Here is a 46,455-nt window from a genome sequence, read left to right as displayed (position 1 = left end):
TACTAGTGCAGTTCGAATTAGTCTTGGCGACCAAAATACCTTGGAAGAAGCTGACCAATTTAATCGGGTCTTTGATGAATTGTATGCTGGCTTTCAAAAGATTATTGATTAAAAAGAAGTAACTAATTGAAAGGAGGGATTGTAAGGTGCAATATACCGAAATTATGGTCCGGTATGGTGAATTATCCACTAAGGGCCACAATAAGAAGTCTTTTATTGATCGTCTTGGTGCAAATGTTCGCCATGCCCTGCATAACTTTGACCAAGTCAAGGTCCATGCACAACGAGACCGTCTGCATGTTGAACTCAACGGTGCTGATTATGATCAGGTAATGAAACGGCTGAAGTTGGTTTTTGGCATTCAGAATTTTTCACCATCGATTCGAGTAGCAAAATCATTTGATGCGACGGCTAAAGCGGCAACCCAAATGGTTGAGGAACAAGTTGACCACCCCATGACCTTTAAAATCGAGACGAAGCGGTCTGACCACCATTTTAAGCTCGATACTTTTGGCATGAACGATAAGCTTGGTGGGTACCTTTTGCATAAGTTCCCTGATAAGCTTAAAGTTGATGTTCACCATCCTGACCTGACAATTCGGGTAGAAATTCGTCTTAACGGAATTTTTCTTTCAAGTGAAACTATTCAGGGTGCTGGTGGCTTACCAGTTGGCACCGCCGGTAAGGGAATGATGATGTTATCCGGTGGAATTGATTCGCCAGTAGCTGCTTACCTTGGAATGAAGCGGGGTGTTTCCATGGAAATGGTTCACTTCTACAGCCCGCCGTACACCAGTCCTCAGGCTCTCGCAAAGGCTAAACAATTGACAGAAAAATTGGCCAAGTATTGTGGGAGTATTCGCTTTATCCAGGTACCGTTTGCTGAGATTCAAGAAACGGTTAAGGAGAAGGTACCAGAGGGCTATCTGATGACCGTTCAAAGACGGATGATGCTCCGTTTGGCAGCCGCTCTGATGGTAAAGCGACACGGCCTAGCAATTTTTAATGGTGAATCGCTCGGCCAGGTGGCTTCACAGACCATGGAAAGTATGCTGGCGATCAACGATGTGACTGCTTTTCCGGTTCTGCGTCCGGTTCTGTCCTTTGATAAGACCGAAATTATTAAAATTGCTAAGGAGATTGGCACCTATGACCTGTCAATTTTGCCTTATGAAGACTGCTGTACCGTCTTTACGCCACCATCTCCCAAGACGAAACCGCGAGTTGATCGGGCACGTGAGTACGAAAAGCGTCTTGATATCGATGGCCTCTTAAAGCGATCTTTGGAGAATATCAAAATCACTCAAATTCATCCAGGTGAAGATTTCTTGAACCAAAATGAAGATGTTTTTGCTGAATTGTTGTAATCGGTGCTTGACGATCCACAATTATTTAGCTATGATACAAGCATAAATAAGCGTTGACCGAAAGAGTAACGAAAAGCGTGGATCCACCAGAGAGGGCCCGGTGCTGTAAAGGGCCTGGTTCAGCTTCGTGAAAGTAGTTCGGGAGCTGATTGGCTGAATTATAGTAGGCTGGTCCGGTTCATTGACCGTTATTAAATGAACGAGGGGGACGGGAAACCGTCCAACATAGGTGGTACCGCGATTCAATCGTCCTATCTGTTTAGATAGGGCGATTTTTTATTTTAGTTAATGCTATTAATTTAATTGAGAATTTTGGAAGGAGCGATTATACAGATGGCAACCAATAAGGAAATGTCAACGAAGTATGATCCGATAGCTGTCGAAGCTGGTCGTTACCAATGGTGGATTGACCAGGGTCTTTTTAAGCCAAGTGGCAACAAGAAAGCACACCCGTATTCAATTGTGATTCCACCGCCGAATGTTACGGGGAAGTTGCACTTAGGCCATGCTTGGGATACGACCCTGCAGGATATTTTAATTCGTTGGAAACGGATGCAAGGCTATGATGTTCTTTGGTTACCAGGGATGGACCATGCCGGAATTGCTACCCAGGCAAAGGTGGAAGCCCGTTTACGCAAACAGGGTATTTCACGTTATGATCTTGGTCGGAAGAAATTTGTCCAACAGGTTTGGGATTGGAAAGACGAATACGCTGACATTATCCACAAGCAGTGGGCCAAGATGGGAATCTCGGTTGATTATGACCGGGAACGTTTCACCTTGGATAAGGGTTTAAACAAGGCGGTTCGTAAAGTCTTCGTTGATCTCTATAAGAAAGGCTTAATCTACCGGGGAACCTACATTATCAATTGGGATCCCCAAGCACGGACGGCTCTGTCTGATATTGAAGTTATCCATAAAGATGATAAGGGTGCCTTCTACCATGTTAAGTATCCATTTACCGATGGTACTAAGTTTAATGGCAAGGACTACATTGAAATTGCCACGACCCGGCCAGAAACAATGTTTGGTGATGAAGCCGTAGCTGTTAACCCACACGATAAGCGTTACCAAGGCTTAGTTGGCAAGCACGTTCGCGTACCGTTGGTTAATCGGGAAATCGAAATCATTGCTGATGATTACGTTACCCCTGACTTTGGGACCGGAATGGTAAAAATTACTCCTGCCCACGACCCTAATGACTTTAAGGTTGGCAAACGACACAATTTACCAGAACTAAATACGATGAATGAGGATGCCTCAATGAACGAAAATACTGGTAAATATGAGGGCCTGGATCGGTTTGCAGCCCGGAAAGCCATGGTTAAAGACCTAGAAGACCAAGGTTACATGCTCAAGGTGGTGCCAATTGTTCACTCTGTTGGCCACTCTGAGCGGACCGGTGTTCAGGTTGAGGCCCGTCTATCCACACAATGGTTTGTGAAGATGAAACCATTGGCTAAGTTGGCGTTGGATAACCAGAAAACGGCCGATAAAGTTAACTTTATTCCAGGACGATTTGAACATACCTTTACCCAATGGATGGAAAACATTCATGATTGGGTGATCTCCCGGCAGCTATGGTGGGGACACCGTATTCCGGCCTGGTACCATAAGAAGACTGGTGAAATCTACGTTGGGATGGAAGCACCAAAGGATGCCGAAAACTGGACTCAAGATAAGGATGTCCTTGATACTTGGTTTAGTTCTGCACTGTGGCCATTTTCAACGATGGACTGGCCGAATACCGATGCTCCAGACTATAAGCGTTACTTCCCAACCAGTACTCTGGTAACGGGTTATGATATCATCTTTTTCTGGGTTTCCCGAATGATTTTCCAATCATTGGAATTCACTGGTAAGGCGCCATTTAAGAATGTTCTGCTTCATGGATTGATCCGTGATGAACAAGGACGGAAGATGTCCAAGTCACTGGGCAATGGGATTGACCCGATGGATGTTATCAAGAAGTACGGAGTCGATGCTTTACGCTGGTTCTTAATTACTGGTTCTACACCGGGACAGGATATCCGCTTCTCTTACACCAAGATGGATGCAGCCTGGAACTTTATCAACAAGATCTGGAATGCTAGCCGGTACGTGATCATGAACCTCGGTGACATGCCGGCACCAGTTCTACCAGATAAGGCTAAGTGGGATCTTGCCGATCGTTGGATTCTTAGCCGTTTGAATGCTACTGTCAAGCAGGTTAATGAGCAACTTAATAAGTTTGAATTTGGTGAAGCTGGTCGGGCGCTTTATAACTTCATTTGGGATGATTTCTGTGATTGGTACATTGAAATGACCAAGGAAAAGCTCAACAACGGTACTGCTGAAGAAAAGCAGGATACTAAGAATATCTTGGGCTATGTTCTTGACCAGCTTTTGAAACTGATGCACCCAATTATGCCGTTTGTTACCGAAAAGCTTTGGCAGTCGATGCCCCATGAAGGCAAGTCCATTATGATTGCTAAATATCCAGTTACCCATTCTGAATTTGACGATCCACAGGCGGAAGAACAAATGAGCAATTTGATTGCAATGATCAAGGCCGTTCGTAATATCCGCAGTCAGGTTAATGCGCCGATGTCGAAGCCGGTTGATATTCTTGTTAAAGTTGATAATCAACACTTGGGTGATACCCTCAGTGCTAACCGGGATTACATTGATCGTTTCTGCCACCCTGCGGAATTAACGATCTCAACTGATGTTAAGGCTCCTAAGCTAGCTTTGTCCGGTATCTTGGCTGGTGCCGAAGTCTATATCCCGATGGCCGAATTGGTTGACTTGGATAAGGAACGGGCCAAGGTTCAAAAAGAAATTGGTAAACTAGAAAAAGAAGTTCAACGTTCTCAAAAGAAACTAGGTAACCAGAAGTTTGTTGAAAATGCTCCTACGAAAGTTGTCGAAGCAGAAAAGCAAAAAGCTGTTGAATGGCAGCAAAAGTTAGATTCCGCTAAGGAACGATTAGCTTCTCTTCAAGAGGCCTAGTAAAATTGAAGATGGTTGTGGTACGATCTGAGTATCATAACCATCTTTTTTTGCTTAGAAAGGACTAATTTCATGATTAAAACCTATCAGGATGCCCTAAACTTTATTCACGGTCGAACAAAATTTAAAAAGATTCCTACCTTAAAGCGGATGCAACGGTTCTTGGCTGAGCTTGGTAATCCCCAACAAGGGCAACACTATATCCATGTTACTGGAACCAATGGTAAGGGTTCAACGGTGGCAATGTTGCGGTCAATGCTATTAGCGAGCGGCTTAACGGTTGGCAGTTTTACATCACCATTCATTACGCGTTTTAATGAACGAATTGAATATAATGGCCAGCAAATTAGTGACGATGACTTAATTCGCTTGACTCAGCGTCTGGAACCAGTAGTGGCGAAACTGGATGCTGAGCTACCAAGCGGCGGGCCAACCGAATTTGAGATTGATACAGCCTTGCTTTTTTGTTACATGGCTGAGAAGAAACCCGATGTAGTACTGCTGGAAGTTGGCATCGGCGGATTATACGATTCAACTAACGTCATTATTCCAGACGTCAGTGTCATCACGACGGTTGGCTGGGACCATATGAAGTACTTAGGCAATACTCTTGCCGCCATTGCTGGTCAAAAAGCCGGCATTATTAAAAATAAGGTTCCAGTGGTGATTGGCCGGTTGCCCACGTCAGCTCGCCAGGTGATTACCCAAACGGCGGCTGATAAACAAGCACCACTGTACGCATTTGGTACCGATTTTAGGAGTCAAAAGGTAAATGGCCACGGCCTCTATGCCAAGGTGCAATATGATGGCCTAGAAATTCATCACGGAGAATTTCAGCTCGGCCTAGCCGGAGATTACCAAGTTGCTAATGCCGCCATTGCATTGACAGCGGCCCAATTATTCTTAAGAATTCACCAATTGCCACTTGACCAGGCTGCTTTCCGCCAGGGACTAGCTACTAGTCAGTGGCCTGGCCGAATGGAAGTGGTTAATGATGATCCCCTAGTGTTACTTGATGGCGCCCATAATTTACCGGGGATTCAAGCCTTAGTAAAGACGATTAAGGGTGACCTCTTTGATCGAGATGTTTATCTTTTGGTAGCCATTCTAGCTGATAAACAATATAAGTTGATGCTTGGAGAATTAGCCAGTCTCGGCAATGTTCACTTAACAGTTACTAATTTTGCGGGGCCTGGTCCCCGGCGGCCAAGTGCCAACTTAGGAACGGTTGCTCGTCAATTAAACAGTCGTTATCCGATTCAGGTTGTTAAAAACTGGCAGGTTGGCTTTCAACAGGTTGCCCATCAGTTAAACAGTGATGATGTCATGATTGTAACGGGGTCGCTTTACTTTATTTCCGATGTTCGTCATCTTTTTGAAAATTAGTAAATTTTTAAGGGCAAAATTGATTCTTTTCCGTATTGGTATATTAGAGATCCAATGTGGAGGGAGTTTAAATTATGTCAAAATTAATTAATGACCAATATGCTAGATTAGTGCTAAGGAGTATTTCCGGCTTAATGGTGGGGGACGAGGAAGCAGTGAATTATATTCTGCGGTGCTACCCAACGCCAGTTCATTTTAAGCAAATGACTCGAAATGAAGAATGTCAACTAACGCTGAATAATCTAAAGATGGATCAATTTTTAGCCGCCGTGAAGTTAGGTCAATTGATCGCTCGTAGTCATCCGGCAATAGTTGGTCATGCTTATTCGAGTATCGAGCTCGGTGCAGCAATGATTAGCCACTTTACAGGTGTTGATAATGAACAGGTATGTTTAGCTTGTACAGATGTTCATAATGATATTATTGACTTGCAAACCCTGTTTACTGGTGGACGTAGTGAATGCGCCCTTTATCCTGATCAAATTTTTAAGCTAGCATTACGTGATTCTGCTTCTGGAGTGGTGATGATTCACAACCATCCTTCAGGGGATGTGCACCCATCTCACCAAGACCTGTCTTTTGCCAAACGGTTGGAACGTGGTGGGAAGATTCTTGGTATTCAAGTATTGGACTTCTTAATTATTGGCCGGGACCAATATTATAGTTGGCGGGAACATCAGGTTAGGCGAAAAAAGTAAAGAAAAGCTTAATTTCTTCTTGAATATTTTTTCTTCTCGTCATGATAATGTATATTAGTGTTCGTATGTAGCCGATGGCTATGGTATAATATGCACGATATTAATTTGAAATTACTAATTTAAAAAATGAAGGGAAGAAATAGATTGCTAGGAATTGGAACCAAAAATCTAGGAATCGATCTGGGAACTGCTAATACAATTGTCTACCTTGAAGGTAAGGGCATTGTGCTTCGTGAACCATCGGTTGTTGCACGCAACACAAAGACTAATGAAGTAATCTCAGTTGGTTCAGAGGCGCGTGACATGATTGGTCGGACACCCGCAAGCATTGTCGCTATTCGGCCAATGAAGGATGGCGTTATTGCTGATTACGACACAACTGTTGCGATGATGAAGTACTATATGCAAAAAGCATTGGGTAATAGTAATAGCAAGCCTTACGTAATGGTATGTGTACCAAGTGGTGTGACTGAGGTTGAAAAGCGAGCGGTAATTGATGCAACTCGGGTAGCTGGTGCTCGTGATGCTTATGTAATTGAGGAGCCTTTTGCTGCTGCCATTGGTGCCGGCTTGCCCGTGATGGATCCAACGGGAAGCATGGTTGTTGATATTGGTGGTGGGACCACTGATGTAGCAACTATCTCACTGGGTGGCATTGTTTCTAGCCGTTCTATTCGGATGGCTGGTGATAAGATGAATGATGCCATTGCTCAATATGTTCGCCAGAATAAGAATCTTTTGATTGGTGAACGGACAGCCGAAAAGTTGAAATGGGACATCGGTTCTGCATCCGTTAAAGCTGCTGCTGAAATGGGAACAACAGAAGTCCGGGGTCGTGACCTTGTTACTGGCTTGCCAAAGACAATTGAGGTTTCTGCTAAGGATGTTTCGGTTGCTCTACAAGACGTTGTGGAAAATATTATTACAGCGATCAAAGGTACTTTGGAAGAGACATCACCAGAAATCGCTGCTGACGTGATTGACCATGGTATTGTTTTGACTGGTGGTGGAGCATTGTTAAAGCACCTGCCAGATGTAATCGCCGATGCTACCAAGGTGCCAGTATTTATTGCTAATGATCCTCTTGATTGTGTTGCCATCGGTACTGGGGAATCCCTCAAGAGTATCGATGTAATGAAGAAAAAGTAAAAATAATTCGATTCGGATATTTTGAATGGGCGGGGCTGGTCGCAAAATGATTTGTTTTGTCTAGCCTCGTTTTACTATTTTGTAAATTACATTTGGAGGATTATCATGCGTAAATTCTTTTCCAATCGCCGGTTGGTTATTATTGTGGTAATTCTGGTGGTTTGTTTCGGCTTAATGGCTGGTTCAGTAACATTGCGTAATCGCCGTAATACTCCACCATTGCTTCAACAATTTAGTAATGACATTGTGGGCTTTGCAGATAGTGCGGTAGCGTTACCAGTTAATTGGTTACAGACAAGTTTCAGTTCGGTTAATGATTTGATGAATACGTATTCGGAAAATCGAGAGTTGAAGCAACAGGTAACAGAGCTTGCCCAAACAAAGGTACGCGACCAAACTTTGGCTCACGAAAATAAACAGTTAAAGCAAGAACTAAAGCTTAATAATTCGATGACGGACTATGATACTGTTACAGCAGCGGTTCTGATGCGAACACCATCGGCTTGGCAACAGCAACTAGTAATTAATAAGGGACAATCCAGTGGTATTAAAAAGAATATGCCAGTTATGAGTGATGGTGGCTTGATTGGTCGAATTACAGAGGTTAATAAGACCAATAGCAAGGTTGAGTTGCTTAGCGATACTAGTGAAGCTTCTAACCGCTTTGCCATTTCGATTAATGGTAATAGTGGGGTTGTAAATGGTATTATTACTGGTTACAGTGCTGCTCGGAATGAATTAGTCATGGGACAAGTTAGTTCTAAGGCGAAGATTAAGAAAGGCACTCGAGTCACCACCAGTGGAATGGGTGGTATTACTCCTAAGGGCCTTTATGTTGGTAAGGTTTCACGGGTTGGCAAGGATGATTACGGACTTGCTCAAAAGGTTTATATCAAACCAGCTGCCAACTTTAACGATGTCAACATCGTAACTGTTGCTGAATCTGCGTCTCAGGAGTGATAAAGTATGTACCGTTTATCGCGATTAAAATACGTTTTCCCAATTGGGCTTTTCGTTAGCCTCTTCTTAGATGGAGCTCTGAGTCATGCCTGGGCACCGTTATTCTTTAGTTATCCATATTCGATGGCTAGTGAGTTGGTGCTATTATGGTTGATCCTAGCCTATTTCTTTGAGAATGGAATTGAAATTCCGTTAATTCCTTTTGCAATTGCTGCAGGAATAGTTGCTGACCTGTATTGTTCCGGAATCTTAGGACTCTATATGATCCTGTTCCCATGTATTGTGGGTTTAACTAAGCTTTTGTCTAAATATTTTAGTTCCTCATTTCTATCAATGATTATGATCTTTTTTATTGATATTCTAGTTTTTGAGACATTAAATTATTGGGCTTATTCCTTAGTTAATATTACGACGGTATCATTTTGGGATTACCTGCTTTATATTCTGGCACCGACATTAGCTTTGAACCTGGTATATTTTGTTATCTTATATTGGCCAGTCCATTCCCTTTTTAATTGGGCAACGACCGAAAGAACTGCGTAATACCTCTTGACAAAAAGAGGAGAGCAGGGTAGGATACTAACTAATAAATATTACGAATGACAATGAACAGACTAGTAAGGTAAGCCTAGTTGTAAAGCGAGTTCCGGTTGATGGGAAGGAACCTTCAGGATTATCTGAATCACATCTGTGAGTTGGCTCACTGAAAGTAGTAGGTGAGTCCGGGGAAGCCCGTTATAGCGCGGAGTTTAATTTAAATTGAACTCACTAAGGTTGATTACCGTGAGGGATCAACAAGATGAGGTGGAACCGCGGAAACGCCCTCGTAGCCATTTGGCTCGAGGACGTTTTTTGTTTCCAACTGTAAATTGAACTCACTGAGGCAGTTGCTGTAAGGCAAGTGCGAACATGGGGTGGTACCACGATTGATTCGTCCTCTAGGGCTAAATGTCCTAGGGGATTTTTTGGTTATTGTCATTTAGCATGATGAGATGAAGGAGGAATTGATATGCGTTATGTTACCGAGATTTTACCATCATTATTACAAGGTGCGGGCTTAACACTTCAGATCTTTTTTTGGACATTAATTTGTTCGTTACCACTGGGAATCCTAGTTAGTTTAGGATTAATGTCAAAGATTAAACCATTAAAATGGTTACTTGAAATCTATGTTTGGCTAATGCGAGGAACACCATTGTTGCTTCAGTTGATTTTTGTTTTCTATGGATTGCCGATTGTGGGAATCGTCTTTCAACGTTACGATGCAGCTCTATTTGCCTTCATTCTTAACTATGCAGCATACTTCGCTGAAATTTTCCGTGGTGGTTTTCAAGCCATTGATGAAGGACAATTCGAAGCGGCACGGGTACTTCGCTTGAGCTATTGGCATACCTTACGGAAAATTGTAATTCCGCAAGTGGTGAAAATTGTAATTCCATCTATTGGGAACGAAGTCATTAACTTGGTCAAAGATTCATCCTTAGTTTATGTTATCGGTCTTGGCGATCTTCTACGGGCCGGCAATGTTGCTACTGCTCGGGATGTCACCTTGGTACCATTACTGTTGGTAGCCTTGATCTACTTGATCTTAGTTGGAATTTGCACCCTGGTATTGCAGAAAGTTGAAAAACGTTACTCGTACTTCAAATAGGAGGCTTAGCCTATGTTAGAGGTTAAAAATTTAACGAAAAGTTTTGGTAACCGGGTCATTCTTGATAATGTTAATTTAACGGTTAAGGATGGTGAAATTTTAAGTATTGTTGGCCCTTCTGGTGCTGGGAAAACGACACTGTTACGTTGCATTACCGGACTTGAAACTGCCAACAGTGGAAAGTTTTTGATTGATGGGCAACCATTTGATCCCCAAGGAACAGCAGATTCAGACCGGGTAATCGGAGTAGTTTTTCAAGATTATAATCTTTTTCCTAACCTATCCGTGATGGAAAACATTACTTTAGCACCAATTATGGTTTTAAAAAAGTCTAAACGGCAAGCTGAAAAGGAAGCTCAGGCCTTGCTTAATGAACTGGAATTAAATAATAAGGATAGTCTGTACCCGTGGCAGCTTTCTGGTGGGCAGAAACAACGGGTAGCAATTGCCCGGGCGTTAGCCATGAACCCAAAGATCCTTTGCTATGATGAACCGACATCGGCTTTGGATCCTGAGATGCGAAAGGAAGTCGCTAAAATTATTTTGAACCTGAAAAAAGAAGGGATGACCCAACTAGTAGTTACCCACGATTTCGACTTTGCAAATAAAATTGCGGATGATATTTTGAAGGTCAAGGCCCTTGATAAGACCTTCAAGCAGGTTCAAAACGTTGATCAATAATTATTATAGAGAGGAAGGGAAAGTGTATGAAAAAGTTCAAAGCCATCTGGCTGATAATGTTGCTTTTAATCCCGAGTCTCTTATTGAGTGGTTGTGAGAGTGTAACGACCCGCGCTAACCACCAGGATACCTGGTCACGGATTGAACGCCGTAAAAAAGTTATTATTGGTCTTGATGATAGTTTCGTGCCAATGGATTTTCGGCAAAGAAATGGAAAATTGGTTGGCTATGATGTTGATTTAGCACGGGCAGTCTTTAAACAGTACGGGATTAGGGTTTCATTTCAGCCCATTGATTGGTCAATGAAGGAAACTGAACTAAAAAACGGTACGATTGACCTACTGTGGAATGGTTATACCGTTAATAATGCTCGGCGAAAGAAAGTTGCCTTTAGTCGCAATTATCTAAAAAACCGACAAATCCTGGTTACCTTAAAAAAGTATCATATTAATAATTTCAATGACCTGACAGGTAAGTCACTAGGAGTTCAAACTGGTTCAACTGGTTACGCTGTCATGAATAACCAGTTGAAATCGGTTAAGGATAAGTTAAAAGGAAAAGCGCCAATTCTGTATGATGCCTTTCCCAATGCCTTTATCGACTTAAATGCCAACCGAATTCAGGGAATTCTAATGGATGAGGTTTATGCTAATTACTACGTCAAACACCAAAAAGATCCTCGTGCTTATAAGCTTTATATCAGCAAGGATGTTCCACCTGAGTACTTTGCTGTTGGGATGCGGAAAGGTGATAAGACCCTCCGACGTAAAATTAATACCGGCCTTGGTCGCCTGCAAAGGAATGGCCAGTTGCGTAAAATTAATGAAAAGTGGTTTGGAACTAACAGTAATTACTTAGGACCAGATGCGAATAATTAGTATTAAAAAGTCAGCACCACAAAGCGTGGACTGGCTTTTTAAGTTAGGCAAATTAAATTAAAGGATTGGTTTGTAATTTGTGTTTAGATAACGTATCATTATTCAGTGTGACAATTTTAGCAAAAAGATTGAATATTACTTTAATTACAAACGTTTGAATTGATTTGAAAGGAGAGCAAGACCGTGCATTTTAATCTTGCACGTGGTGTAGACTTAGATGTACTGCCCACTAAACAATTTAAGCTGAATCACGTCTTAATTAATTTTACGACGCCGCAGACACGGATGAATGCTACCGCGCGGGATCTCCTCGCTAACCTGCTTGAGACTAGTACCCATCGTTACCCGACCCAAACTGCTTTGGCCCGGCAGCTAGCAAAGCTTTATGGAACTTATATTGGTATTGGTGTAAGCCGGGTAGGACGACTACATACAGTACGTTTGCACGCTAGTTTTGTTAATGATGATGTGGCCAATATGGATCTTTTTAACCAGGTAATTGATCTTATCAATGAGATTCTTTTTCATCCTTTGATTGATCAGCATGAATTTGATGGTCCCACTTTTCGCATTCAAGCTAACAACTTACGAAGTTCCTTGCTGGCACTTTATGATGATAAACAGTTTTACGCTAACCGTCAGTTATTAAAATTATATTATCCGACTGATGCTATTCAACGAATTCCTAGCTTTGGGCGGGTGAGTGATCTAGCTAAGCTATCTGCCCAAAGTTTAGTATCGACTTATCAACAAATGATTGATCATGATCGAGTTAATATCTTAGTATTGGGAGATGTAGACCCGGCAGCCGTTCAATCAGCCTTAGCCCAATTACCGTTTGCGGATCGTCAAGTATCGACGATCGCCCCGTTTTATCAGCAATCATTGATTCCAACTATCAAGCGACGAACTGAGCACCAACCAGTTACCCAGGCTAAGTTGAACCTAGGCTATCAATTGCCGATTTATTATCGTGATGCCAGTTATTATGCTGGCCTGGTTTTCAATGGCCTTTTTGGTGGCACTCCTTATTCAAGGCTTTTCACCAACGTTCGTGAAAAAGCAAGTTTGGCGTATTATGCAACTAGTCACTTATTACCTTTTAGTGGTCTCCTTAGTGTGCAAACGGGGATTCGTTCTCAGGATGCTATCAAGGTGGAACAGTTAATTAACCAACAATTAGCCGCCCTGGTAGCTGGAGATTTTTCTACCCAGGAGTTAATGGAGGTTAAGGATAGTTTAGTTAATCAATACGAAGCTAGTTATGACCTTGCTAATAATATCTTGGGACGGCAATTGCTTGCAGCTCTGCTGGGCCTTCCAGCACCAAGCAATGTTACCGCTAAAATTAAGGCGGTTACCAAGAAGGATGTTCAGCAAGTAGCAGCTAAGCTGAAGTTACAGGCAATTTATTTATTAAGTGGTGAAAAATAAACAGATGGACAAGTATACTTATCAGGAATTTAATCGAACAATTTATCGGCAACGCCTTGCCAATGGCTTATTAGTGCAGTTATTACCGATGCCAGGTTTCCATAAGACGTATGCAGCTTTTTCAGCTAATTTTGGTTCCATCGACAATCAATTTATTCCTTACCATGAAAAAACAGCGGTGCGGGTACCAGATGGGGTTGCCCATTTTCTTGAGCACAAGATGTTTGAGAAAGCTGATCATGATGCTTTTGATCTCTTTGGTGAATTAGGGGCTGATTCGAACGCCTACACTAGTTTTACTCAGACTAGTTACCTTTTTTCAACGACAAGTCACCTAAAGGATAACCTGAATGTCCTTCTTGATTTTGTTCAAACGCCATACTTTACGGAGCAAACGGTGCAAAAAGAGCAGGGGATTATTGGCCAGGAAATTCAAATGTATGATGATGATGCTGACTGGCGTCTCTATTTGGGCTTAATTGGTAATTTGTATCCCCATGATCCAATGCAAATTGATATTGCTGGAACGGTTGACTCAATTAGTCAGATTACGCCGGAAATCCTGATGCAAAGTTACCGAACATTTTACCAGCCTAATAACATGAATTTGTTCCTTGTCGGCAATCTTGACCCGGTGGCGACAATGGATTGGATCGTAAATAACCAAAATCATAAAACATTCTTACCGGCAGAAAAGCCCCGCCGCCTTTTTAAGCTTAATGATCCAACTGCTCATGATGTTATTCCCTTTCGTTCTTTGACGATGAATATTACCCGACCCAAAGTCATGGTTGGTTTACGCGGAATTAAGCAGTTTACGGATGGCCGACAACGGCTTCGCTATAAATTGACAGTCGATTTGCTACTGGATGCTTTATTTGATGATACTTCTGATAATTACCTTCGCCTTTATAACGCCGAAGTGCTAGATGATTCTTTTAGTTATAATTTTGAGATGCAACGGGGATTTAATTTTGCTTACTTTAGCTCTAATACGAATCAGATGGAACGCTTTGCTGATGAAGTCGTTGCCATCTTAGAGAGTGCTGATAAGCAAATTGACGCTGCTCGAACCCGCTTTACCGGTATCAAAAATGCAGAATTAGGCCGTTTAATTGGCCTGTTAGATTCACCAGAAGCCATTGCTAACCAGTATGCGGATAAACTGTTTGCTGGTGCCAATTTAATGGATCAGATTCGCTTACTGAAGGGGATTACTATTGATGACCTGTACCAAGTAGCTAAAGAATTTATCACCTCGCAAGGAATCTCTGTTTATCAAGTGGTTCCTCATCATCAATAAACGCTACCTTTTCTTAACTTTAGAACAGCGTAGAACATGATATAATAGCCAAGGATAAGTGAAATAAATTAAATGGAGATAAGCTAATGAGTGAAAACAATAGCGAACAAAAACACGTGGAGATCGGTAAGAAACTGCAAACAGCCCGTCAAGCGAAGGGATATACCCTTGACGATTTGCAGCAAATTACCAAGATTCAAAAACGGTATTTGATTGCAATTGAAGATGAGAAATTTGATGAACTTCCCGGCGATTTTTACGTGCGGGCTTTTGTTAAACAGTACGCTAATACTGTTGGCCTTAACGGAGAAGAATTACTGAAGGAATACGATGATGACCTGCCGAAGGCTAAAACGGCCGAATATTCTAACCATATTGCTCAGGCGGTAGAATCACGGACTAGTCAACGAAAGACGATTGGCAATCAGGTGACAAAGAGTCGTCGGTATTTGCCAACGATCATCATTGTTTTGGTAATTATCTTAGTGTTAGCTGCAATTTGGTTTACGGCAATTGCTCGTAACCACCGTGACTCTTCTACCCGGATCGATAATAGTTCAGTTTCGGTTTCTGGAGAGAGTCGGAAAAAGGCTTCTTCATCAAGTAAGAAGGTTACTAAGAAGAAGACTGTTACTAAAGCAATTCAACTTAAACAAACTAGTCGAAATGATACTAGTGTTACTTATACGGCAGCTAAGTTATCTAAAGACACTGCTTTACAAATTGACCCAACCACACGGGCCTGGATGCAGGTACGGGCAAACAATAGCAATGATTTGTTAAACCGGACACTGAATGCCAATGAAAAAACCAGTGTCAAGATTAGTAAGGATACTACTAGTTTAGTAATTACGGTAGGTAACGCTCGAGCGACTACTTTGAAGATTGGTGGACAAAAGATTGATTTTACTAACAATGGTCGTTATCAGAATACCCGAACAGTGACGATTAACTTTGGCAGTCAGTCATCGTCATCAAGCTCTAGCTCGTCAACAACGAGTACGAGTTCAACTAGTGGTAGCCAACGTACTACTAATAGCAGCAGTACTGCTCCTAGTCAGAATGGCCAGTCTAGCACAGCAAATAATAATACTCGTACGCAACAGACGACTGCAACTTCTAACGTTAATAACAATCGGCAGACAACTACACAGACACGTTAATTGGGAGGATTAAAACTTGAATTTACCTAATAAATTAACCGTAGTTCGGTTAATTATCATTCCGTTTTTCTTAATTTTAATGGTCGTGCCGTTCTCCTGGGGGAACGTATCTTTCTGGGGGGCCACCATCCCAGTTTCCCAGCTTGTTGCGGCTATTCTGTTTATTGCGGCGACAATTACCGATAATTTGGATGGACGTATTGCCCGTAAACACCACCTAATCACCAACTTTGGTAAGTTTACTGATCCGTTGGCGGATAAGTTGCTAGTTATGACGGCTTTTATCGTCTTAACTGGTAGCCAGGTTGTTCCAGCCTGGGTAACGGCTATTATTATTTGGCGTGAATTAGCTGTTACTGGATTGCGACTTTTGTTAGTGGAACAGAGTGGAATCGTTCTGGCGGCTAAAATGCCTGGAAAAATCAAGACGACGACGCAGTTTATTGCAATTATTTTCTTGTTGTTGAATAACGTTATTTTTGCTATTTGGAACATTCCTTTTGGTCAGATCATGCTTTATATTTGCCTGTTCTTTACCATCTACTCTGGAGTTGATTACTTTATCCAGGGACGGGGTGTCTTCTCTGATGGCTTTAAGTAATGCTAATTAGACTATTTATTGAATAAAATTAGGGGCTGGGAGGAATCATTTTCTCAGTCTCTTTTCGTATCGCAAACCATAATTTACGTATTATTTATGTAGGGGTGAAATCAAGATGGATGCAGAAATCATTTCGGTTGGTACTGAGATCGTCCTGGGACAGATTGTGAATACGAACGCACCATTTTTAGCACGGCGGCTTGGCACATTAAATATTGAAGCGCAACGTCAATTAACGGTTCCGGACCAACCGGATCTGTTGGAAAAGGTTATTCGCGCTGCTTGGCAAAGAAGTAAACTTGTTTTTGTTTGTGGCGGATTAGGTCCAACGATCGATGATATAACCTTGCAAGGAGTGGCATCCGCCTTAAAGACCACTACCCAGCTTGATCGTGATCATTGGTCTTGGATCAAGCAAAGTTTCAAACAACGCCAAAAGGCAATGATGCCAGAGAACATTCAACAGGCTAAGTACTTAGCAGGTGGTCAGCCTTTAGCCAATCCAGTCGGCTTAGCTTTGGGCAGTTGGTATGAGTATAGTGGTCATCGTTTAGTTGTTCTTCCGGGGCCACCTCGTGAATTTATGGCAATGGTTGATCAAGAAGTAATGCCCCGGTTACGATCTTTAGTTGATACAACTAAGCAAATTGTCAGTCGAACTCTTAACTTCTTTGGCCGTCCGGAATCGCAATTAATGGACGAGATTGCAAGTGTTACCAAGAATTTGAATCGAGTGGTTATTACTTCGTATGTCCAACCGGATGCCATTCAAGTTCGATTAACAGTTCATGACCAGTCAGTGACAAAGGCCAAACAACTATTAGATCATGCACAGCAGGCAATTATTAGTAAGGAGTCGGAATATTACTTTGGTCGTGGGGATGATTGTTCTTTAGCGGCAACAGTTGTCCACCTATTAAAGGAGCGGGGATTGAAGATAACAGCTGCTGAAAGTTTAACGGGTGGTATGTTTCAAAGCACTATCTGTTCTATTCCCGGCGCTTCAAATGTTTTCGATGGCGGCTTCGTAACTTATGCCGCTAGTGCTAAAGAAAGCCTGCTAGGAATTGACCAGCGACTTATTGAACAATACGGGGTGGTTAGCGCTCAAACAGCCGCTCAGATGGCTGAGAGAAGTCGTCAGCGGATGGGTGTCGATGTAGGAATTGGCTTTACTGGCGTGGCTGGACCAGATACGCTGGAAGGCCAGCCGGCTGGAACCGTTTGGGTTGGTTTAGCATTGCCCGGGCAGACGACGATTACTCGGCAACTTCACTTAGGAGCATATGTTGGTCGGCAAGAGATCCGTCGTCAAAGTGTTCAATATGGTCTTCAGATGATTTATCAGGCTCTTAGAAAATAATCGAACTATTGTTCGCATTTTTCTTGTTTTTTCGTCAAAAACTGGTATGATTAATTCACGGATATTTCAATACAAAGGAGGAAATCTGATTTGGCTGATCAGCGAAAGGCGGCACTTGATGTTGCAATTAGAAAAATTGAAAAGAACTTTGGTAAGGGTTCGATCATGCGCATGGGTGATGCGGCTGACATGAAGATTGACACTATTTCGAGTGGCTCATTGGCAATTGATAAGGCACTCGGTGTAGGTGGTTATCCTCGTGGTCGAATTGTGGAAATCTATGGTCCCGAAAGTTCCGGGAAAACGACGGTGGCTCTTCACGCGGTGGCCGAAGTTCAACGTCAGGGTGGTACGGCTGCTTATATTGATGCCGAAAACGCTCTGGATCCCCAGTATGCTGCAGCTTTAGGGGTAGATGTTGATAACCTTTTGCTTTCGCAACCGGATACCGGTGAAGAAGGACTGGATATTGCTGATGCCTTGATTTCTAGTGGGGCAGTGGACCTGGTAGTAATTGATTCTGTAGCGGCCTTAGTTCCTCGGGCTGAAATTGAAGGTGAAATGGGTGACGCCCATGTTGGCTTGCAAGCTCGGTTAATGTCTCAGGCTCTTCGGAAGCTTTCTGGTGAGATTAATAAGACTAAGACAATTGCTATTTTTATCAATCAGATTCGTGAAAAAGTAGGAGTAATGTTTGGTAATCCCGAAACAACAACTGGTGGCCGGGCATTGAAGTTCTATGCCACTATTCGAATGGAAATTCGTCGGGCTGAACAGATTAAGAACGGAACCAATGTAATCGGTAACCGTACTAAGATCAAGATTGTTAAAAACAAGGTTGCTCCACCATTTAAGCGGTGTGAAGTTGACATTATGTATGGTGAAGGAATTTCCAAGACCGGTGAACTGCTTGATATGGCGGTTGATAAGGACATGGTTAATAAGAGTGGTGCTTGGTACTCATATGGCAACGAGCGGATTGGTCAGGGACGTGAAAACGCCAAGAAGTGGTTAGCTGACCATCCACAACAAATGGCCGAACTAATGAATAAGGTACGGGTTGCTTACGGAATGGCGCCATTAAAATCGATGGGGAAAACAACTCAAACTGCCACTCAGTCTAAGACTAAAAGTGAAAGTAAAAAGGCATAGTGATTAAGCATTTGTGTCTAAGCCTATTCCAAAGCGTTATTGGAATAGGCTTTTTTATTTAAGATTGTGAAATTCAATGGTTGACACCCTACCTAGGCAAGCTTAAAATTTAATTTGTGTGATGTTTTTTTACATGACACGGTGAAATTAATTTTATTTAACCAACAACAAAATAGTTGAAGCGGAGGTGAAATGATGAAACTATTAATTTTCGCCGCGCTTGCTATGGTTGTCGGGATTATTGTCGGCTATGTGATTCGCAAATATTCGTTTGAAAAGCAGGTTGAAAAAGCCCATCAGGATGCTGATGGAATTATTGCGGATGCTAAGAAAAAAGCAGCTACGGCGAAAAAGGAAGCAGTTCTAGAAGCCAAAGAAGACAGTCACCGTTATCGTGAACAGGTTGAATCAGAGCTTAAACAACGTCGGGATGAGGTCCAACGTCAGGAAGATCGTCTTTTACAACGAGAAACATCCTTGGATCGAAAGGATGATGCACTTGAAAAGCGTGAAAACACGGTTGGTGATCGTGAACATAAGTTGGATCAGCAGACGGAACAACTTCATCAATCACAAAAAAAGGCAACTGCATTAGTGACACAACGGCAGCAAGAGTTAGAAAAAGTCGCTGAATTGACCCATGAAGATGCTAAACAGCAATTATTAAATGAAATGAAGGATCATTTGAAGACAGAACGTGAGGTTATGATTCGTGACAGCGAACAGGAAGCGGAATTAACCGCTAACCGAAACGCTAAAAAACTTATTGTAGAAGCTATTCAACGTAGTGCTGCCGATGTCGTCTCTGAAGCAACGGTTTCCGTTGTCACCTTACCAAATGATGACATGAAGGGTCGAATTATCGGTCGTGAGGGCCGCAACATTCGTACTTTGGAAACGTTGACTGGAATTGATTTAATCATCGATGATACCCCTGAAGCAGTTGTGTTAAGTGGCTTTGATCCAGTTCGACGAGAAATCGCCAAGATTGCCTTGGAAAAGTTAATTCAAGACGGCCGGATTCACCCAGCACGAATTGAAGAGGCTGTAGAAAAGGCACGAAAAGAAATGGATAACCAGTTGCGTGAAACGGGTGAACAAGCCCTCTTTGACCTAGGAATCCATTCAATGCATCCGGATATGATTAAAACAGTTGGCCGAATGAAATATCGAACTAGTTATGGACAGAACGTTCTTGACCATTCAATCGAAGTTGCCAAGCTGGCTGGTATTATGGCTGCTGAACTGGGTGAAGATGTTACCATGGCTAAGCGAGCTGGCCTTTTGCATGATATTGGTAAAGCGGTTGACCATGAAGTGGATGGTTCACACGTTGAACTTGGTGTCGAATTAGCCCGTAAGTATAAAGAAAGCAAGGTTGTTATTAATACAATTGCTTCTCACCATGGTGACGTTGCTCCAACGTCGGTGATTGCTGTTTTAGTGCAAGCAGCTGATGCTATTTCTGGTGCACGTCCAGGGGCGCGAAGTGAATCGCTAGAACAGTATATTCAACGTTTAAAGAAGCTCGAAAGCATAGCAAATAATTACGATGGTGTTGACCATAGTTACGCAATTCAAGCTGGTCGTGAACTGCGGGTTATTGTTAAGCCAAAGAAAATTTCTGATTTGGAAGCTACCACTCTGGCCCATGATATCAAGCATCAAATTGAGAAGGAGCTTGAATATCCAGGCCACATTAAGGTGACAGTGATCCGTGAGGTTCGTGCAGTGGACTATGCTAAATAAAAAGAATTGGGAAATTCCCCAGTTCTTTTTTTCTTGCGTAGCTTTAAAGCAAAAAATATAATTAAAATGTAGGTATTCAAGGCCAAAATGAGTGCTGGCGTGAAGTAGGAAGTTTTTAATGAGGTGAGATTAATTGACAAAAAAATTGACGCCAATGATGGAGCAGTACCAAAAAGTTAAGGATCAGTATCCAGATGCCTTTCTGTTCTACCGACTGGGTGATTTTTATGAACTTTTTAATGATGATGCCGTTAAGGGAGCCCAGCTATTAGAACTGACTTTAACGACGCGTAATCATAGCGCTAAGAATCCTATTCCGATGTGTGGTGTGCCTCACCGAGCCGTTAATAACTATGTCGATATCTTAATCGATAAGGGCTATAAAGTGGCCATCTGTGAACAGATGGAAGATCCTAAAAAGGCGAAGGGAATGGTTAAACGGGCTGTTACCCGGCTTGTGACTCCCGGAACGCAGATGGATCTGACCGGTGATGCCGCTCGACAAAATAATTATTTGGCAGCAATTAGTGTTGACCAGCAAAAATTCAGTTTGGCTTATACTGATTTGTCAACGGGTGAATTAAAGACCACTACCCTTGATAACGTGGGCGCGGTTGTCAACGAATTAGTCAACCTGCAGAGTAAGGAAGCCGTGGTTGATGGTCAATTGCCATCAGAGTTGGTAGCTCAGTTAAAAAAGCGTAATATTCTTCAATCACACCAGAAAAAGATTCTAAAAAACGCTGAAGTTTCCTACCTAACCCAGGACCTTGAGACTCGTCAGCAGAAGCATGTAGTGGCCCTCTTGGTTTCTTATTTATTGACTACGCAAAAACGATCGTTGGCTCACATGCAACGGGCAATTGCTTACCAACCGAGTTCGTTTATGAAAATTGATCATTATTCTAAAACTAACCTGGAATTGATGACTAATATGCGTAGTGGCAAGCGGCAGGGAACACTGGCTTGGCTTTTGGATGAAACTAAAACCGCAATGGGGAGCCGATTATTGAAGCGCTGGCTGGACCGGCCACTAATTGATCCAGACCAGATCAGTGCTCGTCAGGATAAGGTTCAGGAATTGTTAGATCATTACTTTGAACGTAGTAATATTCAGCAAGAACTGATTAAAGTTTACGATTTGGAACGCTTAGCTGGTCGGGTCGCTTATGGCAGCGTTAATGGTCGTGACTTGATTCAGTTGAAGACCTCCTTGCGTCAGGTTCCTAAGATTAAGTATGTCCTCGAAACGCTTGATTCACCTGTCTTTGAGGAACTAGAAAAGCGGCTGGATTCGCTTGATGATGTAGCCGATCTGATTGACCGGGCGATTGTTAATGATCCACCAATTTCGGTTACCGATGGTGGGGTCATTAAGGATGGCTATAATAAGCAGCTTGACCAGTACCGTGATGCCATGAATAATGGGAAACGGTGGATCGCTGATTTGCAGGCCCAAGAGCGGAAAGTGACTGGAATTAATAATCTGAAGATTGGTTATAACCATGTCTTTGGCTACTACATTGAGGTTACTAAAGTTAATCTGAATAAAATCCCCAAGAATCGTTATGAGCGAAAACAAACCTTAGTTAATGCTGAACGTTTCTCCACACCCGAGTTAAAGGAAAAGGAAGCCTTGATTATGGGTGCCCAGGAGAAATCGACGGCCTTGGAATACGATCTTTTTGTCAATGTCCGTGAACAGGTCAAAAAGCAAATCAAACGATTGCAAAAATTAGCCCGGGCCTTGTCCGAATTGGATGTTTTACAGAGTTTTGCCGTTGTCAGTGAAGATTATCACTTTGTTCGTCCTAAATTAAACACTGGGCATAAGTTAGTCGTACGTGATGGTCGCCACCCCGTAGTAGAAAAGTTTATGGGTCACCAAGAATACGTGCCAAACGATGTCTTGATGGATGACCAAACCGATATTTTATTGATTACCGGGCCGAATATGTCCGGGAAGAGTACCTATATGCGGCAGTTGGCCTTAACGGCTGTAATGGCTCAGATGGGGTGCTTTGTACCGGCTAAATCCGCTGAATTGCCAATCTTTGACCAAATTTTTACCCGGATTGGTGCGGCGGATGACTTGATTTCTGGTGAAAGTACCTTCATGGTTGAGATGATGGAAGCCAACAACGCCCTTAAACACGCTACCGATCATAGTCTGATCTTGTTCGATGAGATTGGGCGGGGGACGGCAACGTATGACGGAATGGCGTTGGCTCAGGCGATCATTGAATATGTTCACCAACACATCCGGGCAAAGACGCTTTTCTCTACTCACTACCATGAATTAACCGACCTGGAGAAGACTTTGCCACGACTCAAGAACGTTCATGTTGGTGCCACTGAGAAAAATGGTGAGTTGGTCTTTTTGCATAAGGTTAGTGCTGGTCCAGCTGATAAGTCTTATGGGATCCATGTGGCCAAATTAGCAGGGATGCCTGAATCATTGCTTAAACGTGCTAATCAAATCCTTAAAGAACTGGAAGAAAAGGCAGTCACCCTGCCAACCAATCGGGATCGAGCGGTGACTACTTATCCGCATCCTCAGACGGCTGATCGGGTTACAGAATCGGCCGCAACAACCTCGGCAGTTCCAACTGGTACTGCATCGTCTAAACCAGCAGTGGATGCTAATGGCCAACTAGAATTATTTGCCCCCACACCCAAAAAGAAGCGTTCAACCAAGGGGGAAAAGATTTTACACCAGTTGAAAGAATTAAATTTGATGGGAATGACCCCGATGGAAGTCATGAACCAAATTTATCAATGGCAGGAAAAATTAAAGTGAGGCGAGAAGCTTGGGAAAAATTCATGAATTAAACACTGTTCTAGCTGACCAAATTGCAGCTGGAGAAGTTATTGAACGTCCTGCTTCAATTGTTAAGGAACTGGTGGAAAATTCGTTGGATGCCCATAGTAAACGTGTTGATATTATTGTTAAAAATGCTGGCCTTGATAGCATTCGAGTAATTGATGATGGGGATGGCATCGCAAGTGATGATGTCGAATTGGCTTTTCGTCGGTATGCGACCAGCAAAATTGCTACTCGTAAGGATCTTTTTAAAGTACAAACGATGGGCTTTCGAGGAGAGGCCCTTCCTAGTATTGCTTCAGTGGCTGATGTGGTGATGGTGACAGCCCAAGAAAGCCAACCCGCTGGTACCCAAATTCACTTGCGTGGTGGTAAAGTTTTAGCAAAAAAGCCAGCTCCGGCTCGTCGAGGGACCGATGTGTTAGTTACCGACTTGTTTTTCAATACGCCAGCTCGTCTGAAATACTTGAAGTCACCCCACACTGAATTAACGCGGATTATTGATATTATTAATCGACTAGCCCTTGCTAATCCAACAGTGGCCTTTAGTTTTACTCATAACGGGAAGGAAATCTTTCGTTCAGCGGGTAATGGTAACCTTCAGCAGGTGATTGCTGCTATTTATGGAATTAAAGCCGGCCGTAAAATGTTAGCGATCACTGGTGCCGATGCCGATTTTCGGGTGAGCGGTTTCGTTTCATTGCCGGAATTAACCCGGGCCTCACGACAATATATTACTATTACCATTAACCATCGCTATATTCGTAACTTTGAGTTAACTAAGGCCATTATTCAAGGTTATGAGTCTAAACTAATGGTTGGTCGTTACCCAATTGCGGTGGTCAATATTGATCTGGATCCAGTATTGGTTGATGTCAATGTTCATCCGGCTAAACGGGAAGTTCGTTTAAGCAAGGAACCTCAGTTGACCAAACTAATTGCGCAAACGATCCGCCAACGAATTGCAAGTGAGAATTTGATTCCGGATGTTAACCCAACCGGTTTTGGACCTAACGCTGCCGATGTGGCTAAGCTTAACCAACGATTGAATGAGGCAGCTCATCAATATCAGGTTAGCCCTAACCCGGGGAGGACTGCTCCAGATTCACAACGGCCAGCTCGTAAAGCTACTGGTAATCCTGCCAGCGCTGAAGCAAATGATAGTCAGCTCAGTGCACCGGTGGTCATTCACCAGGCGGCAGAATTGGCTAGTCCCGCAATGAAGGCTTTTGATCAGCGTTATCAAAATGAAAATGTGGCCGGACCATTTGGCAACGCCCAGGCGGCCTCAAGTACGAAAATTAAGTCGTCTCATCCTCATTCGGCGGAGAATCTTGATTTAGATGTCCATGATAAAACTAATAAGGCCAAGCGTCGATTTCCAGACCTGCAGTATATTGGTCAGCTGCAAGGGACATTCCTATTGGCTCAAGCTAGTGACGGCCTTTATATCGTTGATCAACATGCTGCTCAAGAGCGGATTAACTACGAACGTTTTCGTAAGGAAATTGGTCAAGTCAGTCCTGACCAGCAAGCTTTCTTAGTGCCCTTGGTGTTGAACTATTCGACGGTAGATGCGATGACCATTAATCAACATTTGGATACGTTAGCCAGTGTCGGTTTAAAGTTAGAGCCTTTTGGCCAAAACAGCTTTATTCTTCGCTCTCACCCGACCTGGTTTAAGGAGGGTCAAGAGGAAGATACCGCTAAGGAAATGATTGAATGGTTAATCAAGGATGGCAAGATTAGTGTTCGGGATTTTCGGATGAAAACCGCTATTATGATGAGCTGTAAACGGGCAATCAAGGCTAACCACCACCTTGATGAACGAGAAGCCCGGGCGCTTTTGCGGCGCTTACCCCAATGTGAAAATCCGTTTAACTGTCCCCATGGACGACCGGTAACCGTTCATTTTAATGATCAGGACCTGGAAAAGATGTTTAAGCGAATTCAGGATTCTCATGTACCATTTGCAGACGAATTTGATGACCATGAATTTTAAGAAAAGTAGGTATTAACTGTGTATGAATACATTACGGGAATTGTTACCGCGGTGACACCCCAATACGTTGTTTTGGAAGCAGGTGGTGTTGGTTACCAGCTCTTGGTCGCCAATCCATATCGTTTTAAAGAAGATGCTACTGCTCGGGTGCGCATCTATGTTTACCAAGCAGTGAGGGATGATTCAATTAGGTTATTTGGCTTTGTTGATCGAGCAGAGAAGCAGTTGTTCTTGCAATTGATTAATGTTTCTGGTATCGGACCGAAGAGTGCTTTAGCGATCTTAGCCAATCCGGACCACCAGGGTTTGATTAATGCCATTGCTAATAACGACACCGGTTATTTAGCTAAATTTCCAGGAATTGGCAAGAAAACTGCTTCACAAATTGTGCTTGACTTAAAAGATAAACTTGATGGCCTGACAACGAATAATCTTCTTACTCCTGAAGCGGCGGTAACGAAGAAAGAAGTAAATCCAGCATTAAGCGATGCTCTAGCAGCCTTAAAGGCACTGGGTTACCATGAGCGTGAAATTAAAAAGGTTAAGCAAGCTTTGCTCAAGGCTAAGGCCACTACTACTGATGAGTACTTGCGACAGGCTTTACGATTAATTAGCTAGTAAGAAGAGGGAGTTAGATGACTGATCAAGACCATGGATTAATGTCTGACCAATCACAGGATCAGGAGGAAGAGCAACTAGAATTAACCTTACGTCCTCAAACCTTACGTGATTATATTGGTCAGGCAAAGATTAAACATGAACTAAGTGTTTATATTCAAGCGGCTCAGGACCGTCAAGAGGCCTTGGACCATGTCCTTTTGTATGGGCCACCGGGCTTAGGTAAAACTACCTTAGCGATGGTGATTGCACACGAAATGAACGTTAATATTAAGACTACCAGTGGCCCGGCAATTGAAAAGCCGGGGGACCTAGTTGCACTGCTTAATGAGTTAAAACCCGGTGATGTTTTGTTTATCGATGAAATTCATCGGCTTCCTAAAGTAGTGGAAGAAATGCTTTATTCAGCGATGGAAGATTATTATATTGATATTGTAATTGGTGAAGGGCCAACTGCACATCCGGTTCATTTTCCTTTGCCACCATTTACCTTAATTGGAGCGACAACACGTGCAGGGATGCTGTCAGCACCATTGCGAGATCGTTTTGGTATTGTTGCCCATATGAATTACTATAACCAGGATGAACTGAAGCAAATTATTTTTCGTTCGGCAAAAATATTTCATACTAAGATTGAAGATGAAGGAGCCCATGAACTAGCATTGCGCTCGCGTGGGACGCCGCGGATTGCCAACCGTCTTCTTAAACGGGTTCGTGATTTTGCTCAAGTCGCTGGCAAGCCCAGTATTGATTCGGCAACGGTGAAACGAGCATTGGACCTTTTACAGGTAGATAGTCAGGGATTAGATGAAATTGACCGGAAATTATTATTGACGATGATTAAATTTTATGATGGTGGTCCGGTCGGCTTGAAAACGATCGCGGCTAACATTGGAGAAGAAACCAACACGATTGAGGAAATGTACGAGCCATACCTATTACAAATTGGCTTTATTAATCGAACACCGCGGGGAAGGGTTGTCACACCAGCAGCCTATCGTCACCTTGGCATTCCCTACCCGACACAAAAGTGAGGTGTGCATAGTGACAACAAAATTGGCTTTTCTAGTTAAACATTCAACCGCGATGGGCGCACGCACCGGTTTTTTAACGGTTAATGGACACCAAGTAGCCACCCCAGCCATTGTTCAAACTGGAAGCGTGATTGGAACACTAACCCCTGGTGAACTTGCTGAATGTCAGACGCAACTAATTAAGGTGAACGTGATTGATTATTGGCGTCATTTTGGTGCTCGGCTACCCCAACTTGGTGATTTACACCGGTTAATTGGTTGGGATGGGGTTATCCTAACTGATCCAGGGGCAGAACAAGCTTATCGGTGGGCTAAGCCGCGTGGCCGCAAGCCAAGCGGGGTTCATTTTCATGATCCCCAGACTAGTGAAATGAAGCTTTATACCCCATTGGCTGCCTTACGAGGACAAGCAGTACTTGGTGCTGATATAATGCAAAGCTTTGCCCGAATGGCGGATTACTATGCTCCAGTAGATGATCTAAAAGCAGCCGTTACCCGAACAACAAATTGGCTCCAAGAATTTTCGTTACCGGCCAATTGCCTGGCAACAATTGTTGGTGGGGGGCTTAAACGGGCTCGTCAAGCTAATATTGCGGCCTTACCAGCTTCGGTTGCCGGTTATTGTATTGCCGGCGTAGCGTCGATGGTTCCTATTGAAGAACAGCAACGCCTGGTTGAGGAGGTAATAACCATGTTACCATCTGGTGGACTGCGTTATTTACCGACTAGTGGGACTTTGCACCAATTGTTTACAATGTTAGCAAGTGGGGTAGACCTAATCGATAGTGATTTAGCTGGTCGGGAAGCTAACATGGGTAATGCCTTGGTAGGTGGTGGACACCGCCTTCACCTTGATCGCGGTCATTTTGCAGTTGATCAGCGACCGATTGTTCCCGGTTGTGCTTGTCCGGTTTGCCAAAATGACATTTCCCGGGCAGAGATTCACCAGCTTTTAATACACCACCAACCTTTAGGGGAGCGTTACCTTTTGCTGCACAATCTTTTTACTATTAACCAAATGGTAAGTGCTTTTCGTACTGCTATAATGGCTAATCACCAGACTGAGTACTTAGCGAAATTAGGCTGGAATCCGGGCCAGCAGTAGCTTTTTATAATAAAATTTGCTAAAGTTATTATTGAATATTTTTGAAGGGATGGATATTACAGTGAATAGTTTAATTTTTGGAATCTTAGGTGCTGCTAATGCTGGAGCCAGCAGCTATTCAGGCATCATCTTAATCTTATTGATGATTGCTCTGATGTATTTCTTTATGATTCGACCACAACAAAAGCAGCGTAAACAACACCAAAGTATGATGGATAGCCTGCACCCTGGTGATGAGGTAGTGACGATTGGACGCCTGCATGGAAAAGTGGATTCAATTAATAAGCAGGATCGAACCGTTACCCTGGATTGTGAGGGTATTTACCTCACCTTTGACATGGTGGCAATTGCACGAGTGATTAAGCAATCTGATGCTAATCACGATACTAAGACTGATGTCAAGGCTGCTAAGGACGACCAGGCGACTAAGGAGAAGGCCACTGCTGCCCCGGATAAGGATGATCACCAGGACCAGACCGATAAGTCAACGGATAATCCAGAAAAGTGATTGACTAATCTTCTAAAAAGTGGGAAACTTTTAGCGGACGTTTGATTAAATGTGCTGTTGTAAGTACAGGTCAAACACGATGTTTAGGCGTCCTACTCCTCGTTCGGGTCGCATTTCCCGACGAGACGTAAATACAGGAGGGAAAATCTAATGCAAATCGGATTGATTGGTTTAGGTAAGATGGGTATTCACCTTTGCCAAAATATGCTGCGCAATGATAACCAAGTCGTTGCCTTTGATCTTAATAAGAAGTCGGTTGATAAGGCTGCTTCTTATGGTGCCGAACCTGCCTATACTCTGGAAGAAATGGTTAAGAAGCTTAACCAGCCTCGGACTGTTTGGGTAATGGTACCAGCAGGTAAGCCAACTGACTCCACGATGGATTCACTGGTTAAGCTGCTTGATGCCGATGATACTGTCATTGACGGTGGGAATACTTTCTGGAAGGATTCCATGCATCATAACCGCATGTTTACCGAAAAGGGTATTCACTACTTTGACTGCGGTTCTTCCGGTGGTTGGAAAGGTGCTCTTAAGGACGGCAACTTCATGATCGGTGGGGACGATAAGGATATCTTTGAAAAGCGTCTGGCCCCACTATTTGATGGGATTGCCCAAAAGGGTGGTTACCTGTACACCGGTAAGGCTGGTTCCGGTCACTACTTGAAGATGGTTCACAATGCTATTGAATACGGAATGATGGAAGCCATGGGTGAAGGCTTTGAAGTCCTCGAAGCTTCTGACTTTGACTACGACAACGCTGCCGTTGCCAAGATGTGGAATCATGGTTCCGTTATTCGTTCTTGGCTGATGGAACTGGCTGCGGAAGCCTTTGAAAAGGATCCACACCTGGACAAGATTGCTGGTCGGATGCACAGTTCTGGTGAAGCTCACTGGACTTTGATGGATGCGATGGATCATGCTGTACCAACGCCGGTTATCTACGAAGCATTGAGCCAACGGTTCCGTTCAATGGAAGATGATTCCTTTGATGGAAAGGTTGTTGCTGCTCTGCGGAATGGTTTTGGTGGCCATGCAATGGATGCCGCTAAGAAGTAAAATCAATTTTGCTTTCAAAAAGCCACGTGTAATATTTGCACGTGGCTTTTTTTAGTTAAAACTTGGTCAGCGGTTCACTTACTGGTATACTAACTTATTAGAATAATTTTTAAATCAAGAAGGTTAAATCATGGCTGATCAATTAACAGAAATTTTCCAACAGATTAAAAAATATAATAAGATTATTATCCATCGGCATCAACGACCCGATCCGGATGCAATTGGTTCACAGGTAGGCCTCGCCGAAATCTTGAAGGCTTCTTTTCCTTATAAGCAAATTTACGTAGTTGGCAAGCATATTCCTGATTTTGATTGGATTGGCACTATGGATTCAATTGACAATCAGACCTTTGATGATGCCTTGGTAATCGTTACCGACACCGCAAACGCTCCACGAATCGATGATCGTCGTTTCAATAATGGTGATAAGTTGATTAAGATTGACCACCATCCAAATGATGAACCCTTTGGGGATTTGATGTGGGTTGTTCCGACAGCTTCCAGTTGTTCAGAAATGATTTACGACTTTTATCAACACTTTGCTAAGGAACTTAAACTACCTAAGAAAGCGGCTAGTGCATTATATGCCGGAATTATTGGTGATACTGGACGCTTTCTCTATCCGGCTACTACTCCCCGGACGATGCTGGTTGCTGGTGCATTGATGGCAGCGGGAGCCAATGCGGCAGCTATCAGTCAACACGAGAATGAAATTACCTTGCCCTTGGCACGTTTATCTGCCTATGTTTATGAGCACCTAACTATTTTAAATCACGGGGCAGCCTATGTCGTTCTTACGAATGAATTGTTGGCTAAGTTTGGCTTGACGGAAGCCGGTACTTCGGCAGTAGTATCTTTACCGGGACGAATTAAAGACGTCCGGGCCTGGGCAATTTTTGTTGAACAGACAGATGGCCATTATCGGATTCGTTTGCGTTCCAAGGGTCCAGCGATTAACGGTCTCGCTAAGAAGCACAATGGTGGGGGTCATGCACTTGCCAGTGGTGCTAAAGCTGAAGACCAGGCGGAGATTAAAGAGGTTATTGCCCAACTTGATCAATTAACAACTATTGATAGCCAGAATTAAATGGAAGGAAGAAACAATGAGTGAAAGAACTTTTCAGGATTTTAACTTACCGTCATATTTACTAAAGGCGGTGCACGCAATTAACTTTCGACAGCCAACTGCCATTCAAGAGCGCGTCATTCCCGACATCTTGAATGGCCGAAGTGTAGTTGGTCAGTCGGAAACAGGGAGTGGAAAGACCCATGCTTTCTTGCTACCGATTTTTGCTAAGCTTGATCCACAAAAGCAGAAAGTGCAGGCGGTGATCACTACACCAAGCCGTGAACTGGCTTATCAAATTTACGCAGCTGCTAAGCAATTGAATAAGTTTGCCCCTACTCCCTTGACAATTCATAACTATGTTGGGGGAACAGACAAGCAACACCAGCTTGCTCAACTAAGTCGTAAGCAACCGCAACTGGTAATTGGCACACCGGGACGGGTATTGGATTTAGTTAAGAGTCAAGCGTTAGATCTTCATACGGCAACGATGTTTGTTGTTGATGAGGCTGATATGACTTTGGATATGGGCTTCTTAGCACCAGTTGATCAAATTGCTAGTACCTTTCCTGATGACCTGCAAATGATGGTTTTTTCAGCAACTATTCCACAAAAATTACGACCATTTCTTAAAAAATATATGGCTAATCCAGTTGTTGAGGAAATTCGTCCCCAAACCATTATCAATCCTGATGTTAAGAATTGGCTACTGTCAACCAAAGGACAGGATAAGAACCAGTTAATTTATCGCTTATTGACTATGGGCGAGCCGTACCTGGCCCTGGTCTTTGCTAATACAAAAAAAAGAGTTGAAGAATTAACTCATTACTTGGAAAATCAGGGATTAAAGGTTGCCATGATTCATGGTGGATTGGAAGCTCGGCGGCGAAAGCGAACGATGCGCCAAATTCGTAATCTTGATTTTCAGTACATTGTTGCGACAGACCTTGCCGCCCGAGGAATTGATATCGATGGTATTTCACTAGTTATTAATGATGATTTACCGACTGACCTGGAATATTTTATTCACCGGGTTGGACGAACCGGTCGGAATGGTATGGAAGGAACCGCAATTACCTTGTATGCTCCTGGCGAGGATGACCTGATTGCTAAGTTGGAGGAACGTGGTATTAAGTTTGTTCCTAAAGAATTGAAGCGTGGTCGATTGGTAACTACCCATGACCGTAATCGGCGGCATAAATACCGGCGGCGACAAGCATCCTTAGATCCTTCGATGAAAGGGTTTGTTAAGAAAACCAAGAAAAAGGTTAAGCCTGGTTATAAAAAACGGATTAAACGCGCAATTAAAGATGAGGAACAAGAAAAACGTAAGTTGGAGGTTCGCCATCGTATCCGGAAGGCTAAGCGGGTCCGCCAGCGTCAACGTCGCCGAGAAAGAAATAGGCGTTGATTTTACTGAAGTAGTTCGCTATAATATGGTTCGTTTGGGATATGCCTATAAGGATTGATTAACAGAGACGGCCAAATTGATGAGATGGTCGATGAGGTCCTTAGGGGTGCTCCCCATTCAGACAATTTGATATTCAACTCGGCACTTGTCGAGAATAAAGAGGTATACGAAATCCATCGTTGCAAGCAGAGTGGTACCGCGTCGTTCGGCGTCTCTGATCGCAAGGATGGATTTTGTATTTTGAAAGGGAGATATCATGAAGAAGTTAAAAAAGCTGAACAGTGCTCAGGTTCGGCGGATGTTCTTGAAGTTCTTTGAGGAGCATGGTCATAAGGTTATGCCAAGCGCCTCATTAGTGCCGGTAAATGACCCAACCTTACTCTGGATTAATTCCGGAGTGGCAACGATGAAAAAGTATTTTGATGGGAAAGTTGTTCCGGAAAATCCACGGATGACTTCCTCTCAGAAGAGTATTCGAACCAATGATATTGAGAATGTTGGTAAGACGGCTCGTCACCATACCATGTTCGAAATGTTAGGAAACTTTTCCGTCGGTGATTATTTCAAGAATGAAGTAATTCCGTGGGCTTGGGAATTGCTGACCAGTGACAAGTGGTTTGGCTTTGATCCAAAACGCCTTTACATTACCTATTATCCAAAGGACCATGCGGCCTATAATAAATGGCGTGAGGTAGGGGTTGCTAAAGATCATTTGATCCCGGATGAGGATAACTTCTGGGATATTGGCCAAGGCCCATCTGGCCCTGATACCGAAATCTTCTATGATCGTGGTCAAGAATTTAATAACCTGCCCGAAGATGATCCGGAAAACTATCCTGGTGGAGAAAATGAACGTTACCTGGAAATCTGGAACATTGTCTTCAGTCAATTTAACCATACACCGGAAGATACCTATGAACCGTTACCCCACAAGAACATTGATACTGGGATGGGGTTGGAACGGGTTGTTTCAATCTTTGAAAATGCACCAACTAACTTTGAGACGGACCTCTTCTTGCCATTAATTCATCAAACAGAAAAGTTCAGTGATCACAAGAAGTATGGTGCTAATAAAGATGATGATGTTCAGTTTAAGATCATTGCTGACCATATTCGAACAATCACCTTTGCCATTGGTGATGGTGCTTTGCCATCTAATATGGGACGGGGCTATGTCATTCGGCGTTTACTGCGGCGTGCGGTGGTCGCTGGCAAGAAATTAGGTATCAACAAACCGTTCCTGTATCAAATGGTTCCAACCGTTGGTAAGATCATGGAAGACTACTACCCAGAAGTCTTAAAAAATGCTGATTATATTGCTTCCGTTGTCAAGTCTGAAGAAGACCGCTTCAGTTCCACTTTGAATGGTGGCTTGAACCTGTTAAACAACGTGATTGCGCGGGCTAAGAAAGACGGTACCAATCAGATCGACGGTAAGACGGCCTTTAAGCTTTATGATACTTATGGTTTCCCAATCGAATTGACCAAGGAATATGCCAGTGATGAAGGCTTAGACGTTGATGAAAAGGGCTTTGAAGCAGCCATGACTGAGCAGCAAAACCGAGCCCGTAATGCCCGTGATATGGATAACGGGATGGGTGTTCAGACAGACCTGTGGACCGACTTTAAGGAAGACAGTAAATACGTCGGCTATACCGATTTGACTGTCGATAATGCTAAGGTTATTGGCCTTGCCCATGATGGTAAACAAGCTGACAGTGCCGATGCAGACGATAAGGATGTTGAAGTCATCTTTGATGTAACGCCATTCTATGCCGAAATGGGTGGCCAAGTTGCCGATACTGGTGACATCATTGATAATTATGGTAAGACGGTTGGTCGGGTAGTTGATGTACAGCACGCCCCTAACCAGCAAAACTTACATCGAGTTAAGCTAACGGCTCCAATCAAGAAAGGAGCTCGCTATAAGCTGGTTGTTGACCGGATTCGTCACCTCAAGATTGAAAAGAACCATACCGCTACTCACTTGCTAGACCAGGCATTGCGGAATGTCTTAGGTGGTCATACCCAACAGGCTGGTTCCTTAGTCGAAGAACATTACCTGCGCTTTGACTTTAACCACTTTGGCCAAGTTACCAATAAGGACCTACGGACAGTTGAAAAGATGGTTAATGACCAGATTTGGAAAGAAATTCCAGTTAAGACCGTCGAAACTGATATTGATTCTGCTAAGGAAATGGGTGCGATTGCCCTCTTCTCTGATAAATATGGTGATCGAGTTCGGGTGGTTAAGATTGGTGACTTCAACACTGAATTTTGTGGTGGTGACCATGTTAAGAACACCAATGAACTAGGCCTCTTTAAGATCGTTTCTGAAGGCGGGGTTGGTGCCGGCATTCGTCGGATCGAAGCCGTTACTTCTAGTGACGCTTATAAGTTCTTACAAAAGCATGATGATTTGCTAAGTGAGACGGCGACCGAATTGAAGACGGCCCAAGTGAAGGAAGTTCCTCACCAAGTGGCGGCCTTACAGAGTGAACTGAAGACTGCTTTGAAGAAGAGTGATGCCTTAGAGGCTAAGATCGCCGCTCAGCAAGCTAATAACGTCTTTGAAAACGTTCAGAATACCAAGAATGGTAGTTTGATTGCCGCCGAGGTTAAAGTAGCTGGAATGGGTCAGCTACGGCAATTAGCCGATAATTGGCGGGTCAAGAAGTTGTCTGATGTGCTAGTCTTAGGAACGGCCAATAATGGTAAGGCCAACCTACTCGTAGCAGTTAGTGATGATAAGGTCAAGGCTGGTTTAAAGGCCGGTGACCTAATTAAGTCAATTGCTAAAGCTATCAATGGTGGTGGCGGTGGTCGGCCAAACCTCGCCCAAGCCGGTGGGAAGAATCCAGCAGGCCTGCAAGACGCCTTGAAATTAGCTAAAGAGTATCTTAATAAGTAAGTAGTTTGAGAAGCATTAGCATTGCTAGTGCTTCTTTTGTTATAGCGCTTTAATTGTGCTTTAATGTTAGTTATAGTAAAATAGAAAACTAAGAGGCTAATCAGAGGTGACGATTAATGACTACTAACAATGATAAGACGATGTTCTATGACTTTGGTCAGGAACGGAAAAAGAATATCAAAGAAACTTTAAAGACAGTTTACGAATCGCTTGAAGAAAAGGGTTATAACCCAATTAATCAAATTGTCGGTTATTTGCTTTCTGGTGATCCAGCTTACATTCCGCGGTTAAATAATGCCCGGAATTTGATTCGACAACATGAACGAGATGAAATTATTGAAGAACTAGTTACGTCGTACCTAAAGAATAATGGTGAGACCAAATGAGACTGATGGGCTTAGACGTGGGTTCTAAGACGGTCGGCATTGCGGTCAGTGACCCTCTGGGATGGACGGCTCAGGCTGTAGAAATTATTCCGATTAATGAGGAAGAAGAGGTTTTTGGTATTGATCGGGTAGCAGAATTGGTTGCAAAAAAACAGGTAGCTGGTTTTGTGGTTGGCCTGCCGAAGAATATGAATAATACCGAGGGTCCCCGGGTCGATGCCTCTAAACATTATGGCCAGTTGCTTAAACAGCGTTTTCCAAAAATTCCAGTTGATTTTCAAGATGAACGATTGACAACTGTCGAGGCTCATCGGATGTTGGTTGAAGAAGCAGACATTTCGCGTGCTAAGCAAAAAAAAGTAATCGATGAAGTTGCTGCTACCTTTATTCTTCAGAGTTACTTAGATCGTCATGGCCGTTTAGTTTCGAAATTAAATTAAGGATGAATTGATATGAGCAAACAACAATCTAATCATGATGAGAACTTAATTACCTTGGTTGATGAAAATGGTAATGAGCAACTATTTAAAGAGTTGTTTACCTTTGATTCTGATGATTATGGTAAGTCTTACATTTTTATTTATCCAGCTGAGCAAGAGAATGATGATTCTGTTGATATCCAAGCCTATATCGTTGCTGAGAATGCTGATGGCGATGGCCAAGACTTAGTACCGATTGAAGATGATAAAGAGTGGGATATGGTTGAACAGGTTTTAAATACCTTTCTGGATGATGATGGTAACTTTAAGGCTTAACGTAGTGGGTAATTGGGAAGTGATAGCCAGGCGGTTATCACTTCCCTTTTCTATCGGGTTAATGTTAAGTAGGTGATAGTACTATGGTGCTGACGACTTTCATAATCTTGATCTTAGTTGGCTGCTTTATCAGCGGTCATCGTCGTGGACTACTGATGATGATCTTTTATGTTGGTACTTACTTGATTAGTTGGTTAGTGGCTCGTTGGGGATCTGGAATAATTGGTAGCTACCTTGGCCATTTGTTGCCAGATGTTAGCCGAGACGCGACTTACTCGAACGTTATTTTAAGAACGGTTAATAACAATGACTTCTTTTATCGTGGCGTGGCATTTTTGGTTATTTTTATGATTGTAACCTGGCTTGGTCATTGGGTAATTGGTCGGTTACGATGGTTGCAAGCCTTACCAATTATTGGTACTTTTGACCGCCTGATGGGTGGAATACTGTCCTTAGTAGTTGGCTATATTATTGTTTACGTAGCCTTAGTAATCTTGCAGCTTTGGCCGGTCAGCTGGTGGCAACTTCAAGTGGCCAATTCAGGTCTGGCACAGTTTATGATTAATCAAACACCGGGGTTAGCTCGGTTAGTATTAGATACGTTAAAATAATAGGGGAAGAGTTATAAAATGAATCATAAAATTATAAAGACTTTAGAATTTGATCTTATCAAGGGGATGTTAGCAAAGCACTTGGTGTCAGTTGCGGGTCATTATGAACTGGAAAAGATGACTCCACAAAGCAATTTTGAACGGGTGCAACGCTACCTAACTGAAACGACCGATGGTGCGGATATTTTGCGCTTAGAAGGTGGAATTCCAATTCCTAAATTAGCCGATATTCGACCTCAAATGAAACGATTAAAGATTGGTGCTAATTTGAATGGAACCGAGCTTGCTCAAGTAACTAAGGTCTTGCAAACCAGCATGAGTGTTCGTAATTTCTTTGAACAGATGCGAGAAAAGAAAATCAAATTGCGGGTCTTAGACTCCTTAGTTGATCGTTTAGTAACGATCCCGTCGATTACCAAGCGTCTTGTCCGTTCAATTGATCCGGATGGTCGGCTTAATGATGAGGCCTCCACAAAGCTTCATGGGATTCGTCAATTGATTATTAAGACCGAAAATGATATTCATCAGCAAATGGAACATTATACACGAGGGAAAAATGCCAAATACCTTAGTGAACCGGTGATTACGATTCGGGATGACCGTTACGTTATTCCAGCCTTAGCTCGGTACCGAAATAAATTTGGTGGGGTGGTTCATGATCAAAGTGCTAGTGGACAGACTCTTTATATCGAACCGGCTGGTGTGATGGAATATAATAATCACCTGCGTCAGGCACAAATTGAAGAACGTCAGGAAATGTTAAGGATCTTAGCAGAGTTGTCAGCCCTTATTGCTCCTTATCGCCGTGACATTCAGAATAACGAACGGGTGCTAGGACAATTAGACTTTATTAATGCTAAAGCGGCTTTAGCTCACGACATGAAAGCTAGTTTACCATTGTTGAGTCGTGAAAATCATGTTAACTTACGTCACGCTCGGCACCCGTTAATTGATCCCCAAAAGGTTGTGGACAACGATATTAAAATTGGTCAAGATTACCAAGCAATCATTATTACTGGTCCCAACACTGGTGGTAAAACTATTACCCTTAAAACTCTCGGCCTGATTCAATTAATGGGCCAAGCGGGACTCTTTATTCCTGCCGAAGAAGGGAGCACGATTGGTGTTTTCGATAATATTTTTGCTGATATTGGTGATGAACAATCGTTGGAACAAAACCTCAGTACCTTTTCCGGACACATGGACAATGTGAAGACAATTCTGAATCGGATCACCGACCGTAGTCTAGTGTTGCTCGACGAATTAGGTGCCGGTACTGATCCAAAGGAGGGGGCTGCTCTAGCAATGGCTATTCTGGATAATATTGGCAGTAAGGGCAGCCTGGTAGTAATTACCACCCACTATCCGGAACTGAAGGCGTATGGCTACGATCGTGCTAAGACAATTAATGCCAGTATGGAATTTGATCAACAAACCTTCCAGCCAACTTATCGCCTCTTGCTAGGAATTCCGGGACGTTCGAATGGGTTGGAGATCGCTCGTCGGTTGGGAATCGATTCGACGATCATTGATGAAGCCCGTTCGCTGGTCAGCGATGATAGTCAGGATCTCAATAAGATGATTGGTGACTTGGTTGAACAGCGTAAAGAAGCCCGCGAAAGAAACGAACACCTTAGTCGGTTATTAGTCAAGAATGAACGGACCCAGAAGGACCTGGACGAACGCTTATCACGCTTTAACGAACAACGTGATAAGTTGTTTGACCAAGCCCGTTCAAAGGCCAATCACCAAGTGGCAATGGCTAAGCGAAAGGCTAATAATATTATTCATCATCTTCGTCAACTAGAAGTTCAGCAGGGAGCTAATGTAAAAGAAAATCAATTAATCGATGCCCAGGGTGCTCTAAATGCCCTTCACCAAGAAGATCCTCGTTTACAACATAATACCGTTTTGAAACGAGCACGGGCTAAGCACAATCTTCACGTTGGTGATGCCGTGATGGTTAAATCATATGGCCAGTACGGTGAACTTCTTTCCAAGCGTGGCAACCATAAGTGGGAAGTCCAGATTGGTATTCTTAAGATGGAAATCGATGAACGAGACCTAGAAAAGATTGCTAAGAAAGACTTGCCTAAGGAAAAGACTTCGCATCGGGTACGAAGTGCGGTTCATACCACTCAAACACGTCATACTTCAGCCCGACTCGATTTGCGTGGCCATCGTTATGAACAAGCGATGAGTGAACTGAGTGACTTTATCGATCATGCTCTGCTTAATAATCTGTCCTCGGTAACGATTATTCATGGTAAGGGGACCGGTGCCTTACGTAAGGGAACTCAGGAATACCTGCGGAGTAACCCGCGGGTGAAATCCTTTGGCTATGCAGCGCCGAATGCTGGTGGCGATGGTGCTACAATTGTTAATTTGTAATTTACTAATAAAAAGTAAGCAATTATCGTGACAGCAATATCACCTTTTGCTAGAATAATATTAGTCAGTCTAGGAGGAGGAATTATTATGGCTGTAAACGTAACTACTGATCAGAATTTTACTCAAGATACGGCAACTGGAGTTTCTGTAATTGATTTTTGGGCGACATGGTGTGGACCTTGTCGAATGCAATCGCCAGTTGTTGAGGCATTATCAAATGAAATGCCAAACATAAAATTCTTTAAACTTGATGTTGACCAAAACCCGGCTACAGCTCAGCAATTTCGAATTATGAGTATTCCGACATTGATGGTTAAAAAAGATGGTCAAGTGGTTGATCAAATTGTTGGCTACCATTCTAAGGAACAGCTTCAACAAATTTTACAACAATATACGGCATAAAATAGACAAAAAAGGCATTAGTCAAATCGGCTAATGTCTTTTGTCTACTTTCGTTATTTTTTCAATAAAGAATGTTTTTTCTTTTTATTTGTTTGCTTTTTCTTTGGCGAGGCAACATGAATAAAAGTGATCAGTTCACTTCGCTCATCGTCGGCGTCCGTTTTCGGATCGTTTTGAACTAAAATATCAACGGTTTCGTGATGCCGGTCATTAATTTTAGCTTCGGCCACTGTACCCAGTTGAAATTCAATTTCTTGGGCTAAGAAGCCACATTCTAAGCCGAAGGAGGTTTGTTCTCCACCACGTTGAATTCGTTCATTGACGATTGGCCCACCTAATCGCCAAATTTGACTAACTTTATCGTGACGCTGGAGAGTGAGGTCACCAAAGCCCAATTGCTGAGTCAAAATAACTAAGTCGTCATGGGTCGCAACTGGATATTGTTGGGCAAGGTCTTTACCGATCCAATAAAGCATATCATCGGCTTCTTTACCAAGAATGGCAGGAAGAATGATGTCACGTAAGGTGCCGTTAGCTAATCCTTGGTGACTGTGTAATAGTTGATCGTATCGTTTTTGACTCATTATTTTTTATTCGCTCCTTTATAGCAATCATTCCTATTATACTTAAAAATACCCCCTTTAATAGTTAAAGTTTGTAAAAACTTGCAAATTTTGCTGGTAAAAACGATAATATAGTTTCAAGTAATTTTATGCGGATCAAATTAAGTTAATTTTGAGGTGAACAACATGGATAATCGACCGATTGGTGTAATGGATTCAGGACTAGGGGGCCTATCGGTATTGCGGGTGCTGCACAAGAGATTGCCAAAGGAGTCCCTACTTTTTGTCGGGGATCAGGGGCATTTTCCATATGGTACGAAAAGTCAAGGAGAGTTACAGCATCTGGTATTGAACATTGGTAACTTCTTAGTAGCCCATAACATTAAGCTAATGATTGTGGCTTGCAATACGGCTACAGGGGCTGCATTGCCGCTCTTGCAGGGAAAATTGCCGGTACCGGTAATTGGAGTAATTGAGCCGGGAGCTGTTGCGGCGATTGCCCATCATCCGCAAACGGTGGGAGTAATCGGTACCGAATCAACGATTAAGAAGGGTGCTTATGACCGTACTCTTCACCGTCTAGCACCAAAGATAAAGGTGTATAGTCACGCAGCTCAACCGCTTGTTTCTATTGTTGAACATGGTCAGACCGGTACTTCGGCAGCTCAGACAGCTGTTAATACCGAATTAGCTTACTTTACCAATCATCCGGTTCAAGTACTGGTATTGGGTTGTACTCATTTTCCATTTTTAGCACCAGAGATTCAGCACAAGCTGGGTAAGGATGTCTTGTTAGTTGATCCAGCTTTTGAAACTATTAAACAAACGATAAGATTATTGACCCAAAAAGGTCTTTTAGCAGGTCAAAACCAAGGTACGGTTCGGCTCTATACCACTGGACGCCGCACGGACTTAGTTGCTGGTGCGCAAAAATGGCTAGCCGGACACTTTACTAGTTGTGAACATGTTGATTTATGAAGGGACAAGACAATGACAACTTTAGTAATTGCAACGAAAAATGCTGGTAAGGCTCGTGAATATCGAAAAATGTTAGCGCCACATGGCATTGAGATTAAAACCTTAGCCGACTTTGCACCGATTAAGATTAATGAAAATGGTCACTCCTTTGAGGAAAATGCAACAATTAAAGCTCAAACGGTAATGAATGTCCTTGGTTTGCCTGTTATGGCTGATGATTCCGGGCTAGTAGTTGATGCCCTCAATGGTGCGCCTGGCATTTATTCTGCACGCTATGCCGGTGATCATGATGACGCTGCTAATAATGCTAAGCTTTTACGGGCGTTAGCCGATGTCCCTGATGAGAAACGGACGGCTCACTTTCATACGACAATCGTTGCCCTAAAACCAGATGGTACTAAATTAGTGGCTAATGGTCGAATTAACGGGCAGATTTTACGACAGCGGCGTGGTGAAAACGGTTTTGGTTATGATCCATTGTTTTATGTACCATCTTTACATAAGACATTAGCCCAATTGACGGCTGAACAGAAGAATCAAGTTAGTCACCGCGGACGGGCATTGCGTCAATTTATGAATGATTTCCCAGAATGGTGGCAGGTCGAATAAGGCCGTTAACGAACCTGGTTAATAAATTTTGGAATAAGAAATAAACAGTGTTACCAGTTGTTAGGCAACACTGTTATTTTTTAACGGTTATTTTTAAGGAGCTGCTCGATTGTCCTTAGAACTCCATCGTGGTTGTTATCACTAGTGGTAACGTACCCGGACTGGAGTTTAATGATTGGATTAGCATTTTGCATAGCGTAACTTCGGGCAGTCATCGCTAACATTCCGAGGTCGTTTTCATTGTCGCCAAAGGTTACGATTTCATCGTCTTGGAGATGAAATCGTTTTTGTAATTGGGCCAAAGCATTGCGCTTGGTCCCTTTAGCATTGCCGATTAGGTCGGTGTTAAAGCCGGAATTTTCAACAATTAAGGATGGTGGCAGGTAACCGTCCATAACTGCGGCAACTTTGTTGAGATTAATGTGGTTAGCAAAGTTGACCGAGATTTTGGTGAATTCTTCACGAGGAAACTGGCGAAAAACCTGACGAATGTCCGGAACTCGGATAACATCCTCGTAAAAGAGCTTGATGATTTGAAAGTTATGATTATCCATCTTTTGGTCGACGTAAGAGTGAATTGGTCCGGATACTACTAGCTGATTGATATCTTCCGGACCGTAAAAGCGGTCGAGAATATGCATTACTCGTTCTAAAGCGGTGACTTGAATTGGATAGGCGGTTACAAAATGACCGCCATGGTGGATGACAGAACCATTCTGGGAGATAAACTCCATTTGATCAACATAAGGAGTAAATTCTCGAGCTAAGCGAGGGAAACTAGAACCGCTAGCTACTACAAAGTGAATCCCTTGGTGTTGCAAATGACGGAAAACCTGCTTGAAGAGGTGGTGATTATAGGAATGGTCATCATGTAAAAAGGTGCCATCCATATCGGTTGCAATTAATTTAATGCTCATGGTGATTAGTTTCTTCCCAGGATAATGGAATATTATGAATATGTAAGGCGTGAAGGTAAGCAGTGAGAAATTTACTGGTTAATCTAGTTTGACTGCCGTTAGCAACGGTAATTGTGACTCGAAAGACTAGTTGATTACTAACGGTGACTGGTCCTACAATGATTGGCTTTCCTCGTAGTTCTGGTGTTTGAGTAATTAATTTTTGATTGACCTGTTCAATGATGTCCCGAACCTTAGCAAGGGATGCATTAGGTGCAATATAAAGATCAACGTTGGCTACCATGTTGTTGCGTGAAAAATTACGAACGATCGTAATGTTACGATTGGGAATATAGTTGAGAGTTCCGTCGGCGCTGGTGATTTTAGTGGTTCGAATTCCTAATGCAGTGACGGTGCCCTTGATCTTATCGACTTCTACTACGTCGCCAACGTCAAGTTGTTGTTCAAGAAGAATAAAGAAACCATTGACCAGGTCACTGACAAATCCCTGAGCCCCCAATCCTAAGGCAATGCTAAAGATTCCTGCTCCAGCAACCAGGGTTCCCACCGGTACGCCGATTTCCGAAAGTAGTGCATATAGAAAGAAAAAGTAACAAGTATAGCGGTAGATATTAAGGGTTAGGGCCCGGATAGTTGCTAAGCGGTTACTGCTTTTTAGAAACTGATACTTATTGGATTCTAGGAAAAGGTGATTAATGATTATTCGTCCTAACCACAAAATAAGAAAGAAAAGTATGGCAGTGACGATGATCAGCAAGAACTTATTCAGTATTTGCTGGAGAATTTGGTGCCAAGAAAGGTCGGTAAAGGCCTTGCGAACCTGTTCAATTTGATTATTTAATTGGGCGTTATTCGCCACAATAACCATGTGAGGGCCTCCTTGCTTTTAGTGTCGCATTAATTGTAACAATGAATCGTAGAAAATGTCGATAGGCTAATTGTTGTTTTTCTTGAATCTGTGCTATTCTTATTTTAAGTATAAGCCTATTTAATCCTTAACAAAGGAGGAGAAACCAATGACTTTTGGACAGCTAGCGGGTTTAATTGCGGCAATTGCTTTCTTAATTCTTGTCGTTTTTGCATGCGTTGTACTAAATCAAGTCACTAAAACGATGCGAGAGACGAAGCAAAGTATGACTACTCTGACCCGCGATGTCGATGATCTTAGTAAAGAAGTAGAAGAGGTACTCAGTAATACTAATTCGTTATTAACCGATATTAATAAGAAGTCTTCCCAGCTTGATCCGGCGGTTAAGGCGGTAGCAGATGTTGGTCAAAGCGTGATTGATATTAATGATCATGTCCGTGACTTAACCGCTAAAGTTACTTCTCGGCGAGGAAAAAGCCATTTTGGAATGGGATTCCTTAAAACTGCTGGACAGACTGCAGTCTTGAAAGCTTTAGCAAAATTTAGACAACGACATACAGAAAAGAAGGGAGTAGATACTGATGAGTAAAAAGTTATTTGTGGGAGCGTTGTTAGGTAGTGCGGTAACTGGTGCAGCCTGGTTATCATTGTCAACTAAAAAGAAGGCCGCTATTAAAAAGCAGTTTAATGAGCGGACTAATGCAGCCATGACAACCGCCACGGACTATGTCTTAGATGCTTTAGACATTGTTGATGCTAAAATGGCGGATGTGCAAGCTAATGAGAAATTCAATAGTTTTGCCGATAGTGCCAAAAATATTAAAAAAGCAGCCCAGGCAAAAGCCAGTAAGTTTGCTGACCATTTGACAAATGATGATTTTGATAAGCAAACTGCCGATATTCGTGCTAGTCTGGCAGCTGCTAAACACCCTGATGATAATGATGACGCGGTGGTTGATGACGATATTGTAATTGATAATACGACTGATAGTAATCAATCAACTGACCCTAAAAAAGATTAGTAAAAATTTAAATAGGTTGAATGGTGAAGTATAAGGATTAGCACTTCACCATTTTTTAAATTATTAAGATAAGGGTGGTCAGCTATTAAATCAGATTGAAACTAGCAATAAAAGTTTTCTTGCTTTGTGCAAGACCCTAGGGAACATGGTTAATAGAGTGAACAAACTATATTTGAAAACGTTTGCCATTTAATGGTCAATCTGCTATATTAGTGTGGTTATGAAAATAATGAAAACAGTAAGAGCAATAAAGGAAGGGCTGTCTTATGGAAAAGCAATCAGTAACAATTTATACCGTTGCGCGTGAAGCCCGGGTTTCGATGGCAACTGTTTCCCGGGTTGTAAACGGCAATCCTAATGTTAAGCCGGCTACCCGGCAGAAAGTATTGGACGTTATTAAGCGGTTGAACTACCGGCCAAATGCTGTTGCTCGTGGTTTGGCTTCTAAGAGGACCACTACGGTTGGCGTAATTATTCCCCGAATTACTAACCCTTATTTTGCCGATTTGGCGCTGGGAATTGATGATATTGCCTCAATGTACAAATACAACATTATTTTAACTAATTCTGATAATGAGGATGACAAGATCTTAGCGGTTGTTCGTAACTTACTTGCTAAGCAGGTTGATGGTGTTATTTTCATGGGTTACAATTTGCCAGATGCTGTTAAGAAAGAGTTAAAGGACAGTAATACACCAGTAGTGGTTGCCGGTTCTGTAGTAGATGATCCTAATATTGCTACCGTTCGAATCGATTATCAAAGTGCTACTGAAGAAGCAACTGCTAAATTGTTGGAACATGTCCATGATCATGTTGCCTTCGTTACCGGTCCACTGAAGTATGCAATTAATGGAACCGCCCGATTAAAGGGTTATCAGGCAGCGTTGGCAGCAGCAGATGTTAATTATGACAAGCAATTGGTTATTGAGACTAATGGAACCTATCAGGCAAGTTATGACCAAGCTAAACTCGTTTTGCAACTGGGAATCAAAGCTGCCTACGTCAGTGATGATACCTTGGCAGTTGGCCTATTGAATGGCTTAACTGATAATGGGGTAAAGGTTCCGGATGATTTTGAAATTATTTCTTCGAATGATACAACCTATACTAAGATTGCTCGGCCAACCATTTCTTCGATTACTCAGCCACTTTACGATATTGGTGCTGTTGCTATGCGTTTATTGACAAAGTTGATGAGTGGAAAAGAGTCAACAACTGATGAGAAAGATGTGATCTTAGAACATGGCTTTGCTCAACGGCAATCTACGGAGCAATAGTGAATGGTAACCCGGAGTGAATTACGGGCTCAGCAACGGGCAGCAGCTACTCAATCAACAGTTAATAAAAAAAATTTACAGCCATCAGTAAGAAAACATCACCTTTTTAACCTGTGGGGAACCATTATTTTGGGCTTGTTGGGCATTGATTCGTGTTCGCCGTAAGTGATCAAGGTTGGCAATTGAATGTTGTGAATATCTTTGCTGCGGTCCCAGCCGGCTAACTTGCCAGTAACGACGAATTCGTTATCTCCTTGGAAGTAATTGTAAACCTGAACTCCCATTGTAGAGGTCAAATGACTGATTGCGGCAGGTTGCTTACGATCGATGTAATCCTTATTTAGTTTCTCGATCAATTCTTCATAGCGTTCATTAAAGTCATTTTTGGCTTCGCAGTCTTTCAGGAAGGCCAATTCTTCTGGGCTAAATTCGGATTCACGAATCTTGGTGATGTTTTCCATGTATTCATCGATGTTGTCGGTCATTGATGAAATGATGATACCCTTCAAGTGGTCAGGGTATTTCAGCGCGTATTCTTGAACTAAGGCACCGCCCCATGACTGACCGATCAAGTAGAAATTATCTAAGCCAAGTTTTTGGCGAACTTCTTCA

At 42.7% G+C, this 46,455-nt stretch carries 41 protein-coding genes, 2 pseudogenes and 2 other annotated features; of the genes and pseudogenes, 39 read left to right on the top strand and 4 right to left on the bottom strand.

The features are described 5' to 3' along the window. From ACEYV4_RS02545 to trxA, 34 genes and pseudogenes are all read left to right on the top strand, one after another. Positions 1–112: pseudogene (locus ACEYV4_RS02545) on the top strand (cysteine desulfurase); the annotation flags it as partial. 34 nt (positions 113–146) lie between these two features. After that, the gene (gene thiI, locus ACEYV4_RS02540; protein WP_373841875.1) at positions 147–1,367 is read left to right on the top strand and encodes a tRNA uracil 4-sulfurtransferase ThiI; all 1,221 of its coding nucleotides are present in this window, start codon (positions 147–149) and stop codon (positions 1,365–1,367) included. A 44-nt stretch (positions 1,368–1,411) separates the two neighbouring features. After that, positions 1,412–1,624: a binding site (T-box leader), on the top strand. 76 nt (positions 1,625–1,700) lie between these two features. Then, positions 1,701–4,358, top strand: coding sequence for a valine--tRNA ligase (locus ACEYV4_RS02535; RefSeq protein WP_373841874.1), 2,658 nt, complete (start codon positions 1,701–1,703; stop codon positions 4,356–4,358). Between the two features lie 72 nt (positions 4,359–4,430). Then, complete coding sequence (locus ACEYV4_RS02530; protein ID WP_373841873.1) at positions 4,431–5,744, top strand: folylpolyglutamate synthase/dihydrofolate synthase family protein; 1,314 nt, start codon at positions 4,431–4,433, stop codon at positions 5,742–5,744. 74 nt (positions 5,745–5,818) lie between these two features. Further along, the gene (locus ACEYV4_RS02525; RefSeq protein WP_373841872.1) at positions 5,819–6,442 is read left to right on the top strand and encodes a JAB domain-containing protein; all 624 of its coding nucleotides are present in this window, start codon (positions 5,819–5,821) and stop codon (positions 6,440–6,442) included. Between the two features lie 144 nt (positions 6,443–6,586). Beyond that, positions 6,587–7,591 carry a rod shape-determining protein gene (locus ACEYV4_RS02520; protein ID WP_373841871.1) on the top strand — a complete coding sequence of 335 codons (1,005 nt, stop codon included), beginning with the start codon at positions 6,587–6,589 and terminating at the stop codon, positions 7,589–7,591. Between the two features lie 105 nt (positions 7,592–7,696). Continuing rightward, entirely contained in the window at positions 7,697–8,551 is an 855-nt protein-coding gene (gene mreC / locus ACEYV4_RS02515; RefSeq protein ID WP_373841870.1) for a rod shape-determining protein MreC, read from the top strand. Positions 8,552–8,557: 6 nt separating this feature from the next. Further along, positions 8,558–9,094 (top strand): rod shape-determining protein MreD, encoded by a 537-nt coding sequence (gene mreD / locus ACEYV4_RS02510; RefSeq protein ID WP_373841869.1) that lies wholly within the window; start codon positions 8,558–8,560, stop codon positions 9,092–9,094. Between the two features lie 53 nt (positions 9,095–9,147). Further along, positions 9,148–9,493: a binding site (T-box leader), on the top strand. Between the two features lie 67 nt (positions 9,494–9,560). Next, positions 9,561–10,202, top strand: a complete 642-nt coding sequence (locus ACEYV4_RS02505) for an amino acid ABC transporter permease (protein ID WP_373841868.1) — start codon at positions 9,561–9,563, stop codon at positions 10,200–10,202. Between the two features lie 12 nt (positions 10,203–10,214). Then, a complete protein-coding gene (locus tag ACEYV4_RS02500) occupies positions 10,215–10,883 on the top strand; it encodes an amino acid ABC transporter ATP-binding protein (RefSeq protein ID WP_373841867.1) in 669 nt (222 codons plus the stop codon). A 26-nt stretch (positions 10,884–10,909) separates the two neighbouring features. Then, positions 10,910–11,761, top strand: a complete 852-nt coding sequence (locus tag ACEYV4_RS02495; RefSeq protein WP_373841866.1) for an amino acid ABC transporter substrate-binding protein — start codon at positions 10,910–10,912, stop codon at positions 11,759–11,761. A gap of 183 nt (positions 11,762–11,944) precedes the next feature. After that, positions 11,945–13,195, top strand: coding sequence for an EF-P 5-aminopentanol modification-associated protein YfmF (gene yfmF, locus ACEYV4_RS02490; RefSeq protein ID WP_373841865.1), 1,251 nt, complete (start codon positions 11,945–11,947; stop codon positions 13,193–13,195). 4 nt (positions 13,196–13,199) lie between these two features. Further along, positions 13,200–14,498: an EF-P 5-aminopentanol modification-associated protein YfmH gene (yfmH, locus tag ACEYV4_RS02485; RefSeq protein WP_373841864.1), complete on the top strand. Its 1,299-nt coding sequence runs from the start codon at positions 13,200–13,202 to the stop codon at positions 14,496–14,498. Between the two features lie 86 nt (positions 14,499–14,584). Further along, positions 14,585–15,661: a helix-turn-helix domain-containing protein gene (locus ACEYV4_RS02480; protein WP_373841863.1), complete on the top strand. Its 1,077-nt coding sequence runs from the start codon at positions 14,585–14,587 to the stop codon at positions 15,659–15,661. A 16-nt stretch (positions 15,662–15,677) separates the two neighbouring features. Beyond that, a complete protein-coding gene (gene pgsA, locus ACEYV4_RS02475) occupies positions 15,678–16,262 on the top strand; it encodes a CDP-diacylglycerol--glycerol-3-phosphate 3-phosphatidyltransferase (RefSeq protein WP_373841862.1) in 585 nt (194 codons plus the stop codon). A 115-nt stretch (positions 16,263–16,377) separates the two neighbouring features. Next, a complete protein-coding gene (locus ACEYV4_RS02470) occupies positions 16,378–17,625 on the top strand; it encodes a competence/damage-inducible protein A (RefSeq protein ID WP_373841861.1) in 1,248 nt (415 codons plus the stop codon). A gap of 90 nt (positions 17,626–17,715) precedes the next feature. After that, positions 17,716–18,705, top strand: a pseudogene (gene recA / locus ACEYV4_RS02465) (recombinase RecA); the annotation flags it as partial. Between the two features lie 267 nt (positions 18,706–18,972). Continuing rightward, positions 18,973–20,526 carry a ribonuclease Y gene (gene rny, locus ACEYV4_RS02460; RefSeq protein WP_373841860.1) on the top strand — a complete coding sequence of 518 codons (1,554 nt, stop codon included), beginning with the start codon at positions 18,973–18,975 and terminating at the stop codon, positions 20,524–20,526. A 133-nt stretch (positions 20,527–20,659) separates the two neighbouring features. Then, positions 20,660–23,326 carry a DNA mismatch repair protein MutS gene (gene mutS / locus ACEYV4_RS02455; RefSeq protein WP_373841859.1) on the top strand — a complete coding sequence of 889 codons (2,667 nt, stop codon included), beginning with the start codon at positions 20,660–20,662 and terminating at the stop codon, positions 23,324–23,326. Positions 23,327–23,336: 10 nt separating this feature from the next. Continuing rightward, positions 23,337–25,352 (top strand): DNA mismatch repair endonuclease MutL, encoded by a 2,016-nt coding sequence (mutL, locus tag ACEYV4_RS02450; RefSeq protein ID WP_373841858.1) that lies wholly within the window; start codon positions 23,337–23,339, stop codon positions 25,350–25,352. Positions 25,353–25,370: 18 nt separating this feature from the next. Further along, on the top strand, positions 25,371–25,970 hold the full coding sequence (ruvA, locus tag ACEYV4_RS02445) for a Holliday junction branch migration protein RuvA (RefSeq protein ID WP_373841857.1): 600 nt from the start codon (positions 25,371–25,373) through the stop codon (positions 25,968–25,970). Positions 25,971–26,011: 41 nt separating this feature from the next. After that, positions 26,012–27,004, top strand: a complete 993-nt coding sequence (ruvB, locus tag ACEYV4_RS02440; protein WP_373841876.1) for a Holliday junction branch migration DNA helicase RuvB — start codon at positions 26,012–26,014, stop codon at positions 27,002–27,004. A gap of 10 nt (positions 27,005–27,014) precedes the next feature. Next, positions 27,015–28,109, top strand: a complete 1,095-nt coding sequence (locus ACEYV4_RS02435; RefSeq protein ID WP_373841856.1) for a tRNA guanosine(34) transglycosylase Tgt — start codon at positions 27,015–27,017, stop codon at positions 28,107–28,109. Positions 28,110–28,170: 61 nt separating this feature from the next. Then, positions 28,171–28,617, top strand: a complete 447-nt coding sequence (gene yajC / locus ACEYV4_RS02430) for a preprotein translocase subunit YajC (RefSeq protein ID WP_373841855.1) — start codon at positions 28,171–28,173, stop codon at positions 28,615–28,617. 150 nt (positions 28,618–28,767) lie between these two features. Further along, a complete protein-coding gene (gene gnd, locus ACEYV4_RS02425) occupies positions 28,768–29,676 on the top strand; it encodes a phosphogluconate dehydrogenase (NAD(+)-dependent, decarboxylating) (protein WP_373841854.1) in 909 nt (302 codons plus the stop codon). Between the two features lie 130 nt (positions 29,677–29,806). Further along, positions 29,807–30,763, top strand: a complete 957-nt coding sequence (locus ACEYV4_RS02420; protein ID WP_373841853.1) for a bifunctional oligoribonuclease/PAP phosphatase NrnA — start codon at positions 29,807–29,809, stop codon at positions 30,761–30,763. A gap of 16 nt (positions 30,764–30,779) precedes the next feature. Next, entirely contained in the window at positions 30,780–32,153 is a 1,374-nt protein-coding gene (locus ACEYV4_RS02415; RefSeq protein WP_373841852.1) for a DEAD/DEAH box helicase, read from the top strand. 256 nt (positions 32,154–32,409) lie between these two features. After that, complete coding sequence (gene alaS / locus ACEYV4_RS02410; protein WP_373841851.1) at positions 32,410–35,064, top strand: alanine--tRNA ligase; 2,655 nt, start codon at positions 32,410–32,412, stop codon at positions 35,062–35,064. Between the two features lie 116 nt (positions 35,065–35,180). Next, complete coding sequence (locus ACEYV4_RS02405) at positions 35,181–35,450, top strand: IreB family regulatory phosphoprotein (RefSeq protein ID WP_373841850.1); 270 nt, start codon at positions 35,181–35,183, stop codon at positions 35,448–35,450. Next, the gene (gene ruvX / locus ACEYV4_RS02400; RefSeq protein ID WP_373841849.1) at positions 35,447–35,890 is read left to right on the top strand and encodes a Holliday junction resolvase RuvX; all 444 of its coding nucleotides are present in this window, start codon (positions 35,447–35,449) and stop codon (positions 35,888–35,890) included. The genes ACEYV4_RS02405 and ruvX overlap by 4 nt, the downstream gene beginning before the upstream one ends. 12 nt (positions 35,891–35,902) lie before the next feature. Next, entirely contained in the window at positions 35,903–36,205 is a 303-nt protein-coding gene (locus tag ACEYV4_RS02395) for a DUF1292 domain-containing protein (RefSeq protein WP_373841848.1), read from the top strand. A gap of 83 nt (positions 36,206–36,288) precedes the next feature. Then, positions 36,289–36,816 (top strand): CvpA family protein, encoded by a 528-nt coding sequence (locus ACEYV4_RS02390; protein WP_373841847.1) that lies wholly within the window; start codon positions 36,289–36,291, stop codon positions 36,814–36,816. 18 nt (positions 36,817–36,834) lie between these two features. Beyond that, positions 36,835–39,207, top strand: coding sequence for an endonuclease MutS2 (locus ACEYV4_RS02385; RefSeq protein ID WP_373841846.1), 2,373 nt, complete (start codon positions 36,835–36,837; stop codon positions 39,205–39,207). Positions 39,208–39,294: 87 nt separating this feature from the next. Then, entirely contained in the window at positions 39,295–39,609 is a 315-nt protein-coding gene (gene trxA / locus ACEYV4_RS02380) for a thioredoxin (protein ID WP_373841845.1), read from the top strand. A gap of 53 nt (positions 39,610–39,662) precedes the next feature. On the opposite strand, the gene ACEYV4_RS02375 is transcribed toward trxA, so the two are convergent. Then, on the bottom strand, positions 39,663–40,193 hold the full coding sequence (locus ACEYV4_RS02375; RefSeq protein ID WP_373841844.1) for a YslB family protein: 531 nt from the start codon (positions 40,191–40,193) through the stop codon (positions 39,663–39,665). 165 nt (positions 40,194–40,358) lie between these two features. Here ACEYV4_RS02375 and murI point away from each other — a divergent pair, with 165 nt between their 5' ends. Then, positions 40,359–41,150, top strand: coding sequence for a glutamate racemase (gene murI, locus ACEYV4_RS02370; protein ID WP_373841843.1), 792 nt, complete (start codon positions 40,359–40,361; stop codon positions 41,148–41,150). A gap of 12 nt (positions 41,151–41,162) precedes the next feature. Continuing rightward, positions 41,163–41,759, top strand: a complete 597-nt coding sequence (locus ACEYV4_RS02365) for an XTP/dITP diphosphatase (RefSeq protein WP_373841842.1) — start codon at positions 41,163–41,165, stop codon at positions 41,757–41,759. 80 nt (positions 41,760–41,839) lie between these two features. On the opposite strand, the gene ACEYV4_RS02360 is transcribed toward ACEYV4_RS02365, so the two are convergent. After that, positions 41,840–42,676, bottom strand: coding sequence for an HAD-IIB family hydrolase (locus ACEYV4_RS02360; protein WP_373841841.1), 837 nt, complete (start codon positions 42,674–42,676; stop codon positions 41,840–41,842). Beyond that, positions 42,666–43,544, bottom strand: coding sequence for a mechanosensitive ion channel family protein (locus tag ACEYV4_RS02355; protein WP_373841840.1), 879 nt, complete (start codon positions 43,542–43,544; stop codon positions 42,666–42,668). The genes ACEYV4_RS02360 and ACEYV4_RS02355 overlap by 11 nt, the downstream gene beginning before the upstream one ends. Positions 43,545–43,692: 148 nt before the next feature. Between ACEYV4_RS02355 and ACEYV4_RS02350 the strand changes: the two genes are divergently transcribed. The 3 genes from ACEYV4_RS02350 (at position 43,693) to ccpA (ending at position 45,843) form a co-directional block, all read left to right on the top strand. Beyond that, positions 43,693–44,133 (top strand): DUF948 domain-containing protein, encoded by a 441-nt coding sequence (locus ACEYV4_RS02350; protein ID WP_373841839.1) that lies wholly within the window; start codon positions 43,693–43,695, stop codon positions 44,131–44,133. Beyond that, a complete protein-coding gene (locus ACEYV4_RS02345) occupies positions 44,126–44,566 on the top strand; it encodes a hypothetical protein (RefSeq protein WP_373841838.1) in 441 nt (146 codons plus the stop codon). Before ACEYV4_RS02350 ends, ACEYV4_RS02345 begins: the two co-directional genes overlap by 8 nt. 266 nt (positions 44,567–44,832) lie before the next feature. Further along, on the top strand, positions 44,833–45,843 hold the full coding sequence (gene ccpA / locus ACEYV4_RS02340; protein ID WP_373841837.1) for a catabolite control protein A: 1,011 nt from the start codon (positions 44,833–44,835) through the stop codon (positions 45,841–45,843). Positions 45,844–45,941: 98 nt separating this feature from the next. On the opposite strand, the gene ACEYV4_RS02335 is transcribed toward ccpA, so the two are convergent. Continuing rightward, positions 45,942–46,455, bottom strand: a 514-nt coding sequence (locus tag ACEYV4_RS02335) for a proline iminopeptidase-family hydrolase (protein WP_373841836.1), incomplete at its 5' end; no start/stop codon positions are given.

Source organism: Limosilactobacillus sp., assembly GCF_041859915.1.
In the GTDB taxonomy this organism is placed as follows: domain Bacteria; phylum Bacillota; class Bacilli; order Lactobacillales; family Lactobacillaceae; genus Limosilactobacillus.
This window is presented reverse-complemented; position numbering and strand designations above follow the sequence as displayed.

Bases quoted from the DNA above. Each gene is read 5' to 3' on its own strand.
- murI (WP_373841843.1), top strand. From the start codon at position 40,359: ATGGATAATCGACCGATTGGTGTAATGGATTCAGGACTAGGGGGCCTA.
- ACEYV4_RS02375 (WP_373841844.1), bottom strand. From the start codon at position 40,193: ATGAGTCAAAAACGATACGATCAACTATTACACAGTCACCAAGGATTA.
- trxA (WP_373841845.1), top strand. From the start codon at position 39,295: ATGGCTGTAAACGTAACTACTGATCAGAATTTTACTCAAGATACGGCA.
- ruvX (WP_373841849.1), top strand. From the start codon at position 35,447: ATGAGACTGATGGGCTTAGACGTGGGTTCTAAGACGGTCGGCATTGCG.
- ACEYV4_RS02345 (WP_373841838.1), top strand. From the start codon at position 44,126: ATGAGTAAAAAGTTATTTGTGGGAGCGTTGTTAGGTAGTGCGGTAACT.
- ACEYV4_RS02495 (WP_373841866.1), top strand. From the start codon at position 10,910: ATGAAAAAGTTCAAAGCCATCTGGCTGATAATGTTGCTTTTAATCCCG.
- ACEYV4_RS02365 (WP_373841842.1), top strand. From the start codon at position 41,163: ATGACAACTTTAGTAATTGCAACGAAAAATGCTGGTAAGGCTCGTGAA.
- rny (WP_373841860.1), top strand. From the start codon at position 18,973: ATGAAACTATTAATTTTCGCCGCGCTTGCTATGGTTGTCGGGATTATT.
- ACEYV4_RS02415 (WP_373841852.1), top strand. From the start codon at position 30,780: ATGAGTGAAAGAACTTTTCAGGATTTTAACTTACCGTCATATTTACTA.
- yfmH (WP_373841864.1), top strand. From the start codon at position 13,200: ATGGACAAGTATACTTATCAGGAATTTAATCGAACAATTTATCGGCAA.
- mreC (WP_373841870.1), top strand. From the start codon at position 7,697: ATGCGTAAATTCTTTTCCAATCGCCGGTTGGTTATTATTGTGGTAATT.
- ACEYV4_RS02385 (WP_373841846.1), top strand. From the start codon at position 36,835: ATGAATCATAAAATTATAAAGACTTTAGAATTTGATCTTATCAAGGGG.
- ACEYV4_RS02535 (WP_373841874.1), top strand. From the start codon at position 1,701: ATGGCAACCAATAAGGAAATGTCAACGAAGTATGATCCGATAGCTGTC.
- ACEYV4_RS02505 (WP_373841868.1), top strand. From the start codon at position 9,561: ATGCGTTATGTTACCGAGATTTTACCATCATTATTACAAGGTGCGGGC.
- mreD (WP_373841869.1), top strand. From the start codon at position 8,558: ATGTACCGTTTATCGCGATTAAAATACGTTTTCCCAATTGGGCTTTTC.
- ACEYV4_RS02500 (WP_373841867.1), top strand. From the start codon at position 10,215: ATGTTAGAGGTTAAAAATTTAACGAAAAGTTTTGGTAACCGGGTCATT.
- ACEYV4_RS02420 (WP_373841853.1), top strand. From the start codon at position 29,807: ATGGCTGATCAATTAACAGAAATTTTCCAACAGATTAAAAAATATAAT.
- ACEYV4_RS02355 (WP_373841840.1), bottom strand. From the start codon at position 43,544: ATGGTTATTGTGGCGAATAACGCCCAATTAAATAATCAAATTGAACAG.
- ACEYV4_RS02395 (WP_373841848.1), top strand. From the start codon at position 35,903: ATGAGCAAACAACAATCTAATCATGATGAGAACTTAATTACCTTGGTT.
- ACEYV4_RS02405 (WP_373841850.1), top strand. From the start codon at position 35,181: ATGACTACTAACAATGATAAGACGATGTTCTATGACTTTGGTCAGGAA.
- ACEYV4_RS02525 (WP_373841872.1), top strand. From the start codon at position 5,819: ATGTCAAAATTAATTAATGACCAATATGCTAGATTAGTGCTAAGGAGT.
- ACEYV4_RS02390 (WP_373841847.1), top strand. From the start codon at position 36,289: ATGGTGCTGACGACTTTCATAATCTTGATCTTAGTTGGCTGCTTTATC.
- ACEYV4_RS02360 (WP_373841841.1), bottom strand. From the start codon at position 42,676: ATGAGCATTAAATTAATTGCAACCGATATGGATGGCACCTTTTTACAT.
- alaS (WP_373841851.1), top strand. From the start codon at position 32,410: ATGAAGAAGTTAAAAAAGCTGAACAGTGCTCAGGTTCGGCGGATGTTC.
- ruvB (WP_373841876.1), top strand. From the start codon at position 26,012: ATGTCTGACCAATCACAGGATCAGGAGGAAGAGCAACTAGAATTAACC.
- gnd (WP_373841854.1), top strand. From the start codon at position 28,768: ATGCAAATCGGATTGATTGGTTTAGGTAAGATGGGTATTCACCTTTGC.
- ACEYV4_RS02470 (WP_373841861.1), top strand. From the start codon at position 16,378: ATGGATGCAGAAATCATTTCGGTTGGTACTGAGATCGTCCTGGGACAG.
- ACEYV4_RS02480 (WP_373841863.1), top strand. From the start codon at position 14,585: ATGAGTGAAAACAATAGCGAACAAAAACACGTGGAGATCGGTAAGAAA.
- ccpA (WP_373841837.1), top strand. From the start codon at position 44,833: ATGGAAAAGCAATCAGTAACAATTTATACCGTTGCGCGTGAAGCCCGG.
- ACEYV4_RS02350 (WP_373841839.1), top strand. From the start codon at position 43,693: ATGACTTTTGGACAGCTAGCGGGTTTAATTGCGGCAATTGCTTTCTTA.
- ACEYV4_RS02530 (WP_373841873.1), top strand. From the start codon at position 4,431: ATGATTAAAACCTATCAGGATGCCCTAAACTTTATTCACGGTCGAACA.